Here is a 57671-nt window from a genome sequence, read left to right as displayed (position 1 = left end):
TCTGAATGGAACTTATGTATTAGATCCCGCGCACACCACTATCGGTTTCGTTGCACGTCACGCCATGGTTACAAAAGTTCGAGGCCACTTTAGCGATTTCACTTCCACAATCACCGTGGATGAGTCGACAGGCACCGTTAACGCAACCATCCGAACCGAATCGATTACCACTGGCAATGACGATCGCGACAACCACGTACGGGGCTCCGACTTCTTTAATGTGGCAGAGTTCCCCGAAATGACTTTTGCTTCCACCAGCGTTTCCGTGTCTGGCGACAAAGCCACGGTCACAGGTGATCTAACGATTAAAGGTGTGACCAAGCAAGTAAATCTTGATGTATCCATCGATGGGATCGCAGAAGATCCTTTTGGTAACACCCGATTGGGTTTTGAGGCCAGCACTAAGATCAATCGAACGGATTTCGGCGTAGACTTCAACGCTCCTCTTAAAACCGGTGGCGTTTTGCTTTCTGAAGAAATAAAGATTGAGATCGAAGGCTCTGCAATCAAACAAGCATAGGCCCATACGTATTAAGGCGGCAGCTATCTACCAGCTGCCGCCTTTTGCTTTATGTCAATAGTTCCGCCATATCGTACTGGTGTTTTCCTACAACATAAGAGTACCGATCAGGCACACATGTTAAAACGAAGACCTGCGTGTTTTTCCCTAACTCGCTAAACAGCATAGCCATAAGCCGTTGCCGCGTCGTGTCTGTGGAACCTAAGGCATCATCAACAAACACCGGCACGGATTCATCGCTTACCAACCCAGCCACTGCAAACCGAGTCAGAATTGCCAGTTGCTCTTGCGCCCCTCCTGAAAGATCTTTGACGGCAACAGTCTTGTTTCCGGAAGTACGAGCAACCACTGCTAAGTTCTCATCCAGATTAAAACTCACCTCGGTACCAAACACGGGGGCAGCCAACCGCGCTAGCTGCTCAACAAAAGGTTGCGCATATTGTCGCCGTGCTTCTTCACGGTTACGAACCAACGTCTCAAAAAGTAGCTTCGCTGCCTCAGCTCTACGTTGTACTGAATTCAGTCGCCGTTCCGCTACTTCAACAGCCGCAGTGGCCACATCTACTTTTTCTGCTACCCCTGTAGATAAAGAAATCATCTCTTCCAGAGCCCTAAGATCAGCATCGCTGGTCAAGATGGTTCGCTCTAAGTCAGCTACTTTCGCTTGTGCCCCCTCAAAGAGTCCCTTGGCTAACGATGCGTCCACATCAGCAGATAGCGCTTCAAGTTTTACAACCGCTTCTTCATGTCTCTTCTGCGCGCCAGCAAGGTCTTTTTCAAGCTTTTCAAGCGGAGCTTGCTTTTCTTCCTGCTCCAGAGCTTCACGATTCGCAGAAATTCTCTTCTCTGATTCTTCTACCACAGCACGCTTCACCGCCGCGTTTTTCCTCGCGTTGCCGTCGATCCACGGCGCCAATGAGATTTCTATGTGCGCGATGTTGTGCCCGAGTTCTTCAATTCGGGCTTGGGTTGATTCTATAAGTTCTTCAAACTGAGCTACAGTCTTATCCGGCTTGTGTGCTTCTTCTAGCTCATCTTCAAGCACAGTGCTCTGCCGTTGGAGGTTATCTACCTCCATTGTTTTCCGTTGTTTCTCGTGCAGGAGCTGTTGCCTCTTGTTTTCTTCAATCCGGCCTTGCCTGTGCCAGTTCCGAAGTTCTTCTAAATCAGCGGCTTTACCGAGCGCCACCTTTAATGCAGCTTCTGACTCTTCAACTTCAGCATTGCCCACACGCGCCGCGGATCCTGGAGAAAAAGTTGCTTCCACGGAACCGACTTTGAGCATAGTTTCTGTACCAATAGCAAAACTTTGAGCTACATCATCGGCATGAATCGAGACGCCATCCAGCGTTACAGAGGCGGGCTCATCTGAGCGAATCAGAATAGAAGCAGCGCTTGCATCTCGTAGCTCCACCGCAACTCGATGCTCTGCGTAGGCACGTTCAGCATCTTCCAGTTGGGTATCTGCCACACGAGGAAAACTCGTAATTGCAGCGAGTTTTTTATCCAGAGCCGCTAGTTCTTCCTTAGCCGCGGCTAGCTCTTCTTGATGTTGAAAAGCTTTTGCTAAGGCACTCTCCTTCCGAAGAGAAGACAGCTGCTCTCGTTCTCCTTTTAACTGCTGCTGTACCTCTTGTTTTTCCTTATTCAACTCAGAAATATGTTTTTCTTCTAGCTCAGCCTTGGCTTGTTCCTCCACTAAACTTTGCTTCGACGCAGCCAACTCAGCTTCTTCAGTTGCTTGGTGCTCCGTCTTCTCTTTCCGCTGAAGAAGTAAACGCTCACTATATTCAACCTGTTCAAGTAAGCGATCAACTTCTGATTGCACCAATGCAACCTCTTGTATGCGCTTTTGTACCGCTTCCCACTTTTCTTGTGCTTCTGCACATTCTTTTTTCGCGTGAGGAAGCTGCTCCTCCGCTATAGCTTTCCGCTGAGTGATGGCACTAATACGGCTAACTCGTCCTTCGAGCTCAATGCTTCTACGAGTAACCTCGTCAAGGGCACCCTGTGCTTTATCCAGCTCATTGAGAGCTTTATCTAACTCACCATTTTTCTTTATTTTCTGTCCCGAATAATAGCGTTTGAATTCCTTTTCAACAGCAGAAATCAGTTCATTATCTTCAGCTTTGTTAATTGACTCCCCAGTTCCTAGTGCAGCGCTTAGTGAAGGAATGCCTGCAGCAGCAAATGTAACGTCATACTTTCCTTGTTCCATGAACAAAACATCACGTAAATGGACGTCTAGATGCTCATCAAGAATCGCAGAAAGCTTATTTTCAGCCTCCCTACCTGCATAGTTTCCAGGAATGGGAGCATGAATCACAAGTTCAGCGGCCCGAGAGTTATTCCATGTCTTAGAAATTGTAAAAGTGTATGGACCGATGGTGGCAGTCAAAGAAGTTTTAGTAGGGACATCCTTATCCACAGGTTTAATGTCACGAATGTTCTTTTTACCCGTAGAGTACTGCTCCCCCAGAGTTATCGAGATCGCCTCCATAATGGTGGACTTGCCCAACTCATTATCACCAGCGATCACGATAACGCCTTTTTCCGGGAGATCACGCAATTCCAAATGATCAATGGAACGCATATCCTGGATTTGTATGTTATGAATACGCATCGTGAATTATTGCTCCTTGCTCAGCCGGAATAACAGATTGACCGCATCGCGAGCAGTCTGGTTATCCGCTGCTGCGAGTTCTTCTAACGTAGTTTTGGCAAAACCATAAAGGCCTAAATCAGAGAGTTCTTCATCGGATGGCTCGACATGAAAATCCATGAGCCTAGGCCTCTCATATAACGCTGCAAAGATGGGTTGGAGCCGTGCTATCTCCTGTTCAAGATACTTCATTGTGGCCAGTGAAACAGTGCCCTGCAGCGCATATTTGATGACGGTCGTGGACTTGTCTGGATATGTCTCAAGCGTTGAGATGAAAGCTTCCGCTTCTTCTTGGGAGTTGATAGATACAGTAAGCGCCTCAAAAATCCACGCTCCACAGGGAATTTTTGCAACCTCGGCGGTACCTTTGCCTGCCGTTACCACTAATACATTTCCAGAATCAGTTTCACCGCCACCAGTTGCTACTTCATAAAAATCAGTGGTTTCTGGAGCTCCCGAGTACCACATTCGACCGGTCTCCCCTACTGCTTGGGTTGAGTGCGTATCACCCAGCGCAATATAGTCCACGGACGCATCAGCAAGTTTACTTTCCGCTAAATCTAGGTTTATTAAATCGGGAACGATGTCATTCGTTCTCGCTTCAGTTTGTCCGTGTCCGACTGCGATTCGAATGGCATCAGTAGGTGTCAGCGCTCCTAACGCACCGCCCAGAACGTCATATGTAGCACGCTTGGTTGTCAGCGGTGCGCCCACAATCTCAACGCCTCTGCGAACCTCAACAGGGCTGGAGTCAGATAAAACATGGACGTTTTCCATATTTTCCGCCTGATAAAACAAGGAATCTGCGACAAGTGGATCGTGATTTCCCGATAAAAGATATACGGGCACCGGAAGTTTCTTTAATGCTTCCAAGGCCCTACCTGATGTTTTCTTCTCCAAAGAATTGTGTTCGAAAACATCCCCTGACATCACAATGAACTCGCAGTTCATCTCCTCCGCAATGGCCCCTAGACGAGTGATGGCGTTGATGCGGGCATCGTCGAAACGCGCCTGAGCATCGGAATCAAGGAACCACCTGATCATTCCGATCTGAAGATCTGAGGTGTGCAAAAAGGTGACGGTCATGAACTTTGTCTACCATGCTCCTTCAACACCAAAGACACCCAGCCACCCCTACTCGCGGGTGAGATGATAGTACAGGTCTTCGATATCCGCGACGGCCTTGAGCTCGTCAATAGAGGTCAAAGACACTAAACGCATGGCTTTGCGCAACAAAGATTCGTCCGAGTCCTCTAAAGCTGGTGCCTTTTTAGGAGTAGGAAGGTCTGGCAAGGTTTTTCCGTCCCAAAAATGGCTTTTCACGTCGCGTTCGCTGATGGAACGCGCTTGCATCGTGAGCGACTGCTCTAATTTGAGTAAGTCCAAACCGCGCATTTCAAAAGCTAACAGCGGTTCTGTTTCCAGCCGATCCGCCGCAGCGTAGGCCACTGCCACAGCATGTTTGCAACACACCACATGGTCGGGGCAATCACACCAAAACTGTGCATGTGACCCGATCAAGATCTCGGCCACATCCTCGCTGAGTTTTCCCTCTTTTGCCCGCTTAATTCCGTTAGGTAATTCAGCCAGCTCGGCAGTAACAGCAGCTAAATCATCTGTATCGCGATACGGCAGAGAAATAGTCACGCGAAATGGCTCATTCTGAGACCCGACCACATCAGCAGAAATCGCCGAGCCATCGAGTTTCAAGTTAAGAACACTGTTATTTCTAGCGTAATCGCGCCCTCTTTTCAGACGCCCTTGGTCTGTATGGTGGTGCACAAGATCGCGTACTTTGCGTGCCACAGCGTTAAATTGCGTGGTTTCCCGCAAATCCGGTAGCTCCTCGGGAGAAGATACTCGCTTCTTTGCCCCGAAGTTTGCATAGATGACGTTATCTTTGGAAGGACGCTGAGGCATGTTAGGTGTCCCTTCCTCTATAACTCATGAGCATGGCGAGTTCTTCAGGAGAAAGTTCTGTTAGCCAGCCTTCCCCCTCGCCGACAACGGCGGAGGCCAGTTCAGTTTTGCCATCGAGAATATCCTGAATCGATTCTTCCAACGTGCCTGCGGTAATCATTTTATAAACGGTGACGTCTTTGCGCTGCCCGATCCTGAAGGCACGGTCAGTTGCCTGGTTTTCTACTGCAGGATTCCACCAACGATCCATGTGAACGACTATGGAGGCAGCCGTAAGGTTCAAACCGGTGCCGCCTGCTTTAAGAGACAAAATCATAGCCGGCGGCCCCTCCGGACTCTGGAAATTCTCTACCATGCGATCACGCCCGATCTTGCTTACACCGCCATGGAGGAAAGGAATCTGCGTGCCAAAGTAATCCGAAAGATACGGAGCAAGAATCTCTCCAAAAACCCGATACTGTGTGAATATGAGGAGCTTCTGTTCCGATTCCACGGCGTCCGAGACCAGACGCATAAGTTCTTCCACTTTTCCCGACCGATGCTTACCTTTTACAGTGACATCGGAATCATCACCCAAAAAATGCGCCGGATGGTTACAGATCTGCTTAATTTTGGTCAAAGCAGACAGCACTAAACCGCGTTTAGAGATCCCCTCTGCCTGGTCAATCTGTTTCTGTATGTCTTCCACATAAGCCCGATACAAGGCGGCTTGCTCGGGTTTCATGTCCACAGTCAGGATAATTTCGGTCTTCTCTGGCAGATCATCGACGATACTAGGATCGGTTTTCAATCTCCGCAGGACAAAGGGCGCAGTCAATGCACGGAGCCGCTCCGTCATAGCCTCATCTTGTTCACGCTCAATAGCCCTGGCAAAGTGGTTTCGGAAGAAGGACGCAGAGCCTAGGACACCCGGATTGCAGAAATCAAGAATTGATCGCATCTCAGAAAGACGGTTTTCCACCGGGGTTCCGGTCAATGCGATTCTGTGCTTTGACGGCATCGCTCGTACAGCTTTGGAAACTTTAGTCGCCGAGTTTTTAATCTGCTGTGCCTCATCTAAGGCCACACGCTCCCACTGTATGTGGGAAAGAAGCTGATGATCTCGTGCAATCGTTCCATAACTAGTCACCACGATGTCACTTGCCTGTGCTTTTTCTAGGAAGGCCGCATCGCGCAAACGGGATGAACCGTGATGAACAAGAACCCGCAGACTAGGAACAAACTTGTGAGCTTCCCGAGCCCAGTTTCCCACTACTGATGTGGGAGCTACGACGAGTGTAGGACCGCGCTGCCCTTCTGATTGTTCTGCCCGCTCCGCGGCCTCCAGGGACAGCAACTGTAGTGTTTTGCCCAACCCCATGTCGTCGGCAAGCACAGCGCCAAGGCCGTTGCTAGACATCCACGCTAGCCAATCGACGCCCCTGCGTTGGTATTCGCGCAAGGTCGCATGCACAGTGTCTGGTAGCTCAATACGCTGAGGCGCTGGGATGTCCTGAGAAACAAGTCCACCAACCAGGGCTGTATGCCACGTTGATCCCTGAAACTCGACTGGTTCTTTTTCCGCAGCTTTTATAGCGATTTCGCGTAGCTCAGCGAGAGTCACCTGCCCGAAATCGGCGAATTCGTTGTTAAAGCGTTCGGCAAGGGTTTCAGCATGGGCTTCCAACTGCTGCCACCCAGGTTGATCATTCGCTTTAGCTAGCTGAGCCACCATCATTGCATGATCCAGCTCCGCGCGTTTTCGTTTCCGAGACTGCGCAGCCAGCTCGGACATGTACTCGCTGATTCGTTTCACTGCCGCGGTGTCTGCCATGACCCATTCGCCGCGAAGACGAATAAGCCCGGATTTAGAACGCACCAGCTCATTCATTTCTTCATCGCTGAGCTCAACGTTTCCCACAGAAATACGCCAGTTATAGTCAACGATTTTATCTAGGCCGATCTTGGCCTGCGTCGATGATTCTGCAGGATCTCCGATGGCGATATGAGCTTTTGTCTCCTGCTGGCTCCATGCCCTGGGCAACATAACGGCAAAACCCCGAGACTTCAACGTGCTCACAGCGGAACCGATGAACTCGACTAGCTCGTCCGTAGAAAGGTAACAATCCCAGTCCCCTGCGTTGTCCGCCCGTTGAAGCACATACCGTTGAAGAGAGTTTGTGTGTTCCCTCGTCGGATCTAGCAGAGGCGTAACCACAATCGCTTCCCGCAAAAGCGCCTGGAGTCTTTCCACCGTAGCTCGATCGAACTTACTGACCACGATGGGTTGCGGAGAATCTACGCCAGACCGAACTTGGACGCGCACTGGCCAGAGGATGTCTATGGGATCCATGACAGAGTCGTCTTCTTTAGGTGGCTCCTCAACGAGGAAAACGATCTGTAGATTTACAGAGGCAATAGAGTCTTTCCAGGAATTAAGCGCAGAAACCAACTGGGCAGTCCCTTTACGCAGCGCCGTGCTGTGGAGCAGGGCACTAGAAAAATTGTGCCATTCTGTGGGCCGCGGCTCAGCAGCTAGTCCTTGCAACAGCGAATGCGCAATCCAATGGGGAAGCTCATCTGCAATATCTTCAGCAACCGCAGTTCCGCCGTTTGCCACTAATACACCGGGCGCCGCCGCTGTCATCTGTGCTATCCATCCGCGTTCTGAAAGCCCAGAAGAAAGCTGCCACATGGGCCACCACTGGTGGTCGGCAAAACTCATCTTGATGGTAACTCGCCCAGCTCTGACAAACTGCGTCAGTCCTTCATACATACGGACTAACCACACAAGGTCGGGAGCAATACTTGAGCGCTGATCCACAGTAGCCGTCATGGGGGTAACTGCAGCGATGGTCGCTAAAACGCTCACCGCTTGTTCGGGGGTAAACGCCACAGTAGGAAGAGGAAGAGTAACCTCCCGCCCTTTGGGTGTAAGCAAGGTAGTACGCACCCTATGGTTAAAGCGTTTTCCTGCAAGAATCCCCATAATTTGCGGGGGAAATGTCCCCTCCGGCACAGAATCAGCCGTCACAATTTTATGGCCTTCCACCTGTTCTATCCACAAATGCAGACCAGAGGCCTTGAGCCAAAGTCCATGGAGCAGGTGGGTAGTCATCTACTTAGTCTTACCAGCTTGTGAAGATATTCCGTAACGGTCAGGTAGTGTTTGAGAGAATAATTTTTGGAGGTTGTGGTGTCTGAACATACGTGGTTCATCGTTGCCATCATGATATATATGGGCGCGATGCTCGCGATTGGCTATTGGAGTTATAAAAAAACTGACCAATACGACGACTTTGTGTTAGCCGGGCGCGATCTTAACCCCTTTGTAGCAGCTTTATCAGCTGGCGCCTCAGATATGTCTGGCTGGCTACTCATGGGCTTGCCAGGAGCTTTGTTTGTAACGGGTATGTCTGAACTATGGATCGCAGTGGGACTACTCATCGGCTCGTGGGCTAACTGGAGATGGGTTGCCCCGCGACTACGCGCATATTCCGAGGTTGCTAACAATTCCATCACGCTGCCTTCGTTCTTTGAGAACCGTCTCATGGATCAATCCCGCGTTCTACGCATTGTCAGTTCCATCGTTATTATCGTATTTTTCACCTTCTACGTATCTTCGGGGATGGTATCGGGGGGACGTTACTTTGAGTCCACCTTTGGAAGTGCCTATATCGACGGCATGATGATCGTCGCCTGCATCACGGTTGTTTATACTTTCGTCGGCGGTTTCCTTGCGGTTTCTTATACAGACGCAGTTCAAGGAACCATCATGTTTGTCTCGCTGGTCATCGTCCCGGTTATGGCGCTTATCTACCTAGACGACCCCTCCTCGATGTGGACATGGGCATCTCATAATGATTACGGTCCGCACACCGATGGCATCGGCAATCCCCACTACTTTTCTATGATCTCCGGTGTGTCAGCGGCCGCCTTAATCGGCAACCTGGCCTGGGGATTGGGATACTTCGGGCAACCGCACATCATCGTCCGTTTTATGGCTCTACGGACGCCTTCCGACGCACGACGCGCCCGTTGGATCGGCGTGGGCTGGATGGTGCTGTCCATCGCTGGAGCCACGTTCACGGCAATAATCGGCACAGCATTCTTTGGCCAGAACAAAAACTTCTCCATCGTGGATCAGAAGTCCTACGAGACAATCTTCCTCGACATGGGTCGCGTGCTCTTCCACCCGCTCATCGGCGGTCTCATCCTCACAGCCGTTCTTGCCGCCATCATGTCTACGATTGCTTCACAGCTTTTGGTCACGTCTACGTCTTTGATCGAAGACCTCTTCAAGGCGTTCAAAAAAACCCTTCCTAGTGAGTCAGTGATGATCAACCTGTCTCGCACTGCAGTGGTTGGGGTTGCCATTGTCGCCGGAGTACTTGCCATTAACCCTTCCGATTCCATTCTCGGTCTCGTAGGCTTTGCATGGGCAGGCTTTGGATCAGCCTTTGGCCCCCTTGTCTTGTGCATGCTTTATTGGCGACGCCTCAATGTTCCAGGCGCAATCGCCGGTATGGTGACAGGCGCTGTGGTGTGCTTCGCATGGGGAATGTCGTCGCTAGGAGATGCCCTCTACGAAATCGTCCCAGGCTTCTTTGGCGGAGGAATCGTCATGATTGTGGTATCCCTTGCAACGCCTCCCCCACAGGCTAAGGTGCTGTCCACGTTTGATAAGGCCAGAGACCTCACAACCGAAACCGAAGAAAGCTCCACCCCGGCCGCCTCCTACTCCGCCTCTGCGTAGGAACCGAACGAGCGCCGCGTTCCGTCTAAAAGGAATGCGGCGCCTTCTTTTCTTTCTCCTAGCGACAGCCACACTATTGCTGATCGCTTTCACGATTCCCCATTCGCGGGAATTTGCAGATCTCCCCACCGTCAAACAAAGAACGACGGTTCTCGGTTACAAACGAGAGTATTTTGGTGCCTCATGGGGACCCGCCCCTCATTCACGGTGCAACACGAGAGTCGCGGTTTTAGCCGCCACGCTTAACGACGCCCACCTCACAAATTCATGCTCGTTAAGCTCGGGATGGACTCTCGACCCTTATTCTGGACGAAAAATCTCTGTTGACGGCACCGCAGAGCCCATCGAGCTCGATCACGTTTTCCCACTATCCGCAGCATGGGACATGGGTGCCCACGCATGGACTGCAGAACAGCGTCTTGTCTTTGCTAATGATCCGCTAAATCTTGTGGTTGCCTCTAAAGAACAGAACCAGCAGAAATCAGACAAATTACCCTCAGAATGGCTTCCTACTCAACGAGGTCATCGATGCTGGTACGTACGTCGATTAGCGGCGGTCGCGCAGAAATACCAGTTGCCGCTTAGCCGGTCGGATGTCTCGGTGATGCGTAGACAATGTTAGTGTGGTATTTCTCACCCAATTTTTTTGCGAAAGGCTTCCAGTGGGAACTCTACTAATTATTCTCCACGTGCTCACGGCCGTTCTCTTCCTCGGCCCTGTTACTGTCGCAGTTTCTTCTTTCCAGTCTCGTGCTGTAGAAGCTCACAACGGAAACGCTACGGCTCAAGGATCTGCGCTAACACTCTATAAGATCACGCAAACCTACGGCATGCTCTCGTTGTTGGTTCCGCTGATCGGTTTCGCCGTGATGTTCACCAACGATAGCTACTGGGCAGATGGACGCTTCCATGCATCAATTGCCCTGGCGGTCGTCGCTTGGGCTGTCTTGATTTTCCTTATTATGCCTCGTCAAAAGAAACTCGCTGGTGCTCTCGGGCTCCTTGAAGCCGACGAACTTGAAGCTGGAAATTTTGAAGTCGCAGACTGGAATAAGGCTAAAGGCCAGCTCTCCATGTTCGGCGGAATTTTCTCCCTACTATGGGTCATTATCGCCGTCTTAATGGTTCTTTAAACACAACGCATAAGAAGGCGGGTCTCACATGAGCTCATGTGAGACCCGCCTTCTTATCTTTTATCCATCGATATTAAACATCCACAACGTGCCAAAGCGGTCGCGCAGCTGTCCAAAGGATGCTCCCCACGGAGCGGTTTCTAGCGGCATATGGATCTCGGCGCCCTGCGAAAGCGCCTCCCATTGACCCTCAATCTCGGTGCGGGCGTCAGCGCCTCCGGTAAGTGCGACGACAGTATCGTCACCCGCGACGAGCTCGCGCTCTGGGGGCACATCTGCGCCGAAAAGCACTTTCCTGCCGGCGTCGCGAAGCTCACCGTGCATGATCCAGTCGCTGGACCATTCGCTGCCGCCTGCTTGCTCTGCGAAACCAGATTCGCCGTAGGTCATCAGTGTTAGGTCAAGGCCAAAAACATCTCGATAAAATTCGAGAGCTTCCTTCGCTTGTCCGCGGAAATGTCTGTATGGTGTCACATCAGCAATCATGTGGGTAATCATACGCCTTACGCAGTTGAGGAAGGCGCAGAGTTAGTGAGTGGCCGCTAATTCCCACCCCTCCCCCTTCCTAGCGAAGGTAGCGTGGGAAGCAGGTTCGACTTTTCGGTTGCACAAATCAATGGCGGCGCGGTGATACTTTTTAGACTCATATGCGCCCTTGCCGTCGAGCAGCACGAGGTAATTGTCACCTAGTTCAGGACCTTTTTCCGGAGTATCCAGGGAAGGAAGCCCTAGCCTTTTCTCCGCAGCTTCTCGGGTATCACCAGGGCAGACAGCAGCAAGATATTGCCATTCATCGCCAAAAGTGTCATGAACATCAATGGTCACAGGCGATTCCTGGTTTTTCAGCGCTTGCTCTAGCAAGTCATTTTTCACAAGCCATACCATAAAAACACCAAGGATAACCAACGTAGTCACCACAAAAAGCACGGCTAGGAAGTTTCTGTTCATAGCGGAAGCTCCGATATGTAAGACAATAGGAGGGTACGGAACTATATTCCGTACCCTCCTATTTGTACTAGACCTTAAACGTCTATCCTAGCCGCGGTAGCGGTCACGACGATCACCGCGATCACGACGGTCGCCACGACGATCATCACGGCGGTCGTCCCTGCGATCACGACGGTAGCCACCACGACGGTCGTCTCTGCGATCTCCACCGCGACGGTCGTCGCCACCACGGTAGTCATCGCGACGGCCCGGACGTCCGTTGTCCTTCTCGATGTTAATCAGCTGACCCGAGATACGGGTGTCGCGCAGATTATCAAAGACGGATTGTGGAAGCCCCTTAGGAAGCTCCACCAAAGTGTGATCCACAGCAATGGTGATACGGCCAAAGTCCTTGTTGCTGAGTCCACCCTCGTTTGCCAGTGCACCAACGATAGCACCTGGTCGAACGTGCTGACGCTTGCCCACCGCAAGGCGGTACACAGCCATATCGCCGGAACGCTCAAAGCGAGAGCCACGGTCACCGCGGTCACGACGCTCACCGCGATCGCGGCGGTCACCACGACGATCATCACGGTCAAAGCGATCACGACGCTCACGACGCTTCTCTGGTGGCGGTTCCTTCATCAAGAACTCACTACCAGCACGGGCCTGAGTAGCCAAAGCAGCAGCAATGTCTTCGAGCGGAGTGTCATGCTCTTCTGCGTAGGACTTGATCAGATTCCGGAAAATCGCAACCTGGGAATCTTCTAGCGATTCCGTAATCGAGTCTGCAAACTTTGCTTTACGGGACTCGTTGACCTCATCGACCGTAGGAAGATCCATTTCGATGAGCTCTGCGTTAGTAGCGCGCTCGATGGAACGCAGCATACGACGCTCGCGTGGGGTAACAAAGAGAATCGCCTCACCGCTACGTCCGGCACGGCCAGTACGTCCGATACGGTGAACATAAGACTCAGTGTCATTAGGAATGTCGTAGTTGAACACGTGAGTAATACGCTCAACATCTAGACCACGCGCTGCTACGTCTGTAGCCACAAGAATGTCTAGTCGACCATCTTTAAGCTGGTCCACAGTACGTTCACGCTGTGCCTGCGCGATGTCACCATTGATGGCAGCGGCAGAGAAACCACGAGCTCGCAGCTTCTCTGCGACCTCTTCAGTTTCGTGCTTTGTACGCACGAACATGATCATGGCTTCAAACTCTGTAACCTCAAGGATACGAGTCAAAGCATCTAGCTTGTTGCGGTGAGCAACGTTCAGGAATCGCTGCGTGATGTTGGTGTTGGTCCGGGTCTCGGACTTCACCTGAATCTCGCGAGGATCCTTCATGTACTGCTTGCTCAAACGGCGGATGCCATTAGGCATCGTTGCGGAGAACAGAGCAACCTGCTTGTCAGCAGGAGTGTCCTCAAGAATGCGCTCAATATCTTCCTGGAAGCCCATGCTGAGCATCTCATCTGCCTCGTCAAGAACGAGATAGTTCAGGTTGGAAATATCGAGTGATCCCTTTTCCAGGTGGTCAATAACACGACCTGGAGTACCCACGATAATCTGCGCACCACGACGGAGGCCTGACAGCTGAATACCATATGCTTGCCCACCGTAAATCGGTAGGACATGAATGTCACCGAGGTGGTCTGCAAATGATTGGAAAGAGTCAGCAACCTGAAGTGCAAGCTCACGAGTAGGAGCAAGGACCAGCGCCTGCGGGTGGCGCTTCTTCACATTGATACGGGAAAGGATCGGGAGGGCAAACGCAGCGGTCTTACCCGTACCCGTCTGTGCCAGACCCATCACATCGTGTCCCTCCATGAGGACTGGGATGGTCTGCGCTTGAATAGGCGACGGCGTTTCAAAGCCAACCTTGGCGACTGCCTTAAGGATTGCGTCTGGGAGGCCCAAAGCCTCAAAGCCATCGTTACTGTCACTGTCCGCTTCTTGTGCGGAGCCGGTGTCCTCAGAAGTGTTCGCAACCCTGGAGTCGTCTACATCGGCAATAACATCATCAAGTGTGATGCCGCCTTCGTCTACCTGCGAATTGTCCTGAGATTCCGACAAAATCTTCTCATCCGGCTCGTTAGCGCCGCCGGTGGCGTCATCGGTAATGCTCATTGCTCAGTTAAACTTACGCTACGCAGCACGATTTTCCTAGTTATACGCCCAAAGGTGATAACTATAGCCGATTTCGCCAGATGCGACCACTGTCACTTAAGTTCATAATTAGATAAATACCTCCCACAATCTTTGTCTTTTTTAAAAGTTTTCCTAACTTGAGGGGGGCTCTAACCAGCCCCGGCCACCTTCCTTTCCTTGCTCATAGCAGCCTCCTAGCCCCTTCACCTGGCCGAGCAATAAGGAAGGTAGGAGAGGGAAAGCTGCGCTGACAAGCAGCTTTTGCTATCTGTTCTGCGGTCTCGGTAACTTTGTCCGCGTCCACAAGGGAAATAACACTGCCACCGAATCCCCCACCAGTCATACGTGATCCGTAACACCCAGCTGCTTGGAACGCAGATTCCAGCTCCTCAGTGACTACTTCATACTGATCCCTGAGAGACTCATGCGACTCCTGCATCAAGCGGCGGAAAGCATCCATATCTTCTTCTTCAAGAGCGGCGGCAGCCTGCTGTGCGCGTAGAGTTTCCTCCACAACATGATTGACACGCCGGTATGCTTCCTCACCATTTAAACCGTTGTCTTCTGCCCACTGACGCGCCCGAGTAGGGGCATCACTAATATCGCGCAGTGTCTCGCCGGCACCGCCCAACGCGGCAGTCACGGTGTCGATCAGGCCACGTCTGGACGCATACTGTCCATCATTAAGCGTGTGTGGCGCGTTGGTATCTGCAATCAAAAGGGCTAGCCCTTTGGACGCTAAATCAAAGGGCACTGGCGTGGTTATCCCTGAACGGAAATCAATCACAAGCGCCTTGCCCTGCTGACCAAACAAACTAGAGCGCTGATCCAGGCCTCCGGTCGATGCCCCAACAACATCGTTCTCGGCCCTCACACAGGCGTCGACAAGCTGTGGCAACTCCTCATGACTAGGAGGCCTGCCGTTAGCGAGTTCAAACGCACCTACTGCGGTGGAACATTCCAAAGCCGCCGAAGAAGAAAGCCCCGAACCCAAGGGAACGTCGGAAACGATAGCTATGTCATATCCCTGAGTTTTGTGGATAACACCCGACTCGGTGCCAGCCCATATGGCGCCCACAACGTAACCGGCCCAATCGTTAGGGTTGAGTGGGCCTACTGCATCAACGCTGACAATTTTGGTGAATGTTTCTCCGTTTGGTGCCAAAGACACCAGGTTAAACATTCCGGTGGTGTTCGGAGACATCGCAACAGCAGTAAGCTGCTCCAGTGCGAAGGGGATAGAAATACCTCCCGCGTAATCCACATGGTCGCCAATCACGTTGACGCGCCCTGGCGCTCCCCATACTCCTGCAGGATCGTAGTGGTAATGCGTCCGGAACAATTGTCTTGCATCTTGAGCAATATGTTCCGGACTTCGAGTCTGGACCCAACGTAGCTCTGACATTTAATCCCAAACCTCTCTGAATCTTTCGGCGATTCGTTCTGGCGTGGTGTCGTTAATCCATACACCCTGACTCGACTCACTGCCAGCTAAAAATTTCATGCGGTGCGGGGACCGCATCAAAGAAAATAGTTGTAGATGCAAGCGGACTAAGCTGCGTTGACCGGGATCTACCGGCGCTTGATTCCACCCAGCGATATATGGAGTCTTTTCTACTCCATCAAAAAACCTGTCGATAGACTCGTACAACCGCTTAAGCAACACAGCTAGATCGTCACGTTCCACACTTGTTAGCTCAGTAAAATCAGCTACATGCCGGTTAGGCCACACCATAACCTCCACAGGCCATTGAGCTGCTGCAGGAACAAAAGCCGTGAAATATTCCGTTTCCGTGATAATCCGAGTCTGGGCCGCCCTTTCAGCGGAAAGAATTTCTGCGAAAAGCTCTTTGCCGGGGTTCTTACCGGCAAAATCACGTGCTTGTTCCGTTATTGCTGCAACACGCGGGCTCAAAAATGGATACGAATAAATTTGCCCATGGGGATGCTGCAGCGTCACGCCTATCTCTTCTCCCCTATTTTCAAAGGGGAAAACTTGTTTAACCGTCGGCAAAGCAGATAAAGCCGCTGTTCGATGTGCCCACACATCTATGACTGTCCGGATCCGTTTAACCGGTAAATCTTTGAATGATGTGTTCGCGTCCTCTGTAAAACAAACAACCTCACAACGCGCAAGCGCTGGTTTTCGTGGGAAAATATCGATCCCGTCAACGGAATACTCCCAGTCCTCCCCCACTTCGATATTCATAGAGAAAGAAGGAAACCTATTCTCAAAGACAACGACATCATAGGTAGGGGAAGGAATTTCTGTGGGATTTTCTCCCGGCAGCGAGGGGGCCAGCGGATTCTCATGAGCCGGAGGCATGAAAGTGCGATTCATCCGATGAGCTGCATATGCCACCCATTTTCCGGTCAAAGGATCCCGACGTATCTCAGACAAGGGCTGTGCCACGGGGAGGTCACGGGGATCGTGCAGAACCCGTTCGCCAGTGCGTACCTCGTGGTCATCGTAATAAATGATGTCGCGGCCGTCGGCAAGCTTGGACTCAATGATGTTCATTAATGACCACCGGGAAGAGCCGACTCATCTATTTTTGTTTCATCAATAACAATCGGACGCAGCTTCGCCCATAGGAAGAAAATAGCCCCGACAAGAAGCATGGCCAGACCTGACCATAAGTTGTCTTGGGAACTCTTTGCCACGCCAGTATCCGGGTTAATACCTGGGTCGAGAGCAAAGCTACATATGACGAGGATAAGCCCATAAAGGCCAATAAGAGCACCAATAACGTTACGGATATCAAAAGCTCCGGCGAGATGTTGACTCGTTGCCTTCGGCGTACGCGGAGTCGAAGTATTCTGTGACATTGAATTCTCCTTAAGCTATTTTGTTCGCAGCACTACGCGAAGACGACGTTGAGGGCAACAACAAGGACTAAACAGACTATTCCCAAAGGAACAGTACGGCGATACCATGGTTGGTTTTCTTCCGAATCATCCTGGAAGTGGTCCTTTGGAGTGACCGACTTTACAAATCCCACGAGCTCAGCGTCCGGTTTAGGCTGAGTAAAGGATGTGACGATAACGGATACGAGTATGTCCATCACAAAGGCGATGCCTGCTGCTACAAAGGCGGTTCCTTGACCCGGAAGATTGAAAAGTGTGGCGGTGGAATCGGTAAATGTAGCCAGATACCAATAGATGATTGCAGATGCCGTTCCTGCCACTAATCCCGACCAACCAGCGTGAGGAGTCATACGCTTCCAGAACATTCCCAATATAAAAGTGGCAAACAATGGGGCGTTAAAGAATCCGAAGAGGGTTTGTAGGTAGTCCATGATGTTGCCAAAGTTCTGTGCAAGAAGCGCAGTAAACACGGCAATCAATGTTGCTGCCACCGTGGCAAGCCGACCGAATTTGAGGTAGTAGTCGTCTTCTCTATCTTTAATCACATAGGTCTGCCAGATGTCATACGAGATAACAGTATTAAATGCAGAAATATTTGCTGCCATGCCTGCCATAAACGAGGCCAACAAACCTGCGATCGCAACGCCAAGAAGACCGTTAGGTAAGAGATCACGCATCAGGTACAAGATGGCGTCGTTAGGCTTACCCGCGGGAGTGTCTCCCATTAGTTCTGCAACTGTCACAGAAGCAACCATTCCGGGCAAGACCACTAGGAATGGGATAAACATCTTGGGGAAAGCTCCGATGATCGGAGTCTTGCGAGAAGCCGAAAGAGATTCTGATGCCATCGCGCGTTGCACTTCTACGAAGTTGGTCGTCCAATAGCCAAAGGAAAGAACGAAACCCAGACCAAACGTAATACCTAAAACTGAAATAATCGGATTGTGGAATCCTGAGATTTCTACACCGGGCCATGTATGGAAGTGTGTTTCCGCAGTAATCAGTCCTTTAAGGCCCTGCCAACCACCAACGCGATTCATCCCAATGATCGTGATCGGAAGAAGCATAGCCAAAATAACAAAGAACTGAAGAACCTCGTTATAAATTGCCGCAGATAGGCCTCCCAAAGTGATGTAGGACAGTACGATCACAGCTGCAAGCACAAGCGCTACCCATAACGGCCAGCCAAGTAATGCATTAACCACCTTTGCTAGTAAGAAGAGGTTTACGCCAGCGATCAGTAGCTGAGCAAGAGCAAACGACAACGCATTGACAAGGTGCGCAGCATCGCCAAAACGACGCCTCATAAACTCAGGGACAGAACGAACTTTTGAACCGTAGTAGAACGGCATCATCACAATGCCTAGGAACACCATCGCGGGAACAGCGCCGATCCAGAAGTAGTGCATGGTCTGGAATCCGTACTGGACACCGTTGGCAGACATACCAATAATCTCAACCGCTCCCAGGTTGGCGGAGACAAAAGCTAGACCTGTCACCCATGCCGGTAACCCCCGGCCAGAAAGGAAGAAATCGATGGAAGAGGAAACTCGAGCCTTTGCGGCCCAACCAATGCCTAGGACGAAAACGAAGTACATCGCTACGAGGGAGTAGTCGACCCAACTCGCGTCTAGTCTCAATGCGGATTCCATAATGGGTATCCTTTGTTCGTAGTAAATGAGGGAAGAATTTTATAAAGCTGAAATTCGCACCGAGCACTCAAAATGCTCATGCACGTCGATGGAATTAATACCTGTATTCAAAGCATTGGGCGGAGCCGTCATTGGTTCAATGGCAATTGCCCGATCTCGTCCGGGATAGGGCATCCCCCAGGCAGAATCAGGGGTAAACACTTGAAACCAGCGCACATTATCGCTGCATTCCATGACTACGCCACGCCCATCAACCGCAACGGTTGCGCGAACAGGACCACTGGATGCGTAATAGCAGTTATCCAAAAGGTGACCGGCAATGGGCACCCCGGTACCTAAAGGAAGCGATAGTGATGTACGTTCTCCAACAGGAAGATTGCGCTCTCCAAGCGGAAGTTCTTGATCCACGCCTAGGGTGAGCACTGCACGGTCTACTTCCTCCCCTAGCGGAGAAAGATATGTGTGCCATCCCCACCCAAATGGACCAGTTCCGAACGCTCTAAAATGCGCATGTAATCCATCATCTTTTAACAGATACTCTGCTTCTATCTCCACGGGCCAAGGCCAGCCTTGGCCCGTTCCAAGCGAAATTTTTAGCACTGCGCCGTCCTGCGAATGCTTCGCTATAGTCCATAATCGATTATGAACAAGCCCATGTATAGCGTTATTACGCGCCGGCTCAGTGAGCTCTAATTGATACCGTTGTCCCGCATAAACGAAAGCTCCGTCAGCTGTTCTGTTTGGCCACGGTGCTAAGACAACCCCGGAAGACAACGGAGGGTTATCACTATCGGAATAGGTCTCAGTAAGGGGCTTGTTGTCAAAAGACAAAGACTTAATCCCACCGCCAAAGGTGTTTATCTCTGCTTTATAACGACCCTGTGAAAAAGTAAGGACCTCGCAGCGGTCAGAACTACCTCCTGACATGAGGATCCCCCCTTTCGCTAAGCGACTGTTCTATCTCCAGAGTTACCGCCGGCGCAATCACCCGTCAATCACTTTTTTAGTTTTTCCCCCGAATAGGTTTTCCCCGTGTGATCCGTATGTCTTTCCTTTCATTTGTTTAAGCTTTGAGACCTTGTCAAGCATCGTTATTTGTGTTGTCACACGCCCTTCCATGTTCAGCAAGACCTTGTCATTACTCGATTACTTACCGCTGCCACGCTTCCGAGCCTAGGAGAGAGCGGAGAAAACAATATTCTTCACTCAAGGAAAATAAAAGCGAATACCCCCTATTCAAAATTAGAACAGGTGTGCTATCTTGCGAGTTATGATGTTCCCACACCTTAATAATGTTGCCCACATGAAACTCCCCCGCCTTCGTATGATCCCCGCATCGATTTCAACGTCTCGTTACTCCGCCGAACAGCGAGCAGTGCATATAAGGCATTCCCACCCCGAGACGCTAGCCGCCATCCGTAGCACTATCCGACACCCGCGGTCTCTAGCTCGATCATTACCTTCCTGGAGGCCGCCTTCGATCAAGGCCATCGGTGCCGGAGCAACCAAGGCCACCAGCCCCCTGGAAGAGAAAGAACTTAATATAGCAGTCACGCGTCACCGCGTAGGACCACGAGCACGCGACCTTTTGCAGAGCTATGGCGCACCAAAATCTCCTGCATATCTGGTTCAGGTACGTATTACCAACCCGCAGGGTTTTCTTGTTCCGCCCGAGGTTGCAGAGGGGTGGATTCGAGCCATTATCCCACCCGAATGCATTGCATGTGTGCATGAACTCACTGAAAAAGCAGCTCCCACTTTCCTATGGATCGTTGACGGCGACTTTCAACCGATGCTTTCTCCCGCCTCCATATTTCAAGGCGAGTCGAAAGCAGCGTAGATAGCTATTCCCCTGCAACTATTTGCTAGGAAAGGAAACGGTATCCCGATTAGTCGTCGGCAGCGTCGGAGTCGTCGAGATCAAATTCTTCATCGTCTTCTTCCGTAAAAATGTCATACACATCTACGCTGTCCGCTTCTTCGTCATCGAGTGGTACCAATTGTTCTTCCCAATCATCGGCTTGATCGGCAGCAAGGCTAAGAACGTCGAAAAGCTTGTCAAAGTCGGTGAATGTACCCAACTCGAGTATTTCGCTAGCTTCTTCAGTTAGTTCAGCAGCAACGTCGAAAAAGAGACGCTCGTGGTCTTCCTCGGACAAAGCATCTTCGCCATTCGGGCTCCACAGCTCTTCGATGGCTTGGTCTACGAGCTCATCAAAGCTCTCGCCGAAGGCAACGAATGTCACCATGGCTGTCGGCTCGCCGTCAACGACTTCAACAACCACCTGAAGCTCAGAATTTGCAGCGACTTCCGCATGAACCATGTGGGGGTTTTGAGGATTTTGGAAGAAGTCAAGGTCCTCAATACGCTCATCTGTTGCATCGAGCAGATCACGCAAAACAGTAACGATCTGATCGGTAGCAACATGCTCAGCCACAGTTTTTACGGCGTCCTTGACGGAAAAGACAACAGAGACAAGAGCCGCTTCAAAGTTCTCATCGTCCTCATCAACATCCGCTGCAGCAATATACACGTTGGCTGCTGGCATTAGCGGATCAATCTCAACGAACTGAATCTCCAGATCGGAGGTAATTGGTACAAACATGACGTCGTCATGTACTCGAGACTCCAAACCCTCTTTGTCTAGGGCCGCAGCAATATCCTCGAAAAAGCTCATGTATTGGTCCACCTTTCTGAACTTGCTCCAAGCCTAGCTAAAGAATTCCGCTGCAGCGACCAGAGCAGCTTCTCTCTCGTTTTTGTTGTGGTGTGGACACGAGGTACACATCCCTGCGATGGGAGAATGAAAGATCATGCAACAGGAACTTCTGTGGGCTACCAGATACTCTGGCTCTTCCTCTCCTAGCGAGCAGATCTGACTATCCACAATCTGTTCTATTCGCACAGCCGGGACAACAACTCCTGCCCCCTCGCTGAGTCCCGCTACTAATTCCGTAGCTATGGCCACCGCACGACGTGTTTCCAGTTCATCGTTTCCCACAGTCATAGCTGGTTGTATCAGACCGTCAGCAATCACCGCCCACAAAGGCGCCGGACGTAGCTCGGCGCGCTGACACAGCGTGTCGACGAGCGGAGCTACCGCTTTTCCTAGCGCTGCACCCGCCGCGCGATAACTTTCCGTACATGTCTGAGGGCGCCACCCATACCAATAGCCCGGTGCAAACTCCGGGTCATCACGGCGAAAAAGAATGCCACTATCTGGTTCCAAGTTCACCGCCATGCCTGTAGACACCATCATCATCACTGAAGGGGCCACTATGTCCCCCATCAATGTATAAAGCCATAGCTGCCCACAGTGCTTGGGTGTTGTAAGCGTAAAAATGTCTTTAGCTGCAGTTAATGCGTCACACACAGTGGATGGCGAGCATAATTCAGAAAACGTGATCTGGTGTTCTGTCGGAGTCACGGAAGGAATGAGCCTAGGGTGTTCGGCGCAGATTCGGTCAATCGCCCCCTCCACCTTCCTACTCACCGATGGCGTCACAGCGTTCCTCCTTCTATTTCCAACGGGCCCAAGCGCGTAGGACCTGTGTCCAAACCCAGAGCGTGCAAGAGATCAGGCCGGCCAGTTCCCCACTCGGTCATATCGTATCCGGACCATGCTTGCCGATAGTTCTGTTCCGGGTCATAGATCAGTCGGTTTTCTCGGTCAAAAACCATAGTGGCGCGCCCTGGTAAATGATCTCCGGCAAGACGGTACTGCGGCCATGTAGCTCCGGGGTCACCTTGATGTATGAAATTTCCCCACATCGTTTGCATGTGATCCCGTAGAGCCTCTATTTCTGCACGTGGGGTAAACACAGTAAGACCTGACATCCTTGAGGCGCTAGTATCCCCGAAAATAGATGTGAGCTCGCTCGAGTGCATGGCTCCCAACCCCAACCAGCGTAAAAGTGCCGGAGCGAAATCAAAACGATACATCCACGTAGCGGCCACCTGTTGATGTGTCTCTGCTACCCGCAGGCTGGGCGCCCAGAAGACGCCGTCGGCAAGCAAACGAGCAAAGTCACTGCGGCGTGCCCCGTAATCGTATGCAGCAAGGACTGCATCGGCACCTTGAGGATCGAAAACGCGTAGGAAGCGGTCAGCTGCTCGGGCGCGTGCCGTCGACCGCAGATAGAAACCTTTAGCAAAAGAGGTTTCGTCCACATTCGTTCCGACGATCAAAGGAACTTTATGTTGTTGCCCTGAAGCAAAAACGTCCAGAGGGTGTGCAAACAACGTAGTTCCGTCGACAGTGGGCGCGTAACAAGAATTGAGATAAAAAAGCTCCCTCGTTCGCCACATCATGGATTGCCCGGCGCGCACGATGTCGGCGACTGGTCGCTGTCGCAGGCTAGCGAGGGTCTTTTCCCCTCCTAGTCGCGAAGCAAGTTCGTTTGCCCATAGGACGGACTGGGCGCGTGAATGTATGGCGGCGATAGGAGGAGATTGTGCGATTACTCGGTGAAAGAGTCCAGCTGCCGACGGCACACACATGAGGGTCAGCGCTGCTGCTCCGCCTGCGGATTCCCCCATAAGCGTGATGTTGTTGGGGTCGCCGCCAAAGCGTTCGATGTTGTGGCGGATCCATTTCAGGGCAAGGAGCTGGTCCAATATTGCGGGGTTGGCAACGCAATCGTCTCCTAGCGACCGCATATCGAGGTATCCCAAAGCACCTAAGCGAAAATTGATGGATACATAGACAACGTTCATGGATTGGACGAGGACGTGTCCTCTTAGAAGTTGTTCGTGGGAGGACCCTACGATGAACGATCCGCCGTGCAGGTAGACAACTACGGGGAGCACCTGTGGAGAGTCAGGACGAACGATATCGAGGTTGAGGCAATCTTCGTCGCCTCGAATTTTATCCGAGGGACCGTACGTTGGTTGCGGAGCGACGTTGCCATAAGCCACACATTCGCGTTCCCCTGTCCACGAGTCCATTGGTCGAGGTGCACGGAATCTTTCGGCTTTTCCGTAAGGCACACCGCGCCATGTCAACACGCCCGTCCCTTCTTCCACACCGATGGTTGTTGTTCCCATAATCGTTCCGGAGGAAACATCGACTCGGAGACGCTGGGCGCTGGCTGCACTCATATGTTCTACAGTAGGGGACATGGTTAATCACGTCGACCGCGATACAAAACTGTGTATTTCCCTCGCTGCGCGTCCGTCTCACCACGGTGTGCGATTCCACAACTGGCTTTATGAGCGGTTGGGGCTGAACTTTGTGTACAAGGCGATAGCTCCTTTGGATATTACTGCTGCTGTGGCCGGTATCCGGGGTCTTGATATTCGTGGGGCGGGTGTATCTATGCCGTATAAGCAAGATGTCATTCCGCTTATTGATTCTCTCCACCCATCCGCCGAGCGCATCAATGCAGTTAATACCATCGTCAACGACAACGGGGTTCTTACCGGCTATAACACCGACTATGTGGCGGTCGCGTCATTGCTGCGTTCGCACGAAGTCTCTCCTAGTTTGTCGGTAGCTGTCCGAGGCTCTGGCGGTATGGCTAATGCTGTTGTTGCTGCTCTTGCTGATCATGGCATGGTGGGTACCGTAGTCGCGCGTAACCCTGTCACTGGCGAGGCTCTCGCTCAGCAATACGGATGGAGCTATGCCGAAAGTGTTCCGCACGATAGCGAGATGCTAGTTAATGTGACACCGCTGGGGATGACGGGCGACGACCACGATGTACAAGCTTTCACTGATGAGGAAATCAGTGCCGCCTCCCTTATTTTTGATGTCGTTGCCTATCCGGTTGAGACCCCTCTAGTGCTCGCTGCACAGCGACTAGGAAAGCAAGTAATCAACGGCGGCGAGGTGGTCGCGCTTCAGGCTGCCGAACAGTTCGCTCTATACACGGGAATCCAGCCGAGTTTGGCAGAAGTTGAAGAGGCCGAACGGTACGCACAGTCGCCTGCCTGATGGTGTTTGCAAGCGACGTACTTTCAGGCCATACGTAGCCACTCTCATGTGCAGGTAACGGTTTCTGTCCCAATTGTGGCTATATCGTGACCTAGTTTTTGGAACATCTCGCTGCGCTGGTCGTTAAAAACAATGAATACTTAATCCGTATTTCGCCCATATATTGTAAGGATTGGAATCAATGGGAATTGTGAACAAAGCCATTACTTCTGTCACCGATAAGGTGCTGTTCAGAGGTAAGGATAGCGACCAGCCGATCACTGATACTTATGGCTCCGATCCCCAAGCCTTGGCCAGCGAAGCCGGCCCCGCAGGACGCGTCCTCATTAAGACCCTCGACAAAGCGGTGCACTTACAGTCCTCGGCTATTACTGGCTATGTAGATTGGCTGCGCTCACGTAACCCTGAGGCAAGTCCCCAAGAGATTCAGCGTCTCATGGATAAGCACTTCATGAGGCTCGCGACTGGCACTGGGGCCGGTGCGGGAACCGCAGCCGCTGTTCCGGGCATTGGTTTTATCACTGGAGCGGTGGCAGTGAGTGCGGAATCGCTCGTTTTCCTCGACGCAGCTGCTTTTTACACTGTGGCATCCGCATACTTGCGCGGCGGCGATATCCGCGATCCTGAACGTCGAAAAGCTCTTATCCTCGTAGCGATCCTGGGCTCTTCAGGTTCTGCCCTTGCCGACGCCTCCATCAATGCCGGTAACTCCGTCGCCGCAATCTCGCGCTTATCGGTTCGCAACCTGGGAGAAGTGAACAATCAACTTCTGCGCATGGCTCTTAACCAGGTATCCAAACGGCTCAGGACAGCATGGATCGGAAAGATCATGCCCATGGGTGTAGGAGCGGTACTTGGCACCGTGGCTAATCGCAAACTTGCTTCCAAAGTGGTAAATAACACCAATGAGTCTCTGGGACCGCTCCCCGCGACTTTTAGCTCACCTGCTCCGAGCAAAGATTCAGTTCCAGAACCCACAGAAATTGCAGCTGCGGCGTTGAAGGACTAGCGCACAAAGGACCCACGCCTATGACGCCCAACGTTGGCCGCACTCTCCTAGCCACGTTGTGGCGTCAACCCGTCGTTGTGGTCGCGGCGAGCCTTTCGACGGTGTTTACTACGCTTTTCGACGCCACCATCCCCCTCCTAGCCGGCTCTGCAGTCGATGCAGCTACGGGCTCCGCAGGACACTCTGTGTCTGCGGTCGTATGGATTTTGGTTGCTGTGGCGTTATCTCGGTACGTATTCCAATTCGGCCGCCGTTATTTTGCGGGTGTTCTGTCCAATGCTGTCCAGCACGGTCTCCGCATCGATGTGCTGCGCTCGCTTCAGCTTCTCGACGGCCCCCGTCAAGACCAACTCATCACCGGGCAAGTGGTTTCTCGATCCATCTCGGACCTCAACCTGGTGCAAGCCATGGTGGCCATGTTTCCCATTCTCCTTGGCCACTTCCTCAAGATTGCTCTTACCATAATCATCCTGGCGTGGATTAACCCGTGGCTGATGCTTATCGCTGTGGTATCCATTCCTCCACTGATTTGGTTGTCGCTTCGCTCCCGCTCCACGCTTTTTGCCGCGACCTGGTCAGCACAACAATCGATGGCAAACTTGGCCACGCACATAGAAGAAACTGTCACGGGTGTTCGCGTGGTCAAAGCCTTTGCACAAGAAGACCGCGAAGTCGCCACCTTAGATGCGCTGAGTAGGAGGGTTTATTCCGAGCAAATGCGCTCTGCCCGCCTCACTGCTCGCTTTAAACCTCTCGTCCAACAGCTCCCCAACATCGCGCTAGTACTAGGCATTGGTCTCGGCGGTTTCCTCGCGTTGCGTGGTCACATCACTATCGGATCTTTTCTCGCGTTCAGCGCTTATCTGACGTCCATGACCGCAGTCGTGTCCATGCTTGCAGGAATGGTGATCCAGGTCCAACTTGGACTTAGCTCTTTTGACAGAGTGATGGACGTTATTAATTTAAAGCCGGAAGTCGCGGAGCCGGATCACCCCGTTGCTGTCCCCGAGGGACCCTTAGGGATAGAGTGCGAGTCCATTAGTTTTGATGGGATTCTCAAAGATTTTTCCTTGTCTGTGGCTGCCGGAGAAACGGTGTCTTTAGTCGGTCCCCCGGGGTCCGGTAAAACGATGCTTGTCCAGTTACTCACAGGTTTCTATAGGCCCGCCGTCGGATCTCTGCGAGTAGGAGGGGTGGATTATTCTTCCATTTCCCGTTCAGACCTCCGCGCCGCCATAGGCTGCGTCTTTGACGAACCTTTCCTCTATTCTGCAACCATCCGCGAGAACATCGACATGGGACGTGGGTTAAGCGATGCGGACATCTTCCAAGCAATTCGATGGTCTCAGGCGGAAGATTTCATTTCCGCGCTCCCCCAAGGCATTGACCAGGTTGTCGGCGAACGAGGCCTGACGCTATCAGGTGGGCAACGACAGCGCATTGCGATAGCCCGCGCCTTGGCCACCCGCCCACGCGTGCTCATTCTCGACGACGCCACGTCGGCCATCGACGCTTCTACAGAACGCGCAGTCTTCCAGGCCATCCGCACAGAACTACCCGACACCACCATTATTACGGTGGCGCATCGCCATTCCACTCTGTCTTTTTCTGATCGCATCGCACTCGTGGAAGATGGCCGGGTTACGCGCGTAGGAGATGGGGAGGACATGCGCGAGGATCCGCAGTTTGCGCATTTGATGGATCTCTCCCCTCCTACGGACGAAAGCGGCGAGGAGGGTAGTGTTCCCTTTGATTCCGGCGCTGAGCCTCACTGGGATTCATTGTGGCCGGTCCCCGCGGCAGAGACAGATGCACGTTTGACGATGAGCTCCTCGGCTATTCGCGCTGCTGCTTCCTCAGCAGGGGCTAAGCCAGGAGGCAGAGGGGGCCGATCTGCTGCAGCATCTATGCCAGCGACCCCGGAGCTGCTTGCTCGAGTTGATGCGTTGCCGCGGGCGTCGGAAAGCCCCGGTCCCCCTCCTACGGAAGAACTAAGCGAGGTGTCTGCACATCACCTTTTTGGATCGGTGCAGATGCTCATCCTCCTTGTTATTGGGCTTTATGTCGTCGGGGTTGCCGCGGGCCTTGCTATTCCGACGCTGGTGCGCCGAGCTATCGACGATGGCGTGACCCAGGGTAATGCGAGCGTGCTCTGGGACATCATCGCAATTGGTCTCACGGTCGTCGTTATTGCGTGGGGTGCAGATAGAGCCACCACGATTCTTACCGCACGTACGGGAGAACGGCTTCTGTACCACCTCAGGGTCCGCTCCTACGCACACCTGCAAAAACTGGGGATGGATTACTACGAGACCACGATGTCGGGAACCATCATGACGAGGATGACCACCGACATCGACGCGCTCAATTCTTTCCTACAGACTAGTTTGGCGCAGACTGTCGTCTCGCTGACCACGCTGATAGGGATCCTCGTGTTACTGGGATTCACCAACGTCACGCTCTTTCTTATCGCGTTAGTAGGAGTGCCGGTGGTGGCCGTCGCCACGTTCTTCTTCCGACGCATCTCGTCACGCCTCTACACCAGGGCACGCGAGGAAATCAGCAGCGTCAACGCCATGTTCCAGGAAGCCATGAACGGCCTCAAAGCGTCCCAGATGGCAGGCATGGAGGAATACACCATTGCGTGCTTTGCCCGTCGTGCAGCAGCGTATCGACGCACCCGCGTCCAGGCGCAAGCTGCCGTCGCCGTCTATTTTCCTGGCATCAATGCGGTCAGCGAACTCTTACAGGCAACCGTTCTTGCGGTAGGTACGCAGCTTGTTGTGAGTGGACAGATCAAGGCTGGAGTACTTGTTGCCTTCCTGCTCTACCTGGACAGGCTTTATACACCTATCCAGCACTTGTCACAGGTCTTTGATTCTTATCAGCAGGCCCAAGTTGGTTTTCGTCGTATCTCCTCCCTCCTAGCGACACAACCATCTGTGTCGCTAGGAGGGGATCAGCGCGTCGCGGCGGCGGGGCCGATCGAGTTCTCTGATGTCTCTTTCTCCTACTCGCCAGATACTGAGGTCATACGTAATTTTCATGCTCGCTTTGAGCCAGGAAGCACAGTCGCTGTGGTCGGGCCGACCGGAGCAGGTAAATCCACAGCCATCAAATTAGTGGAACGGTTTTATGATCCCACCCGGGGATCCGTCTCTTCCTCGGGGACTGATCTGCGGGAACTTCCGCTTGCCCAATGGCGGCAACGAGTGGGCTTTGTTCCCCAAGAAGCGCATCTCTTTACAGGAACAGTGGCCGATAACATCGCATACGGGCGTCCCGACGCATCACAACAAGAGATCACCGACGCGGCACGACGGGTGGGAGCACTCACCGCAATTGCCGCCATCACGGGAGGTTTCCACGCGCGCGTAGGAGAACGAGGGCGAGGTTTGTCCTCTGGACAACGTCAGCTCATCGCACTGGCACGCGCAGAGATGATCGAGCCTGACGTCTTGCTCCTCGACGAAGCAACCGCAACGTTAGATCCGGCGTCGGAGGCAACGATCCTGAAAGCGTCGGAACGCCTTACTCGCAACCGAACCTCCATCGTCATCGCGCACCGCCTTGCGACGGCAGCAAAGGCCGACCAGATATTAGTTGTTGACAAGGGCACAATTGTGGAGAAAGGAACCCACGAAGAACTCCGCACGTTTGGGGGTATTTACTCCCGAATGTGGGCGCATGGCGAAGGAGAATTGCGCAGTTAGAGGCCTTTATGCGGTGAACTTTCCAGCAGTTTCCTCCTAAGAACGAAAAACTTTCCTGTGGATTTCGTCGTTGGGGGGAGAAACCGGTTAGCCTATATAAAAGCTATTACAGTGTGAATAGACGTAAGTAATCTCACAAAGAAATGAGGCGAGCACCTGCAGTGAGCAGCGCTAGTACTTTCGGCCAGAATGATTGGCTGGTAGACGAGATGTTCCAGCAGTTCCAGAAGGATCCGCAGTCCGTAGATAAGGAATGGCGCGAACTTTTTGAAGAGCAGGGTGCACCCAAGAAATCGGGCACTCCCACAGAGAACACGTCCACTCAGCCCACCCCTTCGGCGAAGAAATCCGCCGAAGTCGCAGCTAAGAGCGAGAATAAACCAGCTCAGGCGGCTGCTAAAGACCCTAAGCCCGAGAAAAAAGTGAAGAAAACTCAACCTTCCCCCTTGGAGCGCACAGGTGAGATGCCCCAAGCCGGCGAACAAACGCTAAAAGGCATCTACAAGGCTATTGCCAAAAACATGGATGAGTCGCTCGAGGTTCCCACGGCAACCTCGGTTCGCGATATGCCTGTCAAGCTCATGTTTGAAAACCGGGCAATCATTAATGAGCACCTCAAGCGCACCAAGGGCGGAAAGGTCTCGTTCACACACATCATCGGTTATGCGGTGGTCAAGGCGACCATGGCTCATCCCGATATGAACAACTACTACTCAGTTGTTGATGGCAAGCCCACGCTGCATACGCCTGAACACATCAATATGGGTCTCGCCATCGATGTGCAGCAAAAGAATGGCACGCGTGCACTCGTCGTAGCAGCTATCAAGGAGGCAGAGAAGCTCTCCTTCTCTGAGTTCGTCGCCAAATATGAGGACATCGTCGCACGCTCTCGTGTGGGCAAGCTCACCATGGATGATTACTCCGGTGTGACGATCTCCCTGACTAACCCCGGTGGAATTGGTACCCGCCACTCTGTGCCTCGTCTCACGCAAGGACAGGGCGCGATCATCGGCGTTGGCTCAATGGACTACCCAGCAGAGTTTGCGGGAGCTTCCCAAGATCGCCTCGCCGAGCTTGGTGTGGGCAAGCTCGTGACTATTACATCCACGTACGATCACCGCATCATCCAGGGCGCTGAGTCCGGTGAATTCCTCCGTACGCTAAGCCAGCTATTTATCGACGATGCATTCTGGGACAGCATTTTTGAGTCCGTAGGCATCCCCTACTCCCCTATGCGCTGGGCTCAGGATCTCCCCAACACCGGCGTGGACAAGAACACCCGCGTTATGCAGCTTATCGAGGCATACCGTTCCCGCGGTCACCTCATCGCAGACACGAACCCACTGCGTTGGCACCAGCCGGGTATGCCAGTACCAGATCACCGCGATCTAGATATTGCTACCCACGGACTCACGTTGTGGGACCTCGACCGCACATTCAATGTTGGCGGTTTCGGCGGCAAGGAAAGCATGACGCTGCGTGAGGTGCTCAGCAAGCTACACGCCGCATACACGCTCAAAGTTGGGTCCGAGTACACCCATATCCTTGATCGCGACGAGCGCCTCTGGCTCCAGGATCGCATCGAAGCCGGCATGCCTAAGTTCACCCAGCCGGAGCAGAAATACATATTGCAGCAGCTCAATGCTGCACAGGCCTTTGAGGATTTCCTACAAACCAAGTACGTCGGACAAAAGCGCTTCTCCCTCGAAGGTGCAGAAGCTCTTATCCCGCTCATGGACTCCTCTATCGACACCGCTGCGGGCCAGGGCCTGGACGAAGTCGTTATTGGCATGCCACACCGTGGCCGCCTCAACGTCCTCGTCAACGTAGTTGGAAAGCCGCTCGCGACTGTCTTCACCGAATTCGAAGGGCACATCGAGCCTAAGGCTGCCGGTGGTTCCGGTGACGTCAAATACCACCTTGGGGCAGAGGGCAACCACATCCAGATGTTTGGCGACAACGAGATCAAGGTCTCGCTTGCAGCCAACCCTTCACACCTTGAAGCCGTCGATCCGGTTTTGGAAGGAATCGCCCGCGCCAAGCAAGACATCCTAGACAAGGGCAAGGACGGATATTCCGTCATGCCCATGATGCTCCACGGTGATGCAGCTTTTGCAGGCCTTGGCATTGTTCAGGAAACCTTGAACCTCGCACAACTGCGCGGTTACACCGTCGGCGGCACCGTTCACATCGTTGTGAACAACCAGATCGGTTTCACCACCACGCCAGATTCCGCACGTTCCAGCCACTACGCCACGGACTTGGCTAAAGCCTATGGCTGCCCCGTCTTCCACGTTAACGGCGACGACCCCGAGGCAGTCGTCTGGGTGGGCAAGCTGGCTACCGAATACCGTCGCGAGTTTGGCAAAGACGTCTTCATCGACATGATCTCCTACCGCCGGCGCGGACACAACGAGGCCGACGACCCATCGATGACGCAGCCAGAGATGTACAAGCTTATCGACGCTCGCAAGACCGTCCGTGAGCAGTACAAGGAAAATCTTCTTGGCCGCGGCGAACTCACCGCCGAGGACGCAGAAAAGGTCCAGCGTGACTTCCACGACCAGATGGAATCCATTTTCAACGATGTCAAAGAATCTGAGAAGAAGCCCTTTGAGGCACAGGCGGGTATTACCTCTTCTCAGCAGGTTCCCCACGGCTTGGAAACCAATATCTCGCGCGAAGACCTCGTGGAGATCGCGCAGGCCTACGCCACCGCGCCAGAGGGCTTTGAGTTCCACCCGCGCGTGGCACCAGTAGCCCAAAAGCGCCTGGACTCTGCGCACAACGGTGGAATCGACTGGGGTTGGGCAGAGCTCATCGCCTTCGGTTCCCTCGCCGCCGGCGGAAAATTTGTGCGGTTGACAGGTGAGGATTCCCGACGTGGCACCTTCACCCAGCGTCACGCAGTGGTCTCCGACCCCCGCAACGGCACAGAATTCAACGGGCTCAATGAGCTAGCTGAGCGTAAGGGTAACGGCGGCAAGTTCCTCGTCTATAACTCCGCCCTCACCGAATTCGCAGGTATGGGCTTTGAGTATGGCTACTCCGTAGGAAACGGCGAAGCAGTAGTCGCCTGGGAAGCGCAATTCGGCGATTTTGCTAACGGTGCACAGACCATCATCGATGAGTACGTCTCCTCAGGTGAGGCAAAGTGGGGTCAAACATCCTCATTGATCCTCCTACTCCCGCACGGTTACGAGGGCCAAGGTCCAGATCACTCTTCTGCGCGAATCGAACGCTATCTGCAGCTCAGCGCCGAAGGAACCATGACCGTAGCCCAGCCGACTACCCCGGCTAACTATTTCCACCTCCTGCGTCGCCACGCACTTGGCGGACTTAAGCGTCCTTTGATCGTGTTCAGCCCCAAGTCCATGCTTCGTATGAAGGCCGCTACCTCTGATGTCTCCGATTTCACCGAGGTAAAGAAATTCCAGTCAGTGATCAACGACCCACGGTTTACCGATGGCAACCTTGATCCATCCAAGGTCAAGAAGATCATGCTGGTGTCCGGCAAGCTCTACTACGACCTGGACAAGCGCGCTGAAAAGGACAAGCGCGAAGACGTGGCAATCGTCCGCATCGAAATGCTGCACCCGATTCCGTTCAACCGTCTCCGCGACGCATTCAACTACTACCCGAATGCCGAAGAAATCCGCTTCTGCCAGGACGAGCCCGCGAACCAGGGACCGTGGCCATTCCTTCACGAGCATCTTCCTGAGCTCATCCCAGGCATGCCCCCAATGAAGCGAGTCTCCCGTCGCGCTCAGGCATCAACGGCAACTGGATTGAACAAAGTCCATGCAGTTGAGCAAAGCCAGCTTCTCGACGAAGCATTCGCCGACTAGCTGCAAAACACAATAAGGGGTGAGGTACAACGTTGTACCTCACCCCTTATGTTTGTTTTTGGTCTAAAGCTTGGCGTCTTTGAGGAATTTTTCCACTGGCGCTGAAGCACTCATGCTTTGTTCTGCTTCCTCGACAAGCTTTTGTAATTTGCTCGTAGACAGCGAACCCGAAACTAGATTCAAAATGTTACGGTTGTCCCTCGTAAACACTGGTTCGCGGTACACCGGGACAAGATTCTGAGGAAGCTCTAGGGTTTCACTCTCGCAACCAATCGTGTTACTAGGATCGGTGGCATTCACATTATTTCCTAGCGACGCCATCATTTCCGAGTACACAGTTTCTCGCCACTGATCTGCAGTGGCGGCCGCTTTGTCTTTGACGTATTCGTTGGAAAGCTCCCGTGCCCGATGCGAATTAGCTAAGGTAAGAATCTTTCCAGTACAGCTAATATACAAATCCGCTTCCCCCTGTGAAATCGACCTAAGCGGATCCGTCTGAGAAGTAGTCGCTGATACCCTAATCACAGCTTCTCGTCCAGCATGCTGAAGCGCCTGACTATAAGCTTCCCCCAGCACTACTTGTTCCCAAGAGCCAGGATCGACGGCAATCACTATCACTTTATGCTGGTCCGGTATAGGATCTGCGGTCGGTTCAAAACGGGCGCATCCGGTTAAGGCGATAACACCCACCAGTAGCGATCCAATTAATGCTGCTCGACGGCTCATATCTGTTCAGGGTGCCTTTCATCCACGTGACTAGGAAAGGGGGCTTTGGGAGAGTTTAGCTTGCTTTAGTAAATATCCCAGCCCCACCCCTCTCCTAGTCACAAGAAGCGTAGAGCACCCTTGAAGTTGTCGACTTCGTTTAAGCACGTAGACTGGTAAACCATGAGTCAAGTGACACGAGTGTACGCCGGCCGCCTCGCCGGAATGGTAGTGCGCGGACCAGACACAGATGTTATTGGTCGAGTCCGTGACGTGGTCGTTAATGTTCGTCCTAGCGGCCAGATGTCACGAGTCCTGGGACTTGTGGTGGAAATGATGAATAATCGAAGAATCTTTCTGCCCATGCTGCGCGTCGCGGCTATCGAGCCTCAAGAGATCAATCTTGTTTCTGGTTCGGTTTCACTGCGTGGCTATAAGCCTCGGCATGGTGAAGTAGCGGTGGTTGGTGACATCATCGGCTCCAAAATCCATGTTGACGATCCCGAGCTTGATCAATTACATGGGCGCCCTGTTGAAGTCGCCGACGTAGAGTTAGAACGCACACGAACGCGTGACTGGGCTATCTCGCGTGTCGCGGTGATTGGAGAGCGTCCTAAGTTTGGCCGCCGACCTGATCTGTTTACCGTCCCGTGGTCCCACGTACACGGCATCTCCGCTGCCGGTGTTGGTCTTTCCGATGCCGCGGCCGAGCTCATAGCGGGCTTTGAGGACATGCGCCCTGCGGACGTCGCCACGGTGCTTTATAAGCTCCCCGAGCGCCAGCGTGTCACTGTGGCTAGTGAGCTTGACGACGATCGCCTCGCCGACGTGCTCCAAGAAATGTCGGAAGATCGACAAGCCGAGCTAATTGAGACCCTAGACATCGAACGTGCCGCAGACGTTCTTGAGGAGATGGATCCTGACGACGCCGCAGACCTCCTAGGCGAACTCCCCGATGACAAGGCCGATGTGCTCCTGGAACTCATGGATCCAGAAGAATCTGCTCCAGTTCGCCGACTCATGAGTTTTAGTCCCGACACTGTGGGCGCTCTTATGACTCCCGAGCCGCTGATTCTTGCTCCCCAAACGACAGTCGCCGAAGCTCTCGCTCTTGCACGGAACCCCGATCTTCCGACGTCCTTGGCATCCTTGGTGTTCGTCGTCCGCCCTCCTACTGCCACGCCCACCGGAAAATATCTAGGGTGCGTGCACTTGCAAAAACTCTTAAGAGAACCCCCCAGCGCCCTGATCTCCGGCATCCTCGATCCGGATCTCCCGCCACTCTACGCCAGCGATTCGCAGGAAACTGCCGCACGCTACTTCGCCACATATAACTTGGTGTGCGGCCCGGTGGTTGATGACGAAAACCACCTCCTAGGCGCAGTGGCCGTCGATGACCTTCTCGACCACCTCCTACCGGATGACTGGCGAGAAACCGGTATCCGTCCCGTAGCACCAAGCTCTAAGGAGGGCTAGCACATGGCAGAATACAATCGGTCTGACCTTGACACGCCCTTTTTAAAGAAGCGCCGCAGATTCTTCAAACTTGATGACGACACCGTCGGTGCGTACGCCGAAAAAGTCGCACGGTTCTTCGGAACCGGCACCTATCTCATGTGGCAAACCATCTTCGTTGCTGTCTGGGTGGTGCTCAACTGCGGAGTCTTTGTCTGGCAATGGGACCCATATCCCTTCATCTTGCTCAATCTCGCGTTTTCTACGCAGGCTGCGTATGCGGCCCCACTCATCCTCCTAGCGCAGAATCGGCAAGAAGATAGGGACCGCGTGTCGTTGAACGAAGATCGTCGGCGAGCTTTCGAAACAAAAGCCGATACCGAGTTCATCACACGAGAGCTTGCGGGCTTGCGTCTAGCAGTTGGCGACATGGTCTCCCGCGATTATTTAAGACACGAGCTTGAAGATCTTCACAACATGCTCGAACGCCTTGAAGCAAAGCTTGACGACGAAGCCGCCTCCCGCATCGCTCTCATCCACGAGCTCAACGACACCGGCCACGAGGAAATATCTGATCCTACTCAAGGCGATCTCTACGACGACGAGAAGAACGACTACAAATAAAAACAATGACTACTCAACATAACCTTTCTGAATCCGCCGTGCGCGCAGCCCTCGCACGTGTCGAAGACCCCGAGATTGGTCGTCCCATCACTGAGATCGGAATGGTGAAATCCATTGCAATCAACGGGAACGACGTACATGTCGAGATTTATCTGACCATCGCCGCTTGCCCGATGAAAAACACTCTCACTGAAAATACTCGCGCTGTTCTTGAGGAGCTTCGGGGAGTAGGAGAGGTGAGTGTCAGCACCGACGTCATGTCCGACGACCAACGCCGGGAACTTCGCCAAACGCTGCGCGGCAGCACCGAAGAACCTGTCATTCCCTTCGCACAACCGGACTCGACTACCCGAGTCTTCGCAGTGGCGTCCGGCAAGGGCGGCGTAGGAAAGTCGTCTATGACGGTGAACCTTGCCACGGCTTTGGCGTCGAAAGGCTTAAAAGTAGGTGTTCTCGACGCAGACATCTACGGTCATTCTGTCCCCGGCATGATGGGCTCTGAAGACCGTCCGCATGCTGTGGACGACATGATCATGCCGCCACAGGCTCATGGAGTGAAGCTGATTTCGATTGCCCACTTCGTGGAAGGAAACGCCCCAGTGGTTTGGCGTGGCCCTATGCTGCATCGTGCGATACAGCAGTTCCTAGCAGATGTTTTCTGGGGCGATCTGGACATTCTCCTACTCGATCTCCCCCCAGGAACAGGTGATATCGCCATCTCGGTGGCCCAACTCGTTCCTAACGCCGAGCTTCTCGTCGTCACCACACCGCAGGCGGCTGCGGCGGAGGTGGCTGAACGTGCTGGGTCGATAAGTATCCAGACGCATCAGCGTATCGCTGGAGTCATCGAGAATATGTCTGCCATGGTGCTTCCCGACGGCACTGTCATGGATGTATTCGGTAGTGGCGGCGGCGAAGCAATGGCCGAACGACTGCGGACGCTCACTGGCGCAACCGTCCCTCTCCTAGGCAGCGTGCCCCTCGATCCCCGACTACGCGAAGGTGGAGACGCAGGAGTGCCTCTTGCTCTGGGAGACCCAGAATCTCCCGCTGGGCAAGCGATTCATGCGATCGCAGACAAACTCGTGGTCCGAAGGGAATCCCTTGCCGGCAAGTCCCTTGGCTTAGGAGTCACTAGGAAGGGTTAAGTAATATCGTCCCAGCTAAAGCCCTGCTTTGGCTGGGCTTTTTGTGTTTCTGATGGCGGCGGAGTTTGAGGCTTTTCGACGCCCCCCTGCTTCTCGCGGTACGCCTGTCCTGCAGTGCCATCTTCCATGATTTTTTTCGGGTCAAAGGTGTCCATGAATTCCTGGTCGCCGTCGAAAAGCGCTTTTGTCAAAGCGGCTTTAGGTCCCATGCGCTGGATAGAAGCCAATTTGTTAATCGGCTCCCGAAGCTCTTCAAAGTCAGCGCCAAAATCTCCGTTGAGCTCGGCTTTGGCGTTGTTGATCGCCTTCTTTGCCGCATAGGCAGCGGCGCGAACATCTTCGATGACTTTGGGAAGACGCTCGGGCCCAATGATGATGAGGCCCAGCACTAGGAGAGTGATGATCTCGGGCCAACCGATGGAAGAAAACACACTTATACCTTAGCGGGAGTTGGGCTCATCAAGGTGTTTCAGTGCGGCCATTCGAGCGTTGCGCAGATTCTGGCTTGTTTTCCTAATGTTTCGGGCCATACCGTCAATCTTGTCGAGGAAGGTTTGTGGGGTAACCACCATGTCCTCTGCGTTGGGCCCTTCCGGGCAGGAGTGAGCTATGCCCTGCAACTTGGCTAGGAGATCAGAGGAAGCACGCATTTCTGAATGCGTGGAACCGCGGAGTCGGTCAGCAGCACGACGCTGCCGATCTACCTCATCGCGGCATTCTTTGCAATGCACGAGATGTATTTTTGCGCGATGGGCTGCGACGCTGCTGAGTTCATCGTCGACAAGCGCGGCTACGGCTTCCGGGTTAAGATGCTCAACCGAGGCAAAGTGCCGAATCTTTTCGACCCTACTGTTGCGGTGTTCATGGTTCACTCTTTCCACCTCCGCCTCGTACTCTACCGTTGTTTTTAGTGAGACATCGGTAGGAGGAGTTGGGCTTCCTCATTAGTCGCCGCCGCAGCCTCTAAACTCGCACGCAGTTGGGAACGACCGCGGTGAATCCGTGAGCGAACCGTGCCCATTTTCACGCCTAAGGTATCCGCGATTTCGTCGTAACTCATGCCCACGACGTCACACAAAACCACTGCGACGCGGAAGTCCGGGCCAAGATCATCGAGAGCTTTTTGCAGCGCTGGGTCCAGGTTGGAGATGTTATAGGCCTGCTCGGGAGTCATGTCGGTGCCAGGCACGCGCTCGTAATCGTCAGGCAGAGCCTCCATCCGAATCTTGGAGCGATGCCGGACCATGTCTAGGAATAAGTTGGTGGTGATCCGGTGCAGCCATCCCTCAAAGGTGCCTGGTTGGTAATTTTTCAGCGAGCGAAAGACACGCATAAAGGTTTCTTGTGTCAGATCTTCTGCGTCGTGCTGGTTACCGGAGAGTCGAAACGCTAAGCGATAAACACTATCCGCATGCTCTGCAACGAGTTCTCCCCACGTAGGCATTGCCCCAGTACCAGCATCAAATGCAGCAGTTCCATTCAGCTCAGCCGTCTCATGTGTCTGATCCAGGCCTGAGGTGAGTGAAAGGGAACCGCTGTTCGATGTCATGAAACGTATTGTGCCCGACTCTTCTGGGGAAAACCAGCTAGAAAACTGGAAAAACGCTGTCAAAACCTAATCTTTCCCAAAATGTAATCAAACATGGCTTTTGGTAACAATTCCCATACGCCACAGATGTCACAACCTGCGCGTTGTGCACTATTTCCCCGATGTTTTACCTAGACTTAACCATTGTGAATGCTTCTAACGATTACCTCCGCGACTACATTGAGTCGACCGCCATCGTCGGCGATGTCCTCGCCGCTGCGTGTGAGGATGCACAAGAATTCGGTCTCGCACTTCCCGATACGATGACGGGTGCTCTCCTCACCACGCTAGCCGCTACCGCGCGTGCACAGGGGGCTATCGCTGTCACCCCTGCGGCGGGCGTCGTTGGGCTTCATCTTCTCGCAGGATTGAGCGACTCCGGGATCTTAACGTGTATTGACCCCGAGCCGGAGCATCAAAAACGAGCTAAACAAACGTTCCGCGACGCTGGCTACTCGCCATCCCGTATTCGTTTCCTTCCCTCTCGCCCGCTCGACGTCATGGGACGATTGGCCGCAGATTCTTACAACATTGTTTATGGCGAGGTCTCCCCTGTGGACCTCAAGGCCTTCACAGATGCTGCTCTCCCCCTCCTAGCCACTGGCGGCGTACTGGTGCTCGCTGATTCGCTTCTCGACGGCACGCTTGCCGACGCGACTAGGAAGGATCGGGATACCGCCGCAGCGCGGGAAGCAGACGAGTACATTTCTTCCCTCGATAACGTGATCGTCGCTCGCCTCCCGTTAGGAGCCGGAATCACGCTGGTCACCAAAAAGTAACTGGGTGCACGACTTTGTATAGTCGCACACCCAGCCGTGTGGCGGCCTTTTAGACCACTTGGTTTTTACCTACAACGACCACGCCACCGGGGCTGATTTGGAAGCGTTGCGAGTCCCGGTCGCGGTCCACGCCGATAAGCGTTCCGTCGCAGACCACAACGTTCTTGTCCAGGATGCAGTGGCGTACCACTGCGCCTTTTCCGATTCTTACGCCCGGCATGAGAACTGACCCCTCGACTGTGGCGCCTTCCTCGATAACAACGTCTGTGGACAACACAGAGTTTCTCACTGTTGCTGCAGAAATAATCGACCCCTGTGCCACCATCGACGACTGCGCAATTCCTCCCTGCACAAACTTCGCTGGTGGGAGATCGCCAAGATCGGTAGAGCGAATAGGCCACTGCTGGTTGTAGAGATTAAAAATAGGATGCACGGATATAAGGTCCATGTGGGCCTCGTAGAACGCATCGATCGTTCCGACGTCTCGCCAATAGCCGCGGTCGCGTTCCGTTGACCCTGGGACTACGTTTTTATTGAAGTCATAGACGTTGGCTTCACCCAAAGACACAAAGTACGGGATTATGTCCCCACCCATGTCATGATCGGAGTCAGCATTGGATTCGTCCACTTTGAGGGCGTCGATAAGCGCTTTGGTGCTAAAGACATAGTTGCCCATGGAGGCATAGGTCATCTCTGGGTCGTCGGGGGTCCCCGGCGGGTCCTGGGGCTTTTCGAGGAACTCCGTGATGTTGTTGTTTTCATCTGCCTGTATGCAGCCAAAGGCGCTTGCTTCGTTGCGTGGGATGCGGATGCCGGCCACTGTCACAGACTTGCCCGACGCAATGTGATCGGCCACCATCTGTTCAGGGTCCATCCGGTAGACGTGATCTGCTCCAAAAACGATCACGTAATCCGGCATCTCGTCATACACCAAGTTCAGAGACTGCAAAATGGCATCTGCCGAACCCTGGTACCAGCGTTTTCCTAAGCGCTGCTGGGCTGGGACAGACGCAATATATTGACTGGTTGGACCGCTAAACTGCCACGATTGTGAAATATGGCGGTCAAGGGAGTGCGATTTGTACTGCGTGAGCACACAAATCTTCAGATACCCCGCATTAACCAGGTTAGACAGGACAAAGTCGATCAGTCGGTAGGTGCCGCCGAATGGGACTGCAGGCTTTGCCCGGTCCTCTGTAAGGGGATAAAGACGTTTGCCTTCTCCTCCGGCGAGCACGATTGCTAAGACGTTCTGTTGGCTCCTCACACTGCCCAATGTAATGGTAAATGATAAGTTCCGCAGGAAATCTTCAGCACTGGGATACATAACACTCAACAAAATGTCGGCGACATAGTTACTCTCAACAGTATGAGAGTTGCGATGTTATCTAAGGAATACCCACCAGAGATCTACGGCGGCGCCGGCGTTCACGTCGCCGAGTTGACCCGTTTTATGCGCCAAATCGTCCCTGTCCAGGTGCATTGCATGGGGGCACCCCGAACAGAACCTGATGTTTACGTCCACGGCGTCGACGAGGCTTTAGCTGATTCCAACGCAGCTATTGCCACGTTATCCACTGGGCTTCGCATGGCCAATGCAATACGCGACGTAGATGTTGTCCACTCTCATACGTGGTATGCGGGACTAGGAGGGCACCTCGCGGGACTTTTGAATGGCATCCCGCACGTGGTCACAGCCCACTCGCTCGAGCCAGACCGCCCGTGGAAACGCGAACAGCTAGGAGGAGGCTACGACATCTCTTCCTGGTCTGAGCGCAACGCCATGGAAAATGCTGATGCCATCATCGCGGTTTCCGCGAAAATGAAAGAATCAGTGCTCGCGGCCTACCCGCGTATCGACGCCGACAAGGTCAAAGTTGTTCTTAACGGCATAGACACTGATCTGTGGCGCCCTCGCCCCACATTCAGCCAGGCAGAAAACTCTGTGCTGATGGAGCTTGGGGTATCTCCCCACCGCCCGATCGCAGCCTTTGTAGGAAGGATCACACGGCAAAAAGGCGTCGAACATCTCATCAAAGCCGCACGCCATTTTGACCCGGAGATTCAGCTGGTCCTCTGCGCCGGCGCCCCCGATACTCCGGAAATTGCTGCACGGATCCGTGGTCTCGTCAAGAAGCTACAAAGCGAACGCGACGGCATCATATGGGTCCAGGACATGCTGCCCAAGGAGAAGATCCAAGAAATTCTTAGCGCCGCGGATGTCTTCGTGTGCCCCTCGATCTACGAGCCCTTAGGGATCGTCAACCTAGAGGCCATGGCCTGTGGTACAGCCGTCATCGCCTCAGATGTCGGGGGCATCCCCGAGGTCGTTGTAGACGGACACACCGGAACTCTAGTCCACTACGACGAGACCGACACCGAGGGCTTTGAACGCGACCTAGCGCACGCGGTCAACGAACTCATCGCGCGTCCCCACCTAGTCGAGGCATATGGAAGCATCGGACGAACCCGCGCGGTCAATGATTTCTCGTGGGCGTCGATTGCGCAGCAGACCATTGATGTTTACCGTTCCCTCTCCTAGTCGCACGTCCCCTGCAAGATCTAGGAAGCGCGACTATTCTAGGCGAGCATGAGTGACCATAAGGCTCTGTTAACTGAGCGCCACACTATTTTTCAGAGTTCACTGATGACCGCGCTTCTCGACGGCATCTACGACGGCGAAATCTCCATCAGCGAGCTTCTCGGCCACGGAAACTTTGGCATCGGCACATTCGATGCACTCGATGGAGAAATGGTCATTCTAGACGGGGTCTGCTACCAGCTACGCGGAGATGGCTCAGCACGCGTAGCTACGCTCGATCAACGCAGCCCTTTCGCCATAGCAACCAACTTTGTGCCACGCATCAGCGCAGATGCACCACACGGGATGAAACGGGAAGAGCTCAGCAGGTTCATCTCTTCCCTCCTTCCTAGCGAGAACTACATGTACGCCGTCCGCATCACAGGAACGTTCAGTCATGTGTCGGTAAGAACTGTCACCAAACAGGAACGCCCTTACCGCCCCATGATGGAAGCAACCTGCGATGACGCCGAACTTGTATTCCACGACACGACCGGAACTATCGCGGGATTTAGGACTCCTGTTTATGAAAAAGGCATCGGTGTCCCTGGTTGCCATGTCCACTATGTCGACGATGCACGTACTGCCGGCGGGCACGTCCTTGATTTCACCATGACCGATGGAACCATAGAGGTATGCCCTGGCACTGACCTACAGCTCAGGCTTCCTCTCACCCACGATTTCAGTATGGCGTCCTTGGCACCAGATGACTTAGACCAACAAATTCATGCCACGGAAGTAAAGAGCTAGGAGAATAATTCATGGCACACCGCCCCGAACTACATGTCACTCCGGAAACAGGCGTCCTCGACGCTCCAGCGGGAGCACTTTTCGACGGCCAAACGTGGCATGTCTTCCACCAGTTCCGCCCCAAATTAGACTCCGGGGCTCGATGGGCTCACACTGTGGCAGACGAAACTCCTTTCGACTGGGATATTTGCGACGACGTCCTAGCCCCTGACAACGACGAAATCCGAGTGCGTGCCGGGTCGGTGACGTCTACGGATAACACTGCCCATCTCTATTTCACTTCTGTCTCTCCTAGCGGCGACTCCGTTCATTTAGCAGAAATCGCAGAGATCGACAGTACAGCCGCTGACATCAGCGATGATCCTTCCATGATCGATCCGCATGTGCGCCGCGTAGGAAGGGTGGTCGATGACCGCGAGGGACTCAACAACTTCCGCTCCCCCTGCGTGGTCCCTAATTGGGCTACCGAAGACGACCGCGAGGAGGGACATAAAGGTTGGATCATGCTTGCCGTGACAGGCGACGTAGCCTCTCCTACTCTTGCCATCCTTGACTCACGCGACGGAGTCGATTGGTCCTTGCGCGGTCCGCTAAAAATCGTCGGAGACTCTGGCGTCGAGGGCGAAAGGCTCGTAGCTCCACGCATTATCCGGCTTCGCGACGAAGTCGACAACAACATTTACGACATCCTCATCGTTACCGTAGAAACCGGCGGTATCGACCGCTCAGGGTACCTCGTCGGAACGCTCAGCGGCCGCATTTTCACCGTCGATTCGCCCTTTGAACGACTCGACTACGGGCACGACTTCACCCGACCACGCAACACCAACTACACCGCCGAGGCACTCAACGACCTCGATGAGCACCGCTACGACACTGCTTATGTGTTTGGGCTCATGAACGGAATCGGGCGTCTCGACGACCCCAGCAAGCACTTAAGCTTCATCGAAGAAAAGTGGGCCAACTGTTTGTCCTTCCCTAGGAAGATGACGTTGCAGGGCGGAAAGATTTACCACACGCCAGTAACCGGCCTTCCTAGCGCCGTTAAAAGCTCCGACTACGCCTCCATGTGGACGTCCATCATGGATGTTCCTGAAGGAGAAGAAATTACCATCGAGTTGCATGACTCCACGGGCCAAGTCGCAGCCACGATCACCCACCGTGGCGATTTACTTGAATTAGACAGGTCTATGAACCCCCAGCATCTCGGCGATGATATTGCTATCGCTCCGCTGACTGAAGGCGATACAGACTCGATGACAATCATTGTGGATGGGTCCACCGTAGAGGTCTTCGCCGATGGAGGGCAGGTGGCAATGGCCAGCCGTGTGTACTTCAACGGACACTGCGAGGAGTTCGCGGTTGTTCCTAGCGAGGGCGCAAGCATCTCTCACACCGACGAAATCCGTCCGATGAAGAGCGTCCTTTTCACAGACGAAGACGAGGAAGGACCCGTGCGTTAATCTCACGGCACGAAAAAGCCGTCCCCGGGAATGAAGAATTCCTGGGGACGGCTTTTTCGTCCGTAGGAAGGAGGTTAGACCTTTGTGAAACGAGTAATCATAGCCCTCGCCGTCACGTCCATCACTGGTGGCAGCGTTGCGATCCTCTCAGCCAAAACATCTGGGTGGATGTGGCGAGCCGAGGGGCTCATCCCAATTTGGGTGGCTATAGAGTCCTGGTCTAAGCGCATAGTGAATTGGACAGGCTCTGGCTCTCCTACTGGCGTAAGATGCCCGGCGGCCTGATCGATCATCCTTTGTACTTTTCCTTGTTCCACATCAATGATGCCAAGAGGATCGCGCAGCTCGCCGAGGTGGCCGGTATCGGCGGTGAGCACGATGACTTGGCCACCTGGTTTAAGCACACGGGCAAACTCGGAAGCATTTCTGGGCGCAAAGATGACGGTGATGGCGTCTATAGAGGCGTCTTGGATAGGAAGGCGGGACCAGGCGTCGGCGACTACAGCTCCTACGCGCGGATGACATTTTGCTAGAAGTTTGGCGGCGGGGACGGATACGTCGATGCCGAGCCCGACGGAGTTGTCGACGTCGTCAAGCGTGTGCGCTAGATAGTATCCCGTTCCGGCGCCGATCTCGCAGATCGTGGGGCGGGCGTCGTCGGCAACGCCAGCCTCGTCGAGAACGGTATGCACCGCAGCGCTTACTGCTTCTACGAATGGTGCAAAGTGCCCACTGGATAGGAAGGTTTCGCGGGCACGTATCATCGACGTATCATCGCCGGAGTAACGCAGACCAGCGCCTCCTGCAAGTGTCACATAGCCCTGACGTGCGACATCAAAGCTGTGTCCTGATTCAGACACGAGCCTTGTGGAGTCGTCGACCAAGCTCAGTGGTGTTCCGTCAGTAGGATCGGCAAGAACATCAATGACATGTGAAAGCACGCTACATGGGCTCCTTGATCAAATAATTTTTATTGAGATACTTCGGTCAGTAAAGCACCAAGCTCGGCGGCTTCTTCCTTATTAAGCTCGATGACCAAACGTCCACCACCGTCGGTAGGAATCCGCATCACAATCTTGCGGCTCTCGAAAACAGCTTCCATCGGCCCATTACCTGTACGAGGTTTCATGGCTGCCATGCAATCACCGATCCCTTACACTCTATTGCATTGAAAAACTTTGTCGATAAAAACTATCGATCATCACATCCAACCAGTCTACTCGCTTCTCCTAGGAAGTGCCCGACTACGCAGCTCTCTCACCTGCTGCTCGAGCTCCCCAATCACCGCATCCACCTGATCTTGGCGATACCCACGCAGCACCGTATCAAATCGCACCGATTCCAGGTCGCCACGGCGCACAGCATCCACATTCTGACTCGTCAAGCCTAACGACGCAGCCAACGGCTCCACGGCTTCCCCACGCCCAAACAACATTCCCAGAAGCCACGACAACACAGCGACGAAGATCACTAATAAAACTATGAGCACAATCCACGACACCATAGCAGCACGAGTCCTTTCTACTTGCTCCCTAGGATAAGGACTTTAGCGCAGGCCTCTCTCCTACTCGCGGCTTCACCACACCAGCACGGCTCAGGATAGTTTCCGCCACGACGTCAGCCATCGGGGCAAGCTCCTCCAGCGGCCGATTGCGATGGGCACGCCTGCCGACGTTCACCTCTGCTATCGCGGCCGAGCCATGGAGGCGGGCGACGTCGATAAGCAATCCGACCTCCACCCCATAACCATCAACGAAGGGCAGGCTGCGGGCAGTGTCAGCGCGGATCGCATATTCCCCTCCTAGTGGCTGAGTGATTCGCGTAAGTTCCGGAAACACTGCGCGCAGCAGTGGCTTTGCCGTCAGTTCAGTGACGCGCCCGCCGCCACTAGGAGAGGAAGCGAAAGCCCGCTGGTACGCGGCCTTGACTAGGTGAATGTCCGGGTCACGTAACGGGGCCGACAGATCGGCCACAATCGTGGGAGCGATCTCTGTTAAATCGGCGTCGAGGAATACGATGACGTCGCCGGTGGCGGCGGCTACTCCTCGCCAGAGGGCCTCCCCTTTTCCTACTCGCGGTGGCAGCGCCACGGGTTCTTTCCAGTTCAGGACGCGAGCTCCTGCCCGGCGCGCCTCGACAGCAGTTGCATCGGTGGAATCAGAATCGATGACGAGGATTTCCCATGGTTGCGCTGCAGCAGCCACACGCACGACATCTCCTACCGTTGCTTCCTCGTTGAGCGCAGGAATTACCACAGAGATTTTCACGCCAGACCTCTGGTTGTTTTCAGTGGAGGAATCGTTCCTTGAATCGCCGCCGTCATCCTAATCACGTCGATTGTCTCTTCTATTTGATGCGAACGAAACGCCGCCACGCCTCGTTCCGCAGACCACGCCGTTGCCGCCAAGGTTCCAGAGACACGCTTATCGACGCTCCGCGCAAGCGTTTCCCCAATAAAGTCCTTATTGGACAGCGCCATGAGGACTGGCCAGCCGGTCGCCACGATGTCATCGATTCGGCGTAAAAGTTCAAGCCCGTGAAAAGTGTTTTTGCCGAAATCATGCGTGGGGTCAATGAATATCTTGTCCTCTGGCACTCCTAGGGACACTGCATGTTCCGCTTGCCGCGTAGTTTCGTCGATAACTGCGGACACCACGTCGTCGTAATGCACGCGATACGGCCTTGTCCTAGGGATCACTCCGCCGGTGTGCGAGCAGACATAGCCGACCCTGCGATCGCCAGCGACCTCCACGAGCTCTGGGTCGTGGCCTGCCCATGTGTCGTTGATGAGTGCCGCTCCTGCGTCGACAGCTAATTCGGCGACTTCCGCGCGCCACGTGTCCACCGAGATGGTCGTATCGGGAAAGGCTTCATGCACCGCAGCGATCACCGGCACTACACGGTCTATTTCTTCAGAGATTGATACGAATTCGCCCGGTCCAGCTTTGACCCCACCAATGTCCACGATCCCGGCGCCGGCCGCAATCACTGCACCAGCGCGTTCGACTGCAGCGTCGAAAGCATGAGTTGCACCGTGATCGTAAAAGGAATCGGGCGTCCTATTCACGATCGCCATTACCGTGGCCAAGCCTTCAGTGCCTAGGAAGGCGCTCCTAGGCATCTTGAGTTTTATCCTTCACAGGCTCAAATAGCGTTGTGTGCGTGCCGACAATATGGGCGACGGCTTCTTCCACGGAGTCCGTGACGAGGAAGAGGTCTACGTCTTTCTCCGCGATCATTCCCTCTGCGACGAGGCGGTCTTTGAGCCACTCGACCATGCCGCCCCAGAACCCCTCTCCTAGTAACACGATGGGAAAGTTGGTCACTTTGCCGGTTTGAACCATGCAGAGAACCTCGAATAGTTCATCGAGTGTCCCTAGACCGCCGGGTAAGCAGACAAAAGCTTGCGAATATTTGAGGAACATCGTCTTGCGTGCAAAGAAGTACCTGAAGTGGAGGCCTAAGTCGACGTACTTGTTAATGCCTTGCTCGTGTGGGAGTTCGATGCCCAGACCAACGGAGAGGCCGTCTGCCCCACAGGCCCCTTTATTAGCTGCTTCCATGAGGCCGGGGCCACCGCCGGTGATGACGGCGTAGTTGGCGGCGACAAGTTCTTTTCCTAGGCGCACTCCCATGTCGTAGTAAGGGTGATCGGCACCGATTCGTGCAGAGCCGAACACCGTCACGGCGGGAGGCAGTTGGGAAAGCGCATCGAAGCCAGTGACAAACTCGCTTTGGATGCGTAGGACGCGCCAGGGGTCGTCGTGAAGCCAGCTGTTGTTGGCAGGGAACTCTAGGAGACGTTGATCGTAGGTCCCGGCTTGCTCGTCTTTGGATTCACGGATCAAAACGGGGCCGCGCAAGAGGCGGCGTTTTTCTGCTGAGGGTAGTTTTTCTGCGTTCATTCTCTCTCCTAGGCGCGTAGGTAAGCCAACAAGGTGTTGGAGACATCTGTGATCATGTGGACCGGGCACTGCTCGTCCTTCTTATGGCAGTAGGAAGGGTCGCCAGGACCAAAGTTAACTGCGGGGATTCCCATTTCAGAAAAACGCGACACATCAGTCCAACCATATTTAGCACGGAATTTTCCACCTGTTGCGCGTAGGAGAGCAGCAGCGGCCGGACGATCCAACCCAGGGCGCGCCCCTGGAACCGCATCATCTACCTCATAGCTGACGTCGCTAGGAAGGGAGAGGGTTTCCAACAAGTGCGCCATCGCCTCATCGAGGCTGCGATCCGGAGCAAAACGAAAGTTCACAAACATCCAGGCTTCATCGGGGATGGTGTTGGTGGCTACACCGGATTCGCAGTGCACGATGTTGAGCCCTTCGTGGTAAAGGCAGGCGTCGACAAGCTTTTCCTGCGCTTCATAGTCTGCGATGCGGGAGATAACCGGCGCTAGGAGATGCATGGCATTCGTTCCTAGCCACGAACGTGCCGAATGCGCCCTCACACCGCGTGCTGTGATCCGGAGGCGGATGGATCCTTGGCAGCCGGCTTCGATGACGGCACCTGATGGCTCTCCTAGTAACGCGATGTCACCCTGGAGCCACTCAGGATGCGCTTGTTGCAGATGGCCTAATCCGTTGAATTCGCTGGAGACTTCCTCGCCCTCGTAGCAAACGATCGTCAGGTCTTGCGTTAAGTCTTCGGCGTTGGCGAGTGTGGCAAAAGCGTGCAGATATACAGCCATGCCAGATTTCATGTCGACGGTTCCGCAGCCAAAGAGTACGTCGTCGATGAGAGTGGAAGGGACGTTATCTGCTGTGGGGACTGTATCGATGTGCCCGGCGAGGATAACTCTGCTTCCTAGTCCCCGATGCGTGCGAGCGACCACGGTGTTCCCATGTCGTAGCACCTCGACGTGAGGAATGGACTTCAAGGCTTGTTCGATCAGATCCGCAATGTGCTTCTCGTGATGAGAAGGGCTTTCAATATCCACGAGTGCGCGGGTGAGTTCAATGGGGTTAGCAGTCAAGTCCAACATGACTACACAGAATACAGCCCGCCGTGGCAAGGCGACTCAATGAAGTTAGTGAAACGTTGACGTGGCTACTAATCTTTTCACCATGATTCACCACGGCGCCGACGCCACAGGGATAGCAAATATCGCAATGGACGGAACAGTCCTCGACACTTGGTACCCCGCCCCCAGACTCACCAGCTCCCCTATGCACCCCACAGGCACCACCCGCCTAGGGGCGCACCACATATCCCCCAAGCTCCTCAATCTCGTGCGTATCGACGAAGACCGCCGCGTCGAACAAATCGCCGTGCACACGACCATCGCGGATCTTTCCTCCCCTCCTATCGACGCTCACGACGTCTACCTCCGGCTCCATCTGCTCTCCCACCGCATCGTGCGACCTCATGACATCAACATGGACAACGCCACCGATCTCCTAGCGATCGTCGCATGGACAAACAAAGGCCCTTGTTTGCCTGATGATTTCGAAAATGTCCGCACGTCCTTGCGCTCCCGTGGGCTCATCCATGTCTATGGGATCGATAAGCTTCCTCGCATGGTTGACTATGTCGTTCCTAGCGGCATAGAAATTACTGAAGCCGAACGCGTGCGGCTAGGAGCGCACCTCGCCCCGGGAACCAAAGTTCTACGCGAAGGCTACGTCTCCTATAACGCCGGAACTCTGGGACCAGGACGTGTCGAAGGTCGTCTTTACGCTGGAACTGTCGTAGGCAACGACCTCGACCTCGGGATCTCTGCTTCCCTAGTCCCTGACAAAAGCACTAAACGCCTCCGGGTAGGAAATAACTGCAAGCTCGGACTTGGCGCTGCTGTCATCGGGATCGACCTTGGCGACAACGTAACCATCTGCAACAACATCGTGCTCGACCCGGCAACACAAATCTACGATGCCTCCTCACAACAGAGATGCATAGCCGAATCACTGCGCGGAAAATCCAATTTTTGTGTCCAGATGGAGTTCGGACATCCGGAGCCTGTAATCCACTCCTTCTCCTAGTCAGCGCACCTGCACGAGGGTAGGGACATAAAATTAACTAGTGATTGATTATATTCCGAGCGCATGTAGGGTTAAGGTCTTCTCATGACTGAAGCAACCTCCGAGACCGGGCTCGGAAGCGGACTTAAGACCCGGCACCTCACGATGATGGGACTAGGATCGGCGATCGGCGCCGGCCTCTTCCTAGGGACGGGCGTAGGAATTGCGGCTGCTGGCCCTGCTGTCCTTATCGCTTATATCATCTCCGGTATCTTCGTCGTTTTTGTGATGCAGATGCTAGGAGAGCTTGCGGCAGCACGTCCTGCCTCCGGTTCCTTTTCCATCTACGCGGAACAGGCATTCGGCCACTGGGCAGGTTTCAGCCTAGGTTGGCTTTATTGGTTCATGCTCACCATGGTCCTCGGCGCAGAAATGACCGGCGCGGCAGCGATTATGGGTCAATGGTTTGGTATCGACCCATGGATCCCAGCGCTAGTGTGCGTTGTATTTTTTGCAGTGATTAACTTTGCCAAAGTTGGCGGCTTCGGCGAGTTCGAGTTTTGGTTCGCGTTTATCAAAGTTGCGGTCATCATCATTTTCCTCGTCGTTGGCATTTTGCTTATCTTTGGCCTCCTACCGGGACACGACTACGTAGGAACGCAGCATTTCCTTGGCGACGGATTCATGCCCAACGGAATCACAGGAGTCGCCACTGGTCTCCTAGCCGTGGCTTTCGCGTTCGGCGGTACCGAAATCGTCACGATCGCAGCAGCAGAATCGGAAGATCCCAAAACCGCCATTGCCACGGCAGTACGATCAGTCATTTGGCGAATTTCTACGTTCTATCTAGGCTCGGTGCTCGTCATCAGCTTCCTACTCCCGTACAACCAAATCGGCGGGGCGCAGACCGCGGCACAGTCGCCTTTCACTATCATTCTGGGAATGGCCAATATTCCAGGTGTGGTTGGTTTCATGGAGGCCATCATCGTTGTTGCTCTGCTCTCCGCTTTTAATGCGCAGATCTACGCAACCTCTCGTTTTGTCCATTCCATGGCGCAACGAGGAAACGCCCCTAGGATGTTTGCGTCGACAAATCGCGAGGGTGTTCCTATTGCGGCAGTGCTACTCAGTATGTTTTTTGCGTTCGCATCCGTTGGGCTTCAGTACTGGAACCCCGCAGGCCTCCTCAGCTTCCTACTCAACGCAGTAGGAGGGTGCCTTATCGTCATCTGGGTCATGATTTCGTTGTCCTACATCAAGCTGCACCCTGAGCTCGTGGAAAAGAAAGAGATCACTACGGTCCGCATGTGGTGTTATCCATGGCTCGGCTGGTTTACTGTTGTCGGCTTTATCGGACTCACCGCGCTCATGCTTTCCGACGACTCTTCCCGCAGCCAAATCACCTCCGTAGCCGTTGTCTTTACAACCCTGGTTATCCTGTCATTCCTCACTAGGAAAAAGAGTAAGTAGACTCCCACACATGACTTCTGCACTAGCTATTGGACTTGCAACAATCACCAACGATGGAACCGTGCTAGACGCATGGTTCCCGGCTCCGCGTCTCGACGCTCCCACCGATACCACAACAGTCACGCTCCAGGGCGACGATATTCCCGCTGAGTTCCGTGATCTCGTTGGTGAGGATGCGGATCGAGGTGTGCGTCGTGAAGCGATCCGCACCGGAATCTCAGATCTCTCCTCCCCTCCTACCGACGCCTACGACGCATACCTGCGCCTGCATTTGCTTTCGCATCGACTAGTGAAGCCACACGGGCAAAACCTTGATGGGATTTTTGGGCTCCTCACCAACGTTGTGTGGACCAACTACGGTCCATGCCAGATCGCCGACTTCGAGATGACCCGTGCGAAGCTCCAGGCCCGAGGCCCAGTCACTGTCCATCTTGTGGATAAATTCCCACGCATGGTCGACTACGTCCTTCCTAGCGGCGTTCGCATCGGTGATGCTGACCGAGTCCGGCTCGGCGCTCATCTGGCCGAAGGAACCACCGTTATGCATGAAGGATTCGTTAACTTCAACGCCGGAACCCTAGGCGCGTCCATGGTGGAAGGCCGCATCTCTGCGGGCGTCGTAGTAGGAGACGGCTCGGACGTCGGTGGCGGCGCATCCATCATGGGAACGCTTTCTGGTGGAGGGAAGCACGTTATCTCACTCGGCGAACGCTGCCTCCTAGGCGCTAACTCTGGCTGCGGCATTCCGCTCGGCAACGACTGCGTCATCGAAGCAGGCCTTTACGTCACTGCAGGCTCCAAAGTCATCGTCCGCGGTGCTGTCGCTGAAGCGATGAAGCTTGACGACGGCGCCAGCACCAAAGCCCTCCTACTCGCAGGCGCAAACAACGTTTTGTTCCGCCGCAACTCCATCAGCGGTGCTATTGAAGCGACCGCGTGGAAAACTGAGGCAGTCGAGCTCAACACTGACTTGCACTCAAACTAACCCTCCCGCATCACACCTAACGACTATCTAGCAGGGGAAAAGAACGGCGGCGTCGCTATTCTTCTCCCCTCTTGCCTCGGAAAGACCCCCCCGTCATGACAAGCGAAAACATCACGCGACTAGGAAGTGGACTGAAAGTCCGACATCTCACAATGATGGGACTTGGATCAACAATCGGCGCCGGCCTCTTCCTAGGGACAGGCGTTGGTATTAAAGCCGCGGGCCCCGCTGTGATTGTCGCTTATATCATCGCAGGATTTATCGCTGTCATGATTATGCGCATGCTCGGCGAGATGGGATCCGTGGTACCAGCTTCCGGCTCTTTTTCTGAATATGCAGACGCTGGAATTGGCCACTGGGCAGGTTTTATCCAAGGGTGGGTTTATTGGCTCGCCACCGTCGCTGTCCTAGGCGCAGAAATAACCGGTGCTGCGGGATTTGTTGCATCGTGGCTAGGAGTGTCACCTTGGCTACCAGCACTTTTCTTTGTTTTGGTATTTGGCACCATTAATCTCCTACGCGTACGAGCCTTCGGTGAATTCGAGTTCTGGTTCGCTTTTATCAAAGTTGCAGTCTTGGTTCTTTTCTTGGCCGTCGGCTTCCTCCTAGTCACGGGTCTTTTACCCGGCCATGACTTTGTAGGACTCAATCAGATCGAAAACGAAGGGTTTATGCCCAATGGCGTCAGTGGCATCGCTGCGGCTCTCCTAGCGGTTGCTTTCGGTTTTGGCGGCATCGAAGTCGTGGCTATTGCATCCGCTGAATCTGAAGATCCGCAACGATCTTTGGTCAACGCCGTACGAACCACGATTACTCGCATCAGTATTTTCTATCTTGGATCCGTCGCCGTGATCGTCCTCCTCCTACCCTACTCATCGCTAGGAAAGGCTCAGAGCGCCGCTGAGAGTCCGTTTTCTCAGGTTTTAGCGATCGCCGGCATCCCTGGTGTCGTAGGGACGATGGAAGTTGTCATTGTTTTAGCTTTGTTGTCTGCGTTCAACGCTCAGATTTATGCCAGCTCTAGGATGATGATGTCTTTGGCGGAGCGTCGACAAGCGCCTCGGATGTTTGCACGGGTGAACAAACGTGGCGTGCCGACTACCGCGATCCTTTTATCGGTGATTCTCAGTGTTGTCATGGTGGTGCTCAACTACCTCGATACCGGTTGGTTGCTCTCTTTCCTACTCAATGCTGCGGGTGCATCGTTGCTTACGGTTTGGACGTTCGTTGCGGTTTCCCAGTTGAAGCTGCGTCGTAGGCTTGAGGCTTTGGTTCCGTCCCTAGGAGTGAGGATGTGGGCCTACCCGTGGTTAACGAGCTTCACCCTCATCATCCTTGCCGGCCTCGGAGCACTTATGCTCAGCGACGCACATGCGCGGATTGAGTTGTTGTCTGCGCTAACGATGGTCGCAGTACTTTTCCTAGTGAGCTTGGTTGCTGTTAGACGACCTTTTGAAAAAGCGCAACTGCCTGGCGAGAATTCCACAGGTATCGGGACCAATTAAGCCATATTCCACAGGTTTGCGGCGCTCAGTCCCTAGGAGAAAGAGGGAAGCCCCTTCCATGTTTTAGCCTCATCGCTATGAACATCGAAGGGGCTTTCTCCGTCTATTCCACCAGCGGCATTCAAATTGCCAAGTTTCTATTTGAGCTGAGCGCGACGACGTCCAAGGAAGATATCGCAGCACAGTTTGGTTTCCATCCTCAGTGGCTAGGGTCGGTGCTGAAGTTGGGCCGCGATTTGTTTGGGGCGAAAAGGGCATCGAAACAGCGTCAGGAAGCTATTGCTATAGCTGAGGCCAATCACTTGGGCATAGAGATCCTGCGAGTTACCAATGCTGCGTTGAGCAAGCTGTCCGGGGAGGCGTCGATAAGCAGGGAGGCCCTCCGCAAGCGGTTGTATCGGTGGGCTCGGGGCAAGACTGTGCTTGAAGCGAAAGCGGAGGCAGCGGCGCAAGTCGTCGCGCTCAATAGCGAATGCGGGAAACCACAGCAGACGCCGGCTGCTCGCATATCGCGCAACACTGATGCAGATGGGATGCGCCATGTGCATGCTTCGCTTCACGACGACGATGCCAGCGCCATCAGCGAAAAACTTAACTCGCTGGCACGGCACTTACGACGCCATAACCCCACACTCACATATTCGCATGCCTTGGCGCTGGCGCTGAAACAGAGCATATTGCAGCATGATGCTGCAAACATTCCGCGTCGTGAAGGCCTCATCCTCCTACCCGCTGATGGTCTCACACACATTGGCGACGGCATGCTAGCCACCACGGACGGCGCCCTCATTCCCGCTAAAGACCTTGCAGAGCATCTCCTAGCGGATCTCGGCTACGCCGTCATCTACGCACTTAATCAGGACGGCGTCCCTGAGCCTGTCGACCTTTTCCGCACCAAACGCTACGCCAACAAAAAGCAGCGCCTCATCCTCACCGCAGATCAACTCACCTGCGCCGACCCACGCTGCCACAGGCTCGCTAACAACTGCGAAATTCACCACCTCCAAGCGTGGCAATTCGGCGGAGAAACAAACCTCAAAAACCTCGTCGCTTGCTGCTCAACGCACAATAAGCTTAACGACGACAACCCTCTCCTACCCACCAACGGACACTATATCCGCATGCCCCATACCGGCCGAGCCGGCTTACAACCCCCATCCCCCACTGCACGACCGCGTGCCAGCATCCTGCCTCTTGCCAGAAAATCTGGCCGCTATTGGGCCTGCCAGCATTTTGGGGTAGCTGTCTAGCCTATACCGGCTCAGCCACCTGCACGACCACCGTCTTTGGCTTTCTAAAAGTCCACACCTTGTTGATAATAAAGTTCACTGGCATTGCCACCACAATCGAAATAGCACTTGCCCAGTAGAACTTTGTGCGCAATCCCGAAGAGTCATCGAAAATCACTGGCGACAACGCAATCGGCGACGTCGGATTCATCAGCAATGTGGCCACCACCTGGCTCACAAAAAACGCTCCTACTCCCGTGAGTAGGAAGGGGAAAAAACCTCGCCACCACGACGTCATATGGGCAGCTTTAAACGTCCACATCCTATTCAGCTGATAATTCCACGTATTGGCGACCACAAACGCAATCGTCATAAAAACGTGGTACCAACGAACGTGGAAAGAAGAGCCTAAAAGATTGTAGAAGGCGTCATGCTCGGACACCTCTCCTACCCACCAAGCAATTTTCTTGGCCAGGACTGTGACCACCAAGTTTACTACGGTGCCGGATCCGCCAACGATTCCGAATTGGATGAACTGTCGTAGGCTCCTAGTCATCCGTATTTTAGAATTCTCGGACACCGAGTCTCTCCTCCTAGTGGGCAATTAACCTTGTTGATTGTAGCGGTAATCGAAACTTCTCAAAACTCCCGACACAAGATTCATAAACTCTCTGTATGTCATGTAACGCTCTAATGGCTGTAAAAGACACTTTTCTATGGGACACTAAAAAGTTTTCTCACCTAGTTCTGTGCCCTGGAACAAGAAGATAGCGAGAGCAGCGCCACTAATCTTTAGTCTTGCAAGCGCGCCGCAAACGCTGCCACTCGTTCATCAGAGGTTGTCAGCGCAATACGAACATAATTTTCAGCGCTAGGGCCATAGAAATCTCCAGGCGCAACAAGAATGCCCCGATTAGCAAACCATTCCACTGTGGTACGACAGTTTTCTCCTCGTGTTGTCCACAAATAAAGGCCTGCTTCTGAGCTTTCGACAGTAAAACCAGCGTCGACAAGCGCGCGTAGGAGAGTTGCGCGGCGACGTGCGTAGCGTAGCTTCTGGAAGGTTTCTTGATCATCATCGTTGAGCGCGGCGGTCATTGCGGCTTGGATTGGGCCAGGAACCATAAGACCTGCATGCTTGCGCACTTCAGTAAGCTCAGCGATAAGCTCCACGTCGCCGGCTAAGAAACCTGCTCGGTAGGAAGCGAGGTTGGAGGTCTTTGAGAGCGAATGGATCGCTAGGAGACCTGTTTGGTCCCCATCGTTGACGCGCGGGTCCAGGATAGACACCGCTTCACCTTCCCAGGTCAGCCCTAAATAGCATTCATCAGAAGCAATGATGACATTGTTTTCGCGCGCCCATTCCACAATCTTTCGGAGTGTCTCGATACTGAGGACTTTGCCGGTGGGGTTCGACGGGGAGTTGAGATATACGAGATCGATGTCTTCGGGACTAGGAAGGGTGTGGGGGGCATCGCTGCGCTTGGGAGTGGCACCAGCAATAAGAGCGGAGACCTCATAAGTGGGGTATGCCACCTCGGGGATTACTACGGTGGAGTTAATCCCTAGGAGAGAGGGTAGGAGCGCAATAGCTTCTTTTGTTCCGATAACCGGAAGCACTCCTCCTACGGAGGGGACGTTGTAACGCCTGGCTAGGGATGCTCCTATGGCATCGCGAAGTTCGGGCGTCCCGATAGTCTGGGGATAGCCAGGAGCTGCAGCGGCCTCCGCTAGTGCGAGGCAAATGCCTGGAGATACTTCGTCGACAGGCGAGCCCACAGATAGATTAATTATTCCGTCTGGGTGCGATTGCGCCTTGGCTTTTGCTTCTGCGAGGGAGTTCCAGGGGAAGTCGGGAAGCTTTGTTCCTAGCGGGCTGCGGCTCATGGTCCGTCCTTTGAAGATGTTTTTACGCCTGTGGAGGGAGGTCGGCTACAAGTTTGGCGTCGAAGTCCTGTGGGCCGAGTTTGGCCGCACCACCTGGGGAGCCGAGGTCGTCGAAAAATGCAGCGTTGGCGTCGTTATAATCCAGCCACTCATCTGGAACGTCGTCTTCATAAAAAATTGCTTCGACCGGGCACGCAGGTTCGCAGGCTCCGCAGTCGACGCACTCATCGGGGTGGATGTACAGGGAACGCTTTCCCTCGTAGATGCAATCGACTGGGCATTCCTCAACGCATGCTCGATCCATGACATCAACGCAGGGCTGTGCGATTGTGTACGTCATTGCTTATAGATCTCCACTTCACGTATTCGGATGATTCGATTCATTATGTCACTTTCCGCGCAGCAGAGGCCAACTGCCTCCTACAAAACCTGCAATCATGAGTAGGAGGGGGCGAAGGCTTG

General features: G+C 53.7%; 52 protein-coding genes (2 of these 52 running past the window's edge). 21 read left to right on the top strand and 31 right to left on the bottom strand.

Annotated features, from left to right (window positions below):
* On the top strand, positions 1 to 520 hold the 3' portion of the coding sequence (locus CKV68_RS11015; protein ID WP_014525607.1) for a YceI family protein. 8 nt of this gene lie to the left of the window's left edge; 520 of the gene's 528 nt are visible here — the last part of the coding sequence; the start codon falls outside the window, past its left edge; it ends in the stop codon at positions 518 to 520.
* 49 nt (positions 521 to 569) lie between these two features.
* Here the strand turns inward: CKV68_RS11015 and CKV68_RS11010 are convergent, their stop codons facing one another.
* From CKV68_RS11010 to CKV68_RS10995, 4 genes are read right to left on the bottom strand one after another with little or no spacing between them, the layout of a single operon-like run.
* Entirely contained in the window at positions 570 to 3143 is a 2574-nt protein-coding gene (locus tag CKV68_RS11010; RefSeq protein ID WP_095076198.1) for an AAA family ATPase, read from the bottom strand.
* A gap of 6 nt (positions 3144 to 3149) precedes the next feature.
* On the bottom strand, positions 3150 to 4268 hold the full coding sequence (locus CKV68_RS11005) for a metallophosphoesterase family protein (RefSeq protein WP_095076197.1): 1119 nt from the start codon (positions 4266 to 4268) through the stop codon (positions 3150 to 3152).
* 48 nt (positions 4269 to 4316) lie between these two features.
* Complete coding sequence (locus CKV68_RS11000) at positions 4317 to 5102, bottom strand: hypothetical protein (RefSeq protein WP_095076196.1); 786 nt, start codon at positions 5100 to 5102, stop codon at positions 4317 to 4319.
* Position 5103: 1 nt separating this feature from the next.
* Complete coding sequence (locus CKV68_RS10995; protein ID WP_095076195.1) at positions 5104 to 8199, bottom strand: DEAD/DEAH box helicase; 3096 nt, start codon at positions 8197 to 8199, stop codon at positions 5104 to 5106.
* A gap of 78 nt (positions 8200 to 8277) precedes the next feature.
* On the opposite strand from CKV68_RS10995, the gene putP reads away from it, so the two are divergent.
* Genes putP through CKV68_RS10980 form a run of 3 tightly spaced genes read left to right on the top strand, consistent with a single transcriptional unit; the run spans position 8278 to position 10970 of the window.
* The gene (gene putP / locus CKV68_RS10990; RefSeq protein ID WP_013911246.1) at positions 8278 to 9837 is read left to right on the top strand and encodes a sodium/proline symporter PutP; all 1560 of its coding nucleotides are present in this window, start codon (positions 8278 to 8280) and stop codon (positions 9835 to 9837) included.
* A 34-nt stretch (positions 9838 to 9871) separates the two neighbouring features.
* Positions 9872 to 10459: an HNH endonuclease family protein gene (locus CKV68_RS10985; RefSeq protein ID WP_013911245.1), complete on the top strand. Its 588-nt coding sequence runs from the start codon at positions 9872 to 9874 to the stop codon at positions 10457 to 10459.
* 40 nt (positions 10460 to 10499) lie between these two features.
* Complete coding sequence (locus CKV68_RS10980; RefSeq protein ID WP_014525605.1) at positions 10500 to 10970, top strand: hypothetical protein; 471 nt, start codon at positions 10500 to 10502, stop codon at positions 10968 to 10970.
* Between the two features lie 60 nt (positions 10971 to 11030).
* On the opposite strand, the gene CKV68_RS10975 is transcribed toward CKV68_RS10980, so the two are convergent.
* The 8 genes from CKV68_RS10975 to CKV68_RS10940 form a co-directional block, all read right to left on the bottom strand.
* Positions 11031 to 11456: a VOC family protein gene (locus CKV68_RS10975; RefSeq protein WP_014836225.1), complete on the bottom strand. Its 426-nt coding sequence runs from the start codon at positions 11454 to 11456 to the stop codon at positions 11031 to 11033.
* Positions 11457 to 11498: 42 nt separating this feature from the next.
* A complete protein-coding gene (locus tag CKV68_RS10970; RefSeq protein WP_013911242.1) occupies positions 11499 to 11918 on the bottom strand; it encodes a hypothetical protein in 420 nt (139 codons plus the stop codon).
* 87 nt (positions 11919 to 12005) lie between these two features.
* The gene (locus CKV68_RS10965) at positions 12006 to 14030 is read right to left on the bottom strand and encodes a DEAD/DEAH box helicase (RefSeq protein ID WP_013911241.1); all 2025 of its coding nucleotides are present in this window, start codon (positions 14028 to 14030) and stop codon (positions 12006 to 12008) included.
* Between the two features lie 202 nt (positions 14031 to 14232).
* The gene (gene galK / locus CKV68_RS10960; protein ID WP_095076193.1) at positions 14233 to 15456 is read right to left on the bottom strand and encodes a galactokinase; all 1224 of its coding nucleotides are present in this window, start codon (positions 15454 to 15456) and stop codon (positions 14233 to 14235) included.
* Positions 15457 to 16572 carry a galactose-1-phosphate uridylyltransferase gene (gene galT / locus CKV68_RS10955; RefSeq protein ID WP_038618132.1) on the bottom strand — a complete coding sequence of 372 codons (1116 nt, stop codon included), beginning with the start codon at positions 16570 to 16572 and terminating at the stop codon, positions 15457 to 15459.
* Entirely contained in the window at positions 16572 to 16880 is a 309-nt protein-coding gene (locus tag CKV68_RS10950) for an LPXTG cell wall anchor domain-containing protein (protein ID WP_013911238.1), read from the bottom strand. The genes galT and CKV68_RS10950 overlap by 1 nt, the downstream gene beginning before the upstream one ends.
* Before the next feature lie 32 nt (positions 16881 to 16912).
* A complete protein-coding gene (locus CKV68_RS10945) occupies positions 16913 to 18571 on the bottom strand; it encodes a sodium:solute symporter family protein (RefSeq protein WP_095076192.1) in 1659 nt (552 codons plus the stop codon).
* A 39-nt stretch (positions 18572 to 18610) separates the two neighbouring features.
* Positions 18611 to 19498, bottom strand: coding sequence for an aldose epimerase family protein (locus CKV68_RS10940; RefSeq protein ID WP_095076191.1), 888 nt, complete (start codon positions 19496 to 19498; stop codon positions 18611 to 18613).
* A 343-nt stretch (positions 19499 to 19841) separates the two neighbouring features.
* Here CKV68_RS10940 and CKV68_RS10935 point away from each other — a divergent pair, with 343 nt between their 5' ends.
* On the top strand, positions 19842 to 20411 hold the full coding sequence (locus CKV68_RS10935) for a hypothetical protein (RefSeq protein WP_095076190.1): 570 nt from the start codon (positions 19842 to 19844) through the stop codon (positions 20409 to 20411).
* Positions 20412 to 20460: 49 nt separating this feature from the next.
* On the opposite strand, the gene CKV68_RS10930 is transcribed toward CKV68_RS10935, so the two are convergent.
* Genes CKV68_RS10930 through CKV68_RS10920 form a run of 3 tightly spaced genes read right to left on the bottom strand, consistent with a single transcriptional unit; the run spans position 20461 to position 23693 of the window.
* Entirely contained in the window at positions 20461 to 21249 is a 789-nt protein-coding gene (locus tag CKV68_RS10930) for a hypothetical protein (RefSeq protein WP_013911234.1), read from the bottom strand.
* A 33-nt stretch (positions 21250 to 21282) separates the two neighbouring features.
* Complete coding sequence (locus tag CKV68_RS10925) at positions 21283 to 22077, bottom strand: (2Fe-2S)-binding protein (protein WP_095076189.1); 795 nt, start codon at positions 22075 to 22077, stop codon at positions 21283 to 21285.
* Positions 22074 to 23693, bottom strand: a complete 1620-nt coding sequence (locus CKV68_RS10920; protein WP_013911232.1) for a carboxylesterase/lipase family protein — start codon at positions 23691 to 23693, stop codon at positions 22074 to 22076. The genes CKV68_RS10925 and CKV68_RS10920 overlap by 4 nt, the downstream gene beginning before the upstream one ends.
* On the opposite strand from CKV68_RS10920, the gene CKV68_RS10915 reads away from it, so the two are divergent.
* The 4 genes from CKV68_RS10915 (at position 23692) to CKV68_RS10900 (ending at position 33077) form a co-directional block, all read left to right on the top strand.
* The gene (locus tag CKV68_RS10915) at positions 23692 to 24507 is read left to right on the top strand and encodes a shikimate 5-dehydrogenase (protein WP_095076188.1); all 816 of its coding nucleotides are present in this window, start codon (positions 23692 to 23694) and stop codon (positions 24505 to 24507) included. The two genes, CKV68_RS10920 and CKV68_RS10915, sit on opposite strands and share 2 nt — an antisense overlap.
* A 181-nt stretch (positions 24508 to 24688) precedes the next feature.
* Entirely contained in the window at positions 24689 to 25516 is an 828-nt protein-coding gene (locus CKV68_RS10910) for a membrane protein (RefSeq protein ID WP_013911230.1), read from the top strand.
* 20 nt (positions 25517 to 25536) lie between these two features.
* Positions 25537 to 29229 (top strand): ABC transporter ATP-binding protein, encoded by a 3693-nt coding sequence (locus CKV68_RS10905; protein ID WP_095076187.1) that lies wholly within the window; start codon positions 25537 to 25539, stop codon positions 29227 to 29229.
* A 161-nt stretch (positions 29230 to 29390) separates the two neighbouring features.
* Positions 29391 to 33077, top strand: coding sequence for a multifunctional oxoglutarate decarboxylase/oxoglutarate dehydrogenase thiamine pyrophosphate-binding subunit/dihydrolipoyllysine-residue succinyltransferase subunit (locus CKV68_RS10900; RefSeq protein WP_095076186.1), 3687 nt, complete (start codon positions 29391 to 29393; stop codon positions 33075 to 33077).
* A 63-nt stretch (positions 33078 to 33140) separates the two neighbouring features.
* Here the strand turns inward: CKV68_RS10900 and CKV68_RS10895 are convergent, their stop codons facing one another.
* Entirely contained in the window at positions 33141 to 33803 is a 663-nt protein-coding gene (locus CKV68_RS10895) for a hypothetical protein (RefSeq protein ID WP_014525595.1), read from the bottom strand.
* 162 nt (positions 33804 to 33965) lie between these two features.
* On the opposite strand from CKV68_RS10895, the gene CKV68_RS10890 reads away from it, so the two are divergent.
* Genes CKV68_RS10890 through CKV68_RS10880 form a run of 3 tightly spaced genes read left to right on the top strand, consistent with a single transcriptional unit; the run spans position 33966 to position 37009 of the window.
* A complete protein-coding gene (locus tag CKV68_RS10890) occupies positions 33966 to 35258 on the top strand; it encodes a magnesium transporter MgtE N-terminal domain-containing protein (RefSeq protein WP_013911226.1) in 1293 nt (430 codons plus the stop codon).
* A gap of 3 nt (positions 35259 to 35261) precedes the next feature.
* Positions 35262 to 35861, top strand: a complete 600-nt coding sequence (locus CKV68_RS10885) for a DUF1003 domain-containing protein (RefSeq protein ID WP_013911225.1) — start codon at positions 35262 to 35264, stop codon at positions 35859 to 35861.
* A gap of 5 nt (positions 35862 to 35866) precedes the next feature.
* Entirely contained in the window at positions 35867 to 37009 is a 1143-nt protein-coding gene (locus CKV68_RS10880) for an Mrp/NBP35 family ATP-binding protein (protein WP_095076185.1), read from the top strand.
* On the opposite strand, the gene tatB is transcribed toward CKV68_RS10880, so the two are convergent.
* From tatB to sigE, 3 genes are read right to left on the bottom strand one after another with little or no spacing between them, the layout of a single operon-like run.
* Positions 37006 to 37440 (bottom strand): Sec-independent protein translocase subunit TatB, encoded by a 435-nt coding sequence (gene tatB / locus CKV68_RS10875; protein ID WP_013911223.1) that lies wholly within the window; start codon positions 37438 to 37440, stop codon positions 37006 to 37008. The two genes, CKV68_RS10880 and tatB, sit on opposite strands and share 4 nt — an antisense overlap.
* A 9-nt stretch (positions 37441 to 37449) precedes the next feature.
* Positions 37450 to 37881: an anti-sigma factor family protein gene (locus CKV68_RS10870; protein ID WP_013911222.1), complete on the bottom strand. Its 432-nt coding sequence runs from the start codon at positions 37879 to 37881 to the stop codon at positions 37450 to 37452.
* Between the two features lie 35 nt (positions 37882 to 37916).
* The gene (gene sigE / locus CKV68_RS10865; RefSeq protein ID WP_013911221.1) at positions 37917 to 38558 is read right to left on the bottom strand and encodes an RNA polymerase sigma factor SigE; all 642 of its coding nucleotides are present in this window, start codon (positions 38556 to 38558) and stop codon (positions 37917 to 37919) included.
* A 161-nt stretch (positions 38559 to 38719) separates the two neighbouring features.
* On the opposite strand from sigE, the gene CKV68_RS10860 reads away from it, so the two are divergent.
* On the top strand, positions 38720 to 39376 hold the full coding sequence (locus CKV68_RS10860) for an O-methyltransferase (protein ID WP_414017493.1): 657 nt from the start codon (positions 38720 to 38722) through the stop codon (positions 39374 to 39376).
* A 49-nt stretch (positions 39377 to 39425) separates the two neighbouring features.
* On the opposite strand, the gene glgC is transcribed toward CKV68_RS10860, so the two are convergent.
* Entirely contained in the window at positions 39426 to 40703 is a 1278-nt protein-coding gene (gene glgC, locus CKV68_RS10855) for a glucose-1-phosphate adenylyltransferase (protein WP_013911219.1), read from the bottom strand.
* A 42-nt stretch (positions 40704 to 40745) separates the two neighbouring features.
* Between glgC and glgA the strand changes: the two genes are divergently transcribed.
* Genes glgA through CKV68_RS10840 form a run of 3 tightly spaced genes read left to right on the top strand, consistent with a single transcriptional unit; the run spans position 40746 to position 44170 of the window.
* Entirely contained in the window at positions 40746 to 41918 is a 1173-nt protein-coding gene (gene glgA / locus CKV68_RS10850; RefSeq protein WP_095076184.1) for a glycogen synthase, read from the top strand.
* Between the two features lie 48 nt (positions 41919 to 41966).
* Complete coding sequence (gene budA, locus CKV68_RS10845) at positions 41967 to 42707, top strand: acetolactate decarboxylase (RefSeq protein ID WP_013911217.1); 741 nt, start codon at positions 41967 to 41969, stop codon at positions 42705 to 42707.
* A gap of 11 nt (positions 42708 to 42718) precedes the next feature.
* Positions 42719 to 44170: a glycoside hydrolase family 32 protein gene (locus tag CKV68_RS10840; RefSeq protein WP_014525589.1), complete on the top strand. Its 1452-nt coding sequence runs from the start codon at positions 42719 to 42721 to the stop codon at positions 44168 to 44170.
* A gap of 74 nt (positions 44171 to 44244) precedes the next feature.
* Here CKV68_RS10840 and CKV68_RS10835 read toward each other — a convergent pair whose 3' ends face one another.
* The 7 genes from CKV68_RS10835 to dapE all read right to left on the bottom strand — a co-directional run bounded on the left by CKV68_RS10835 (position 44245) and on the right by dapE (position 49157).
* Positions 44245 to 45111: a methyltransferase domain-containing protein gene (locus CKV68_RS10835; RefSeq protein WP_013911215.1), complete on the bottom strand. Its 867-nt coding sequence runs from the start codon at positions 45109 to 45111 to the stop codon at positions 44245 to 44247.
* 29 nt (positions 45112 to 45140) lie between these two features.
* Positions 45141 to 45308 carry a DUF3117 domain-containing protein gene (locus tag CKV68_RS10830; protein ID WP_013911214.1) on the bottom strand — a complete coding sequence of 56 codons (168 nt, stop codon included), beginning with the start codon at positions 45306 to 45308 and terminating at the stop codon, positions 45141 to 45143.
* A 78-nt stretch (positions 45309 to 45386) separates the two neighbouring features.
* Entirely contained in the window at positions 45387 to 45674 is a 288-nt protein-coding gene (locus tag CKV68_RS10825; RefSeq protein ID WP_013911213.1) for a DivIVA domain-containing protein, read from the bottom strand.
* A gap of 28 nt (positions 45675 to 45702) precedes the next feature.
* A complete protein-coding gene (locus CKV68_RS10820) occupies positions 45703 to 46437 on the bottom strand; it encodes a glucosyl-3-phosphoglycerate synthase (RefSeq protein WP_029974951.1) in 735 nt (244 codons plus the stop codon).
* Positions 46434 to 47291, bottom strand: coding sequence for a dihydropteroate synthase (folP, locus tag CKV68_RS10815; protein WP_029974952.1), 858 nt, complete (start codon positions 47289 to 47291; stop codon positions 46434 to 46436). The genes CKV68_RS10820 and folP overlap by 4 nt, the downstream gene beginning before the upstream one ends.
* Positions 47284 to 48075: an LOG family protein gene (locus CKV68_RS10810; protein WP_013911210.1), complete on the bottom strand. Its 792-nt coding sequence runs from the start codon at positions 48073 to 48075 to the stop codon at positions 47284 to 47286. The genes folP and CKV68_RS10810 overlap by 8 nt, the downstream gene beginning before the upstream one ends.
* An 8-nt stretch (positions 48076 to 48083) precedes the next feature.
* The gene (gene dapE / locus CKV68_RS10805; protein ID WP_014836208.1) at positions 48084 to 49157 is read right to left on the bottom strand and encodes a succinyl-diaminopimelate desuccinylase; all 1074 of its coding nucleotides are present in this window, start codon (positions 49155 to 49157) and stop codon (positions 48084 to 48086) included.
* 82 nt (positions 49158 to 49239) lie between these two features.
* Between dapE and CKV68_RS10800 the strand changes: the two genes are divergently transcribed.
* The 5 genes from CKV68_RS10800 to CKV68_RS10780 all read left to right on the top strand — a co-directional run bounded on the left by CKV68_RS10800 (position 49240) and on the right by CKV68_RS10780 (position 55343).
* Complete coding sequence (locus CKV68_RS10800; RefSeq protein ID WP_038622721.1) at positions 49240 to 50154, top strand: DapH/DapD/GlmU-related protein; 915 nt, start codon at positions 49240 to 49242, stop codon at positions 50152 to 50154.
* An 84-nt stretch (positions 50155 to 50238) separates the two neighbouring features.
* Complete coding sequence (locus tag CKV68_RS10795; RefSeq protein WP_014525582.1) at positions 50239 to 51603, top strand: amino acid permease; 1365 nt, start codon at positions 50239 to 50241, stop codon at positions 51601 to 51603.
* Positions 51604 to 51613: 10 nt separating this feature from the next.
* The gene (gene dapD, locus CKV68_RS10790) at positions 51614 to 52588 is read left to right on the top strand and encodes a 2,3,4,5-tetrahydropyridine-2,6-dicarboxylate N-succinyltransferase (RefSeq protein ID WP_013911206.1); all 975 of its coding nucleotides are present in this window, start codon (positions 51614 to 51616) and stop codon (positions 52586 to 52588) included.
* Positions 52589 to 52683: 95 nt separating this feature from the next.
* Positions 52684 to 54093, top strand: a complete 1410-nt coding sequence (locus CKV68_RS10785) for an amino acid permease (protein ID WP_095076183.1) — start codon at positions 52684 to 52686, stop codon at positions 54091 to 54093.
* A gap of 77 nt (positions 54094 to 54170) precedes the next feature.
* Complete coding sequence (locus tag CKV68_RS10780; protein ID WP_014525579.1) at positions 54171 to 55343, top strand: HNH endonuclease signature motif containing protein; 1173 nt, start codon at positions 54171 to 54173, stop codon at positions 55341 to 55343.
* Position 55344: 1 nt separating this feature from the next.
* On the opposite strand, the gene CKV68_RS10775 is transcribed toward CKV68_RS10780, so the two are convergent.
* The 4 genes from CKV68_RS10775 to CKV68_RS10760 form a co-directional block, all read right to left on the bottom strand.
* Positions 55345 to 55902 carry a GtrA family protein gene (locus CKV68_RS10775; protein WP_013911203.1) on the bottom strand — a complete coding sequence of 186 codons (558 nt, stop codon included), beginning with the start codon at positions 55900 to 55902 and terminating at the stop codon, positions 55345 to 55347.
* A gap of 212 nt (positions 55903 to 56114) precedes the next feature.
* The gene (gene dapC / locus CKV68_RS10770) at positions 56115 to 57209 is read right to left on the bottom strand and encodes a succinyldiaminopimelate transaminase (protein ID WP_095076182.1); all 1095 of its coding nucleotides are present in this window, start codon (positions 57207 to 57209) and stop codon (positions 56115 to 56117) included.
* 22 nt (positions 57210 to 57231) lie between these two features.
* Complete coding sequence (gene fdxA, locus CKV68_RS10765; protein WP_013241627.1) at positions 57232 to 57549, bottom strand: ferredoxin; 318 nt, start codon at positions 57547 to 57549, stop codon at positions 57232 to 57234.
* Positions 57550 to 57597: 48 nt separating this feature from the next.
* Positions 57598 to 57671, bottom strand: the 3' portion of a protein-coding gene (locus CKV68_RS10760) for a hypothetical protein (RefSeq protein WP_014525577.1). The gene runs 328 nt beyond the window's last position; only the last 74 of its 402 coding nucleotides appear in the window; its start codon lies beyond the right edge, outside the window; it ends in the stop codon at positions 57598 to 57600.

It is taken from the genome of Corynebacterium ulcerans, assembly GCF_900187135.1.
GTDB classification, from domain to species: domain Bacteria; phylum Actinomycetota; class Actinomycetes; order Mycobacteriales; family Mycobacteriaceae; genus Corynebacterium; species Corynebacterium ulcerans.
This window is presented reverse-complemented; position numbering and strand designations above follow the sequence as displayed.

Excerpts from the sequence above, each read along its gene's own strand:
- CKV68_RS11010 (WP_095076198.1), bottom strand. The coding sequence starts at position 3,143 with ATGCGTATTCATAACATACAAATCCAGGATATGCGTTCCATTGATCAT.
- CKV68_RS11005 (WP_095076197.1), bottom strand. The coding sequence starts at position 4,268 with ATGACCGTCACCTTTTTGCACACCTCAGATCTTCAGATCGGAATGATC.
- CKV68_RS11000 (WP_095076196.1), bottom strand. The coding sequence starts at position 5,102 with ATGCCTCAGCGTCCTTCCAAAGATAACGTCATCTATGCAAACTTCGGG.
- CKV68_RS10995 (WP_095076195.1), bottom strand. The coding sequence starts at position 8,199 with ATGACTACCCACCTGCTCCATGGACTTTGGCTCAAGGCCTCTGGTCTG.
- CKV68_RS10985 (WP_013911245.1), top strand. The coding sequence starts at position 9,872 with ATGCGGCGCCTTCTTTTCTTTCTCCTAGCGACAGCCACACTATTGCTG.
- CKV68_RS10975 (WP_014836225.1), bottom strand. The coding sequence starts at position 11,456 with ATGATTGCTGATGTGACACCATACAGACATTTCCGCGGACAAGCGAAG.
- CKV68_RS10970 (WP_013911242.1), bottom strand. The coding sequence starts at position 11,918 with ATGAACAGAAACTTCCTAGCCGTGCTTTTTGTGGTGACTACGTTGGTT.
- CKV68_RS10965 (WP_013911241.1), bottom strand. The coding sequence starts at position 14,030 with ATGAGCATTACCGATGACGCCACCGGCGGCGCTAACGAGCCGGATGAG.
- galK (WP_095076193.1), bottom strand. The coding sequence starts at position 15,456 with ATGTCAGAGCTACGTTGGGTCCAGACTCGAAGTCCGGAACATATTGCT.
- galT (WP_038618132.1), bottom strand. The coding sequence starts at position 16,572 with ATGAACATCATTGAGTCCAAGCTTGCCGACGGCCGCGACATCATTTAT.
- CKV68_RS10950 (WP_013911238.1), bottom strand. The coding sequence starts at position 16,880 with ATGTCACAGAATACTTCGACTCCGCGTACGCCGAAGGCAACGAGTCAA.
- CKV68_RS10945 (WP_095076192.1), bottom strand. The coding sequence starts at position 18,571 with ATGGAATCCGCATTGAGACTAGACGCGAGTTGGGTCGACTACTCCCTC.
- CKV68_RS10940 (WP_095076191.1), bottom strand. The coding sequence starts at position 19,498 with ATGTCAGGAGGTAGTTCTGACCGCTGCGAGGTCCTTACTTTTTCACAG.
- CKV68_RS10935 (WP_095076190.1), top strand. The coding sequence starts at position 19,842 with ATGATGTTCCCACACCTTAATAATGTTGCCCACATGAAACTCCCCCGC.
- CKV68_RS10930 (WP_013911234.1), bottom strand. The coding sequence starts at position 21,249 with ATGAGCTTTTTCGAGGATATTGCTGCGGCCCTAGACAAAGAGGGTTTG.
- CKV68_RS10915 (WP_095076188.1), top strand. The coding sequence starts at position 23,692 with ATGGTTAATCACGTCGACCGCGATACAAAACTGTGTATTTCCCTCGCT.
- CKV68_RS10920 (WP_013911232.1), bottom strand. The coding sequence starts at position 23,693 with ATGTCCCCTACTGTAGAACATATGAGTGCAGCCAGCGCCCAGCGTCTC.
- CKV68_RS10910 (WP_013911230.1), top strand. The coding sequence starts at position 24,689 with ATGGGAATTGTGAACAAAGCCATTACTTCTGTCACCGATAAGGTGCTG.
- CKV68_RS10905 (WP_095076187.1), top strand. The coding sequence starts at position 25,537 with ATGACGCCCAACGTTGGCCGCACTCTCCTAGCCACGTTGTGGCGTCAA.
- CKV68_RS10895 (WP_014525595.1), bottom strand. The coding sequence starts at position 33,803 with ATGAGCCGTCGAGCAGCATTAATTGGATCGCTACTGGTGGGTGTTATC.
- CKV68_RS10890 (WP_013911226.1), top strand. The coding sequence starts at position 33,966 with ATGAGTCAAGTGACACGAGTGTACGCCGGCCGCCTCGCCGGAATGGTA.
- CKV68_RS10885 (WP_013911225.1), top strand. The coding sequence starts at position 35,262 with ATGGCAGAATACAATCGGTCTGACCTTGACACGCCCTTTTTAAAGAAG.
- CKV68_RS10880 (WP_095076185.1), top strand. The coding sequence starts at position 35,867 with ATGACTACTCAACATAACCTTTCTGAATCCGCCGTGCGCGCAGCCCTC.
- sigE (WP_013911221.1), bottom strand. The coding sequence starts at position 38,558 with ATGACATCGAACAGCGGTTCCCTTTCACTCACCTCAGGCCTGGATCAG.
- CKV68_RS10860 (WP_414017493.1), top strand. The coding sequence starts at position 38,720 with ATGTTTTACCTAGACTTAACCATTGTGAATGCTTCTAACGATTACCTC.
- glgC (WP_013911219.1), bottom strand. The coding sequence starts at position 40,703 with ATGTATCCCAGTGCTGAAGATTTCCTGCGGAACTTATCATTTACCATT.
- glgA (WP_095076184.1), top strand. The coding sequence starts at position 40,746 with ATGAGAGTTGCGATGTTATCTAAGGAATACCCACCAGAGATCTACGGC.
- budA (WP_013911217.1), top strand. The coding sequence starts at position 41,967 with ATGAGTGACCATAAGGCTCTGTTAACTGAGCGCCACACTATTTTTCAG.
- CKV68_RS10840 (WP_014525589.1), top strand. The coding sequence starts at position 42,719 with ATGGCACACCGCCCCGAACTACATGTCACTCCGGAAACAGGCGTCCTC.
- CKV68_RS10830 (WP_013911214.1), bottom strand. The coding sequence starts at position 45,308 with ATGGCAGCCATGAAACCTCGTACAGGTAATGGGCCGATGGAAGCTGTT.
- CKV68_RS10825 (WP_013911213.1), bottom strand. The coding sequence starts at position 45,674 with ATGGTGTCGTGGATTGTGCTCATAGTTTTATTAGTGATCTTCGTCGCT.
- folP (WP_029974952.1), bottom strand. The coding sequence starts at position 47,291 with ATGCCTAGGAGCGCCTTCCTAGGCACTGAAGGCTTGGCCACGGTAATG.
- CKV68_RS10810 (WP_013911210.1), bottom strand. The coding sequence starts at position 48,075 with ATGAACGCAGAAAAACTACCCTCAGCAGAAAAACGCCGCCTCTTGCGC.
- dapE (WP_014836208.1), bottom strand. The coding sequence starts at position 49,157 with ATGTTGGACTTGACTGCTAACCCCATTGAACTCACCCGCGCACTCGTG.
- CKV68_RS10800 (WP_038622721.1), top strand. The coding sequence starts at position 49,240 with ATGATTCACCACGGCGCCGACGCCACAGGGATAGCAAATATCGCAATG.
- CKV68_RS10795 (WP_014525582.1), top strand. The coding sequence starts at position 50,239 with ATGACTGAAGCAACCTCCGAGACCGGGCTCGGAAGCGGACTTAAGACC.
- dapD (WP_013911206.1), top strand. The coding sequence starts at position 51,614 with ATGACTTCTGCACTAGCTATTGGACTTGCAACAATCACCAACGATGGA.
- CKV68_RS10785 (WP_095076183.1), top strand. The coding sequence starts at position 52,684 with ATGACAAGCGAAAACATCACGCGACTAGGAAGTGGACTGAAAGTCCGA.
- CKV68_RS10780 (WP_014525579.1), top strand. The coding sequence starts at position 54,171 with ATGAACATCGAAGGGGCTTTCTCCGTCTATTCCACCAGCGGCATTCAA.
- dapC (WP_095076182.1), bottom strand. The coding sequence starts at position 57,209 with ATGAGCCGCAGCCCGCTAGGAACAAAGCTTCCCGACTTCCCCTGGAAC.
- fdxA (WP_013241627.1), bottom strand. The coding sequence starts at position 57,549 with ATGACGTACACAATCGCACAGCCCTGCGTTGATGTCATGGATCGAGCA.